This window comes from Bacillus sp. F9_6S_D1_P_5, assembly GCF_054823925.1.
Genome location: NZ_JBTREW010000005.1, coordinates 173,015 through 230,685, shown reverse-complemented (window position 1 = coordinate 230,685; position 57,671 = coordinate 173,015). Strand labels below are relative to the sequence as shown.

53 protein-coding genes and 1 riboswitch (1 of these 54 cut by a window edge) are annotated in these 57,671 nt (G+C 35.6%); of the genes, 36 read left to right on the top strand and 17 right to left on the bottom strand.

Annotated elements, in window-relative coordinates; translation table 11 throughout:
* The 24 genes from ACUXEY_RS08950 to pgtP form a co-directional block, all read left to right on the top strand.
* Positions 1-242 carry the end of a YveK family protein gene (locus ACUXEY_RS08950; RefSeq protein ID WP_461300515.1) on the top strand. The gene continues 502 nt to the left of window position 1, outside the view, so 242 of the gene's 744 nt are visible here — the last part of the coding sequence; its start codon lies beyond the left edge, outside the window; its stop codon occupies positions 240-242.
* The gene (locus ACUXEY_RS08945) at positions 232-933 is read left to right on the top strand and encodes a CpsD/CapB family tyrosine-protein kinase (protein ID WP_128805219.1); all 702 of its coding nucleotides are present in this window, start codon (positions 232-234) and stop codon (positions 931-933) included. The genes ACUXEY_RS08950 and ACUXEY_RS08945 overlap by 11 nt, the downstream gene beginning before the upstream one ends.
* 108 nt (positions 934-1,041) lie before the next feature.
* Positions 1,042-1,809 (top strand): tyrosine-protein phosphatase, encoded by a 768-nt coding sequence (locus ACUXEY_RS08940; protein WP_461300514.1) that lies wholly within the window; start codon positions 1,042-1,044, stop codon positions 1,807-1,809.
* Positions 1,810-2,050: 241 nt separating this feature from the next.
* A complete protein-coding gene (gene galU, locus ACUXEY_RS08935) occupies positions 2,051-2,932 on the top strand; it encodes a UTP--glucose-1-phosphate uridylyltransferase GalU (RefSeq protein WP_461300513.1) in 882 nt (293 codons plus the stop codon).
* Between the two features lie 18 nt (positions 2,933-2,950).
* Positions 2,951-3,637, top strand: a complete 687-nt coding sequence (locus tag ACUXEY_RS08930; protein ID WP_461300512.1) for a sugar transferase — start codon at positions 2,951-2,953, stop codon at positions 3,635-3,637.
* 136 nt (positions 3,638-3,773) lie between these two features.
* Positions 3,774-4,586 (top strand): glycosyltransferase family 2 protein, encoded by an 813-nt coding sequence (locus ACUXEY_RS08925; RefSeq protein WP_461300511.1) that lies wholly within the window; start codon positions 3,774-3,776, stop codon positions 4,584-4,586.
* A gap of 18 nt (positions 4,587-4,604) precedes the next feature.
* Positions 4,605-5,870, top strand: coding sequence for a hypothetical protein (locus ACUXEY_RS08920; RefSeq protein ID WP_461300510.1), 1,266 nt, complete (start codon positions 4,605-4,607; stop codon positions 5,868-5,870).
* Positions 5,871-6,002: 132 nt separating this feature from the next.
* Positions 6,003-6,905, top strand: a complete 903-nt coding sequence (locus tag ACUXEY_RS08915) for a glycosyltransferase family 2 protein (protein ID WP_461300509.1) — start codon at positions 6,003-6,005, stop codon at positions 6,903-6,905.
* A 28-nt stretch (positions 6,906-6,933) separates the two neighbouring features.
* Positions 6,934-7,989, top strand: coding sequence for a polysaccharide pyruvyl transferase family protein (locus ACUXEY_RS08910; protein ID WP_461300508.1), 1,056 nt, complete (start codon positions 6,934-6,936; stop codon positions 7,987-7,989).
* Between the two features lie 11 nt (positions 7,990-8,000).
* Positions 8,001-9,509, top strand: coding sequence for a murein biosynthesis integral membrane protein MurJ (murJ, locus tag ACUXEY_RS08905; protein ID WP_461300507.1), 1,509 nt, complete (start codon positions 8,001-8,003; stop codon positions 9,507-9,509).
* A gap of 48 nt (positions 9,510-9,557) precedes the next feature.
* A complete protein-coding gene (gene rfbA / locus ACUXEY_RS08900; RefSeq protein ID WP_461300506.1) occupies positions 9,558-10,436 on the top strand; it encodes a glucose-1-phosphate thymidylyltransferase RfbA in 879 nt (292 codons plus the stop codon).
* 15 nt (positions 10,437-10,451) lie between these two features.
* On the top strand, positions 10,452-11,012 hold the full coding sequence (gene rfbC / locus ACUXEY_RS08895) for a dTDP-4-dehydrorhamnose 3,5-epimerase (RefSeq protein WP_461300505.1): 561 nt from the start codon (positions 10,452-10,454) through the stop codon (positions 11,010-11,012).
* A 4-nt stretch (positions 11,013-11,016) separates the two neighbouring features.
* A complete protein-coding gene (gene rfbD / locus ACUXEY_RS08890; protein WP_461300504.1) occupies positions 11,017-11,871 on the top strand; it encodes a dTDP-4-dehydrorhamnose reductase in 855 nt (284 codons plus the stop codon).
* A 1-nt stretch (position 11,872) separates the two neighbouring features.
* Positions 11,873-12,895, top strand: a complete 1,023-nt coding sequence (gene rfbB, locus ACUXEY_RS08885) for a dTDP-glucose 4,6-dehydratase (protein ID WP_461300503.1) — start codon at positions 11,873-11,875, stop codon at positions 12,893-12,895.
* A gap of 140 nt (positions 12,896-13,035) precedes the next feature.
* On the top strand, positions 13,036-14,424 hold the full coding sequence (locus ACUXEY_RS08880; protein ID WP_461300502.1) for a glycosyltransferase: 1,389 nt from the start codon (positions 13,036-13,038) through the stop codon (positions 14,422-14,424).
* Positions 14,425-15,582: a beta 1-4 rhamnosyltransferase Cps2T gene (gene cps2T, locus ACUXEY_RS08875; RefSeq protein ID WP_461300501.1), complete on the top strand. Its 1,158-nt coding sequence runs from the start codon at positions 14,425-14,427 to the stop codon at positions 15,580-15,582.
* Positions 15,583-15,728: 146 nt separating this feature from the next.
* Positions 15,729-16,643, top strand: a complete 915-nt coding sequence (gene tagU / locus ACUXEY_RS08870; protein WP_461300500.1) for a polyisoprenyl-teichoic acid--peptidoglycan teichoic acid transferase TagU — start codon at positions 15,729-15,731, stop codon at positions 16,641-16,643.
* 98 nt (positions 16,644-16,741) lie between these two features.
* The gene (locus ACUXEY_RS08865; RefSeq protein ID WP_461300499.1) at positions 16,742-17,560 is read left to right on the top strand and encodes an SGNH/GDSL hydrolase family protein; all 819 of its coding nucleotides are present in this window, start codon (positions 16,742-16,744) and stop codon (positions 17,558-17,560) included.
* Positions 17,561-17,649: 89 nt separating this feature from the next.
* Positions 17,650-18,642 (top strand): UDP-glucose 4-epimerase GalE, encoded by a 993-nt coding sequence (gene galE, locus ACUXEY_RS08860; protein WP_001084646.1) that lies wholly within the window; start codon positions 17,650-17,652, stop codon positions 18,640-18,642.
* A 121-nt stretch (positions 18,643-18,763) separates the two neighbouring features.
* Complete coding sequence (locus tag ACUXEY_RS08855) at positions 18,764-19,435, top strand: response regulator transcription factor (protein WP_461300498.1); 672 nt, start codon at positions 18,764-18,766, stop codon at positions 19,433-19,435.
* An 11-nt stretch (positions 19,436-19,446) separates the two neighbouring features.
* Complete coding sequence (locus ACUXEY_RS08850) at positions 19,447-20,877, top strand: HAMP domain-containing sensor histidine kinase (RefSeq protein ID WP_461300497.1); 1,431 nt, start codon at positions 19,447-19,449, stop codon at positions 20,875-20,877.
* Between the two features lie 66 nt (positions 20,878-20,943).
* Positions 20,944-21,726: a DUF3919 family protein gene (locus tag ACUXEY_RS08845; protein WP_461300496.1), complete on the top strand. Its 783-nt coding sequence runs from the start codon at positions 20,944-20,946 to the stop codon at positions 21,724-21,726.
* The gene (locus ACUXEY_RS08840) at positions 21,723-22,757 is read left to right on the top strand and encodes an ABC transporter substrate-binding protein (RefSeq protein WP_461300495.1); all 1,035 of its coding nucleotides are present in this window, start codon (positions 21,723-21,725) and stop codon (positions 22,755-22,757) included. The genes ACUXEY_RS08845 and ACUXEY_RS08840 overlap by 4 nt, the downstream gene beginning before the upstream one ends.
* Before the next feature lie 19 nt (positions 22,758-22,776).
* Complete coding sequence (pgtP, locus tag ACUXEY_RS08835; RefSeq protein WP_461300494.1) at positions 22,777-24,111, top strand: phosphoglycerate transporter protein PgtP; 1,335 nt, start codon at positions 22,777-22,779, stop codon at positions 24,109-24,111.
* 103 nt (positions 24,112-24,214) lie between these two features.
* On the opposite strand, the gene ACUXEY_RS08830 is transcribed toward pgtP, so the two are convergent.
* A complete protein-coding gene (locus ACUXEY_RS08830) occupies positions 24,215-24,727 on the bottom strand; it encodes a DUF3278 domain-containing protein (protein ID WP_327959621.1) in 513 nt (170 codons plus the stop codon).
* Complete coding sequence (locus ACUXEY_RS08825) at positions 24,728-24,919, bottom strand: helix-turn-helix transcriptional regulator (protein ID WP_327959620.1); 192 nt, start codon at positions 24,917-24,919, stop codon at positions 24,728-24,730.
* A gap of 374 nt (positions 24,920-25,293) precedes the next feature.
* On the opposite strand from ACUXEY_RS08825, the gene ACUXEY_RS08820 reads away from it, so the two are divergent.
* The 5 genes from ACUXEY_RS08820 (at position 25,294) to ACUXEY_RS08800 (ending at position 29,884) form a co-directional block, all read left to right on the top strand.
* Positions 25,294-26,487, top strand: a complete 1,194-nt coding sequence (locus ACUXEY_RS08820) for an efflux RND transporter periplasmic adaptor subunit (RefSeq protein WP_166702775.1) — start codon at positions 25,294-25,296, stop codon at positions 26,485-26,487.
* Entirely contained in the window at positions 26,484-27,164 is a 681-nt protein-coding gene (locus ACUXEY_RS08815) for an ABC transporter ATP-binding protein (protein ID WP_063221853.1), read from the top strand. Before ACUXEY_RS08820 ends, ACUXEY_RS08815 begins: the two co-directional genes overlap by 4 nt.
* Positions 27,161-28,363 carry an ABC transporter permease gene (locus tag ACUXEY_RS08810; protein ID WP_166702774.1) on the top strand — a complete coding sequence of 401 codons (1,203 nt, stop codon included), beginning with the start codon at positions 27,161-27,163 and terminating at the stop codon, positions 28,361-28,363. The genes ACUXEY_RS08815 and ACUXEY_RS08810 overlap by 4 nt, the downstream gene beginning before the upstream one ends.
* 126 nt (positions 28,364-28,489) lie before the next feature.
* Entirely contained in the window at positions 28,490-29,191 is a 702-nt protein-coding gene (gene yknW, locus ACUXEY_RS08805) for a YknW family membrane protein (RefSeq protein ID WP_461300493.1), read from the top strand.
* Between the two features lie 222 nt (positions 29,192-29,413).
* On the top strand, positions 29,414-29,884 hold the full coding sequence (locus ACUXEY_RS08800) for a sigma-70 family RNA polymerase sigma factor (protein ID WP_166702772.1): 471 nt from the start codon (positions 29,414-29,416) through the stop codon (positions 29,882-29,884).
* A gap of 145 nt (positions 29,885-30,029) precedes the next feature.
* Here ACUXEY_RS08800 and ACUXEY_RS08795 read toward each other — a convergent pair whose 3' ends face one another.
* Positions 30,030-30,446 carry a competence protein ComK gene (locus tag ACUXEY_RS08795; RefSeq protein WP_461300492.1) on the bottom strand — a complete coding sequence of 139 codons (417 nt, stop codon included), beginning with the start codon at positions 30,444-30,446 and terminating at the stop codon, positions 30,030-30,032.
* 191 nt (positions 30,447-30,637) lie between these two features.
* Here ACUXEY_RS08795 and ACUXEY_RS08790 point away from each other — a divergent pair, with 191 nt between their 5' ends.
* Positions 30,638-31,036 carry a DUF4359 domain-containing protein gene (locus ACUXEY_RS08790; protein ID WP_461300491.1) on the top strand — a complete coding sequence of 133 codons (399 nt, stop codon included), beginning with the start codon at positions 30,638-30,640 and terminating at the stop codon, positions 31,034-31,036.
* Positions 31,037-31,055: 19 nt separating this feature from the next.
* Here ACUXEY_RS08790 and ACUXEY_RS08785 read toward each other — a convergent pair whose 3' ends face one another.
* Both ACUXEY_RS08785 and ACUXEY_RS08780 read right to left on the bottom strand, forming a co-directional pair.
* A complete protein-coding gene (locus ACUXEY_RS08785; RefSeq protein ID WP_461300490.1) occupies positions 31,056-31,271 on the bottom strand; it encodes a DUF2922 domain-containing protein in 216 nt (71 codons plus the stop codon).
* An 88-nt stretch (positions 31,272-31,359) separates the two neighbouring features.
* A complete protein-coding gene (locus tag ACUXEY_RS08780; RefSeq protein ID WP_000257706.1) occupies positions 31,360-31,584 on the bottom strand; it encodes a DUF1659 domain-containing protein in 225 nt (74 codons plus the stop codon).
* A 110-nt stretch (positions 31,585-31,694) separates the two neighbouring features.
* On the opposite strand from ACUXEY_RS08780, the gene ACUXEY_RS08775 reads away from it, so the two are divergent.
* Positions 31,695-32,180, top strand: a complete 486-nt coding sequence (locus ACUXEY_RS08775; protein ID WP_461300489.1) for a VanZ family protein — start codon at positions 31,695-31,697, stop codon at positions 32,178-32,180.
* 24 nt (positions 32,181-32,204) lie between these two features.
* Here the strand turns inward: ACUXEY_RS08775 and ACUXEY_RS08770 are convergent, their stop codons facing one another.
* The 4 genes from ACUXEY_RS08770 to ACUXEY_RS08755 all read right to left on the bottom strand — a co-directional run bounded on the left by ACUXEY_RS08770 (position 32,205) and on the right by ACUXEY_RS08755 (position 38,053).
* Positions 32,205-34,961: a DEAD/DEAH box helicase gene (locus tag ACUXEY_RS08770; RefSeq protein WP_461300488.1), complete on the bottom strand. Its 2,757-nt coding sequence runs from the start codon at positions 34,959-34,961 to the stop codon at positions 32,205-32,207.
* Positions 34,945-36,564, bottom strand: coding sequence for an SWIM zinc finger family protein (locus tag ACUXEY_RS08765; protein WP_461300487.1), 1,620 nt, complete (start codon positions 36,562-36,564; stop codon positions 34,945-34,947). Before ACUXEY_RS08765 ends, ACUXEY_RS08770 begins: the two co-directional genes overlap by 17 nt.
* A gap of 234 nt (positions 36,565-36,798) precedes the next feature.
* Positions 36,799-37,101, bottom strand: coding sequence for a DUF3910 family protein (locus ACUXEY_RS08760; RefSeq protein WP_461300486.1), 303 nt, complete (start codon positions 37,099-37,101; stop codon positions 36,799-36,801).
* Between the two features lie 79 nt (positions 37,102-37,180).
* Positions 37,181-38,053 carry a cell wall-binding protein EntA gene (locus tag ACUXEY_RS08755; RefSeq protein WP_461300485.1) on the bottom strand — a complete coding sequence of 291 codons (873 nt, stop codon included), beginning with the start codon at positions 38,051-38,053 and terminating at the stop codon, positions 37,181-37,183.
* 664 nt (positions 38,054-38,717) lie between these two features.
* On the opposite strand from ACUXEY_RS08755, the gene opuD reads away from it, so the two are divergent.
* Positions 38,718-40,235 carry a glycine betaine transporter OpuD gene (gene opuD, locus ACUXEY_RS08750; RefSeq protein ID WP_166702764.1) on the top strand — a complete coding sequence of 506 codons (1,518 nt, stop codon included), beginning with the start codon at positions 38,718-38,720 and terminating at the stop codon, positions 40,233-40,235.
* 560 nt (positions 40,236-40,795) lie between these two features.
* Here the strand turns inward: opuD and ACUXEY_RS08745 are convergent.
* From ACUXEY_RS08745 to ACUXEY_RS08720, 6 genes are all read right to left on the bottom strand, one after another.
* The gene (locus ACUXEY_RS08745; RefSeq protein WP_461300484.1) at positions 40,796-42,097 is read right to left on the bottom strand and encodes a glycosyltransferase family 2 protein; all 1,302 of its coding nucleotides are present in this window, start codon (positions 42,095-42,097) and stop codon (positions 40,796-40,798) included.
* Positions 42,094-42,849, bottom strand: a complete 756-nt coding sequence (locus ACUXEY_RS08740; RefSeq protein ID WP_461300483.1) for a GGDEF domain-containing protein — start codon at positions 42,847-42,849, stop codon at positions 42,094-42,096. The genes ACUXEY_RS08745 and ACUXEY_RS08740 overlap by 4 nt, the downstream gene beginning before the upstream one ends.
* A 256-nt stretch (positions 42,850-43,105) precedes the next feature.
* Positions 43,106-44,317, bottom strand: a complete 1,212-nt coding sequence (locus ACUXEY_RS08735) for a NupC/NupG family nucleoside CNT transporter (protein WP_001051033.1) — start codon at positions 44,315-44,317, stop codon at positions 43,106-43,108.
* A gap of 346 nt (positions 44,318-44,663) precedes the next feature.
* Positions 44,664-46,406 (bottom strand): C40 family peptidase, encoded by a 1,743-nt coding sequence (locus tag ACUXEY_RS08730; protein ID WP_461300482.1) that lies wholly within the window; start codon positions 46,404-46,406, stop codon positions 44,664-44,666.
* A gap of 210 nt (positions 46,407-46,616) precedes the next feature.
* Positions 46,617-47,501 carry a D-amino-acid transaminase gene (locus ACUXEY_RS08725; RefSeq protein ID WP_461300481.1) on the bottom strand — a complete coding sequence of 295 codons (885 nt, stop codon included), beginning with the start codon at positions 47,499-47,501 and terminating at the stop codon, positions 46,617-46,619.
* A gap of 511 nt (positions 47,502-48,012) precedes the next feature.
* Positions 48,013-49,941, bottom strand: coding sequence for an LTA synthase family protein (locus ACUXEY_RS08720; RefSeq protein WP_461300480.1), 1,929 nt, complete (start codon positions 49,939-49,941; stop codon positions 48,013-48,015).
* Positions 49,942-50,486: 545 nt separating this feature from the next.
* Between ACUXEY_RS08720 and ACUXEY_RS08715 the strand changes: the two genes are divergently transcribed.
* Both ACUXEY_RS08715 and ACUXEY_RS08710 read left to right on the top strand, forming a co-directional pair.
* Positions 50,487-50,852: a YkvA family protein gene (locus ACUXEY_RS08715; RefSeq protein WP_000435503.1), complete on the top strand. Its 366-nt coding sequence runs from the start codon at positions 50,487-50,489 to the stop codon at positions 50,850-50,852.
* 50 nt (positions 50,853-50,902) lie between these two features.
* Positions 50,903-51,394: a metal-binding protein gene (locus ACUXEY_RS08710; protein ID WP_166702758.1), complete on the top strand. Its 492-nt coding sequence runs from the start codon at positions 50,903-50,905 to the stop codon at positions 51,392-51,394.
* Between the two features lie 115 nt (positions 51,395-51,509).
* On the opposite strand, the gene ACUXEY_RS08705 is transcribed toward ACUXEY_RS08710, so the two are convergent.
* Positions 51,510-51,827 carry a DUF4870 domain-containing protein gene (locus tag ACUXEY_RS08705; RefSeq protein ID WP_087983179.1) on the bottom strand — a complete coding sequence of 106 codons (318 nt, stop codon included), beginning with the start codon at positions 51,825-51,827 and terminating at the stop codon, positions 51,510-51,512.
* A gap of 282 nt (positions 51,828-52,109) precedes the next feature.
* On the opposite strand from ACUXEY_RS08705, the gene lldP reads away from it, so the two are divergent.
* Positions 52,110-53,771 (top strand): L-lactate permease, encoded by a 1,662-nt coding sequence (gene lldP / locus ACUXEY_RS08700; RefSeq protein WP_166702757.1) that lies wholly within the window; start codon positions 52,110-52,112, stop codon positions 53,769-53,771.
* 71 nt (positions 53,772-53,842) lie between these two features.
* Positions 53,843-53,958, top strand: a riboswitch (TPP riboswitch).
* 111 nt (positions 53,959-54,069) lie between these two features.
* On the top strand, positions 54,070-55,830 hold the full coding sequence (gene thiC, locus ACUXEY_RS08695; RefSeq protein ID WP_461300479.1) for a phosphomethylpyrimidine synthase ThiC: 1,761 nt from the start codon (positions 54,070-54,072) through the stop codon (positions 55,828-55,830).
* Between the two features lie 221 nt (positions 55,831-56,051).
* Here the strand turns inward: thiC and ACUXEY_RS08690 are convergent, their stop codons facing one another.
* Positions 56,052-57,410, bottom strand: coding sequence for an arsenic transporter (locus ACUXEY_RS08690; RefSeq protein WP_071758476.1), 1,359 nt, complete (start codon positions 57,408-57,410; stop codon positions 56,052-56,054).
* Positions 57,411-57,671 lie beyond the last annotated feature (261 nt).

Below are 57,671 nucleotides of genomic sequence, written 5' to 3'. Positions count from 1 at the left end.
CAATTAAACCGAATCCAATGTTAAATGTAATAATTGCTTTTGCTTTTGGTTTAATGGCTTCAGTTGGTCTTGCATTCCTAATAGAGTACTTAGACAACACAGTAAAAAAAGAAGAAGATGTAGAGAACTTACTTGGATTACCAGTGTTAGGTATTGTAGCTCGTATGGATGAAGAAACAACAAGTGTGAAATCACATGCTCCATCATCAAGAAAAGTGAGGGGACAAACAATTGGCTCTTAATTTATTTAAAAAGAAAAAAAATCATCGCCAACGTCGTCAATTAATTGCTCATCAACAACCGAAATCACCAATTTCAGAACAGTATCGTAATATTCGAACAAATATCGAATTTGCAGCTGTTGATACAAATTTACATTCATTAATGGTTACGTCTGCAAATCCGAGTGAAGGGAAAACGACAACGACAGCGAATATGGCAGTTGTATTTGCCCAACAAGGCAAGAAAGTATTATTAATTGATGCGGATATGCGTAAACCAGCGATGCATCAAATGTTTCAAGTCGATAATATTTTCGGGCTAACGAACGTATTAACACATAGTGAACGTTTAGAAAAATGTGTACAAACGACATCAGTTGATAATTTACACTTTTTAGCTTGTGGTCCAATCCCGCCGAATCCAGCGGAATTGTTAGGCTCAAAATCAATGCAAGAACTTCTTGCGCAAGCATACAGTATGTATGATTTGGTTATTTTTGATCTACCACCAATTTTAGCTGTTACAGATGCGCAAATTATGGCAAATGTATGTGATGCTTCTATTCTAGTTGTTCGTAGTGAATCGACAGAGAAAGAATCAGCAGTAAAAGCAAAAGGTTTATTAGAATCAGCAAAAGGTAAACTGTTAGGCGTTGTTCTGAATGATCGTGAACGTGAGCAGGGCTTATATTATTACTACGGTGCAAATTAATTGAAAGAGTGAGATATGGGAAGAACATATCTCCTTTTTTCCCTTGAATATGAGATTTCTCATATTCAAGGGAAAAAAGATTTATATGAGAGAGGGAGGATGAAACAAATGATAGATTTACATTGTCACATTTTACCTGGTATCGATGACGGTGCACAGACAGTAACAGATAGTTTAGTGATGGCGCAAAAGGCAATAGAGGAAGGTGTTCATACAATTGTCGCAACACCACACCATCAAAATGGAAAATATATAAATGAACGTACCTCAATTATTCATCAAGTAAAACAACTAAATGATGAACTGCAACAACATAATATTCCACTTACCATTTTACCAGGACAAGAAGTCAGGTTATATGGTGATTTATTAGAAGACTATGAAGCTGGTAAAATCGTTACTTTAAATGAAACAAACAAGTACATATTCATTGAATTTCCATCTAATCATGTACCTCGTTATGCAGAACAACTATTTTATGAACTACGTGTAAAAGGAATGATTCCAAATATCGTTCATCCGGAACGTAATGCCGAGTTAATCGAGAGGCCAGATAAGTTATATAACCTTGTTAATAAGGGTGCACTTACACAAGTAACAGCAGGCAGCTTACTAGGAAAATTCGGTAAGAAAATTAAAAAGTTTTCACTACAACTTGTAGAGCATAATTTAACCCATATGATCGCATCAGATGCACATAACACGACATCAAGAGGATTTCATCTAGCAGAAAGCTATGACCTAATTGAGAAAGAATTCGGCGCAAGTGTTATGAATGATTTAAGAGAGAATCCGTATTTAATAATTAGTGGGAAAGCAATTTATAAAGAAGATCCAGAACAAATTCGTCGTAAAAAATTGTTCGGTATTTTTTAAATAAAGAACCTGGTGATGTCTCCTAACCGTTATCAACGGAGGCACTCGGTCGTGCTGTGGGTAGAAATTTTTATTTCGAACCTACCTTAGACGCTTGTCGTCGGGAGTATGACGTGAGGATGGGTTAGATGCCCATAATTTATTTGTAATAGAAACTCTACCTATGGAGTTATAAACATGACTTCATAGGTAGGGTTTTTGTTATTGTTACATATAGATAAAAAGATGTGGAGGGCTATAATTGAAAAAAGTAAAAAAGGCAATTATTCCAGCTGCTGGTCTGGGAACGAGATTTTTACCAGCAACGAAAGCGATGCCGAAAGAAATGTTACCAATCGTCGATAAACCGACAATTCAATACATAGTAGAAGAAGCAATAGAATCTGGAATCGAAGACATTATTATTGTCACTGGAAAAGGAAAACGTGCGATTGAAGATCATTTTGATCATTCTTTTGAGTTAGAACAAAACTTACTAGAAAAAGGAAAATTGGAAGTGCTTGAAAAAGTACAAGCATCATCAAAAATTAATATTCATTACATAAGACAAAAAGAACCAAAAGGTTTAGGACATGCGGTATGGTGTGCACGTAAATTTATTGGCAATGAGCCGTTTGCAGTATTACTTGGTGATGATATTGTACAAGCAGAAACGCCGTGTTTACGTCAATTAATGGATCAATATGAAGAAACACAATCTTCAGTTATTGGTGTACAAACAGTGCCCGAAAATGAAACACATCGTTACGGCATTATCGATCCGATTGAACAAAATGAACGTCGTTATCAAGTGCGTCAATTTGTTGAAAAACCAAAACAAGGTACAGCACCATCTAATTTAGCGATAATGGGTCGTTACGTATTAACGCCAGAAATTTTTATGTTTCTTGAAGATCAACAAACAGGTGCAGGTGGAGAGATTCAGTTAACGGATGCAATTCAACGGTTAAATGAAATTCAACGAGTGTTTGCTTATGATTTTGAAGGTATTCGTTATGATGTTGGAGAGAAGTTTGGGTTTATTAAGACAACGATTGAAATGGCACTTCAGAATGAAGATTTGAAAGATGAATTAATGAAATATATGAGTGGGCTTGTTGAAAAAGAAAATATACATATATAAAAGTGGGGTGGAAGAGTTTTGACCTTGGTAAAATTATCTGATGGGGATGTCACAGAGGTAAATGAGAAAAAAATAGATTGGGAAGCGGTGAATGCTCGTAAAGGGTATTTGTTTGCTAAGCGTTGCATGGATTTTATAGGGGCATTATGTGGTTTGATTATATTATCACCACTTTTTTTAATTATAGCGTTAATCATTAAATATGAGGATCCAAATGGAACAGTACTTTTTAAGCAAATTCGTGTAGGTAAAGATGGAAAAGAGTTCCATATGTATAAATTTCGCTCTATGGTTGCAGATGCGGAAGAAAGGCTTAAAGATTTACTGCAATATAATGAAGTGAACGGTGCTATGTTTAAAATGAAAGAGGATCCGAGAATAACAAAAATTGGAAAGTTTATTAGGAAAACAAGTCTAGACGAACTACCTCAGCTAATTAATGTTTTAAAAGGTGAAATGAGTCTTGTAGGTCCAAGGCCGCCTTTACCAAGAGAGGTAAAGGAATATACAGCATATGATAAGCAAAGATTGCTAGTAATTCCAGGCTGTACGGGACTATGGCAAGTAAGTGGTAGAAATAACCTTGGATTTAAAGAAATGGTACAATTAGATTTACAATATATAAAAAAAAGATCGATCCTATTTGATATTATTATTATTTTCAAGACAGTGAAAGAAGTATTTTGTAGTAAGGAAGCATATTAAAATTCTTAGTTCTCTTTATTTTAGAAAAGAGCGTGAATATATAAATTTAAAGATAGAAAATCTTTATGCATATATAAATAATGAAAGCTAGTGAAAAAAGTAGTCTAGAAGTCAGAGCATAATTTAGGAGTGTAAAATGATAGATGTAATTATACCTGTTTATAATGGGTACGAAGAAACAAGAGAGTGCGTTGAATCGTTATTAAAATCTAAAAATTTAGTAGAGCATCATTTTATTTTTATAAATGATAAGTCACCAAATGAGCATATTTTTGAATTGTTAAATAGTATTGATGATAGACGTGTTACGATTTTAAGTAATGAGAATAATTTAGGTTTTGTTAAGACTGTCAATAGAGGAATGAAATTATCTGAGAATGATGTGATTTTATTAAATTCTGATACTGTTGTTACAGAAAATTGGATTGATAAAATGTATAATGCTGCATATTCAAATCAAAAAGTTGGTACAGTGACAGCGTTAACTAATAATGGTACGATTGCTTCGGTTCCGTATTTTAACCAAGATAATAAATTACCTGAAGGGTATACAATTGAAGAATTTGCTAATTTAGTGGAGAGAGTCTCAAAAAGGGTTTATCCAACTCTACCTACAGCTGTAGGACATGCAATGTATATTAAAAGAAGTATAATTAATGAGGTTGGTTTCTTTGATGATGATTCTTTTGGAATGGGGTATGGAGAAGAAGAAGATTTTTCATGTCGAGTAATCAAGCGTGGTTATAAAAATGTTTTAGCGGATGATACATTTATTTTTCATTATGGTAGTACATCTTTTAAGGGTGAAAAAGCAAATCTAATTGCTCAAAATAAGAAAAAACTTTATAAAAAGCACTGGATTCACCCTTTTAATGTGAAGAGGTTTTTATTCTTTGATAAAAAAGTGAAGAATATATGTAGTAAAATTCAGGACGAAATGAATAATTAATTTTGAAAGGTTTGGAGAATGAAAAAAGCAGATCAGTACATCATTTTCATGCTTCTTATAGGAGTATTCTTTTTAAGGTATATTAAGGTCTTCTACGAACAATGGTATATATTAGATATATTTCTGTTGATCTATGTTTTTGTTAATCTTGTACAAATTAGTAAGAAAAGTTTAGGGATGTACCTTTGGTATTTTATATCAGTGTGTATGTTTATTTTCTGTGTGTCTTTAAATGTGATGGAATATGGGGCGGGTAAAGTCTTTTCTGATAATATTATAATGGCCCTTATGCCAATCACATTAATAATATATTTTTCATATTTAAATCAGAGATATTCTTTTGATATTCTTTTACAAACATCCAGAAAAGTGATGCGATTTTTGAATGTTTATTTTTGGATAAACACTCCTATTATAGTGATACAATTTTTAACTGAAAACTTTATGATGGGGCGTTTCCTATCATGGGGAATGTACAATTTTGATCATATGACAGGATTTATGGGACCATTTGGAACAGGGATTTTAAATGTTTTTTGGGTAAGCTTGTTAATAGGTAACTTATTATTTTACTTGATAACTCGGAATAAAAAATGGTTTTTTATGTTTGTACTAGAGGTTCCGATTATGTTACTTTTATCATATTTTAATGAAAATAAGGCGTTTATTCCAACTGCAATTTTATTTATAGCAGTAATTTTAGGATATGTATTTTTATGTAATAAAATCACTGTCAAGGCTGTTGTTAAATTACTTTTTCTAGGTGGCATAGGCGTTATAATTGGGTTTATAATGTATGAGTATATAGACATAGTAAAGGAACAGGTAGATAGTTTAATTGAAGTAGCTTTAGATTTTGATACAAATGCTGCTCTGAATACCCATAATGAACGTGCCTATTTGAATTATCTAGCATTTAAATACTATCATGCGGATGGCTTAGGATTGGGGATAAATAATATTGATTTTAAAACCCAAATGATTCATAAAAATTTAGGCATAAATAGTTTTTCGTTAATGTTAATTCAAGGTGGTATTTGGTATTATTTAGTTAATTTAAATGTGTATGCCTTAGTTGCAGTTGGGGCTTTAAAGCGGAAATTTGATATTCAAGCAGTTAGCTTATATATAACTTTCATCGTTATATTTGCTTTTCTATCTTTCATAACGCAACCATTTAGAGATCATTACACAATGTTTATGGTAGCAATTTTAATTTTATTTGTAGCACTTTTTGTGAAAAACAATAGTACAACGGAAACAGAAAATACTAAGATTGATTGAAAAACTATAATTTTTGACTGAAAAGAATCTGTCTATAAATAAAAAGCCCCTTTAATTTTAGGGACTTTTTATTTATGTGGACCATTTATCAAGTTGAAAATATTAAAAATTTTTAAAGGGGGGAATTTAAATTTGAGTAAGGTTTCAATTATAATTCCTGCTTATAATTCAGAAAATACAATAAAAAATACTATTTATTCTTGCCTAAATCAGACATATAAGGATATAGAAATAATTGTTGTAGATGATGGCTCAAGTGATAACACAGGGAATATAGTAAGATCAATTGAAGATTCTAGAATTAAATATAACTTTTATGAAAATCAAGGTAGATCTATAGCAAGAAATACAGGATTGAAATTAGCTAAAGGAAAGTATATTCAATTTTTGGATTCAGACGATACAATAGATCCGAAAAAAATTGAAAAAGCAATACATTTATTGGAAGGAAATTCTGCGATTGATGCGGTACAATGCGGAACTAATTACTGGAAGAGAAATCAATTGATAACGAAAATGCAAGCTAAATCTCTTTCTAGAAAAAAAATGGACAAGTTATTATTAAGGAAAAATTTATTTCCGATTCACTCAGTTATTTTTAAAAAAGAATTAGCAGGTCAGTATCCTGAAAAGTTATCTTATTGTGAAGATTGGTATTTCTGGGTGAAAACATTATTAAAGGTAAATATATTTTCACAGACAGATTATTATGGGGCTGATGTGTTTGTTCATGAAAATAATACAATGATAGATTACCGTAATATGTTATTAGGGGAGTTTTACATATTATTAAGGATTAAAAAGGAAGTTGATTCTAAATCTTTAATTAGGGATTTGAAGATAATGAAGCAATTTGTGAATTATTGTTTAAAATATGATGCTGATGATATAGATAATTTGGATATCTCAGTTTTTATAATTGCTCCATATTTAAAATATGTTAATTATATAATTAATTCCCCTAAAACAAAAAGACTATTGAAAAAAGTAGTGATATTAAAAAATAAAATCCGTAAGAAAAAGCAAGTTTATTAGAGCGAGATATAAAGGAAGTGTGAATAGAGTGAGAGTAGCAGTAGATGCATATTTCAATAATAATTTAGGGGATGATTTATTCCTTGATATTTTAGTAGATAGATATAAAAATGTTACTTTTGATTTTATGCTATGTGATGAAATGGCATGTAAGGCTTTTACTAATCATCCTCGTGTAAATTATAAAAGCCGCAAGGAAGTTTTGCGGAATATTATAAAATATGATGCTTATATATTTATTGGAGGTTCAATGTTTCAAGAACCTAAAGATTGGAAGAAAGCATGGAGGAAATTTGATTTAACAGTTTCCATATTTAAATTATTTAGAAAATCTACATTTGTATTAGGATGTAATTTTGGTCCATATAAAACGGTAGAATACAAAGAAAAGTATTTGAGAACCTTTAAGAAACTCACACATATGACGGTTAGGGATCAATATTCTTTCGACTTAATAAAAGATAAAGGCATTAATATTACCGTACATCCGGACATTGTCTTGTCAAAGAAATGTTATGAACGAGAGAGTAAAAAAACTAATATTCTAGGAATTTCAATAATTAATTGGCCTAAAAATAATAATGAAAAAGGCTATATTGATTTTAATGTAAATTTGATTAAAGAGTTAGTAGATGAAAATAAAAAAATAAGAATTTTTGCATTTCAAAATACTAGTGAAATTAGTGATTATAAAATTATAAATAAGGTAATTAAGAAATTGGACAATAATGCTCAAAAAGAAGTAGAGGTTATTTCTTATGACGGAAATATAAAATCCTTTTTAGAAAAATACTCTCAATGTGACTCGATGATTACAGCTAGATTCCATTCGCTAATTATATCTTTAATTAATGGTCAAACTATTTATCCTGTGATATATAGTGAAAAAACATTAAATACAATGAAATTTTTAAGGATAGATTTAGAATATATGAGGCTTGAAGAGATATCGATAGGTAATGTTGCAGAGGTAAAAAAGAACCTTATTGAAGGTGAAGAAGCATATAGAAAAGATGAAATTGTTCAATTGGCCAAGAAGGCACAAGGACATTTTTTACATTTAGATAATTTATTGAGAAAATGAGTGGAACATTTATGAAGTTGGTTAAATCTTTTTCAGTATTAGCGCTTATAACAATAATAACGCAGCTTTTAATGATGGTTAGAAATATGCTAATGGCAAATCATTTTGGTGTTAGCGCTGAAATGGATTCTTATAATTTAGCCAATGTACTTACTGTTAGTACTATGGGAATTGTTTCAGCGGCTGTTACGACTATTTTGATACCGTTATTGTCAAATTTAGATGATTCTAAAGAGAAAAGAGAATCCATTAATACATTTATAACAGTACTAGGGCTATTTAGCTTGTCCCTAATCTTACTCTTTTTTATACTTGGTTATCCGTTAATTAGTTTGTTTACACCTGGACAAGCTAGAGAAATACAAGTATTAACATTTCAATTAACTTTAATTTTAGCTATCTCACAATTATTTAAGGTGTATACAGGAATTTCTACAGCATTTTTACAGACAAATGAGGACTTTATTAATCCTAAAATTGCAACCTTATTAGCTGGTATGGTAAGTGTGAGTTATTTTGTTTTCTCAGCAAATCCTAATATGCATGCTATAACAATTGTATTAGGGGTTTCATTTATTGTAGAAGCAATTTATGTTGCAACAAAGCAAAGAAAGATAGCATTTGAATTGAAATTATGCTTAAAGCTCTCAAATCCTACTTTTAAATTGTTAATGAAAAACACTTTACCAATTATATTAAGTTCGGCAGCATTTCAAGTGTCTTTAGTGTTTTCTAATTTTATTGCTAGTTATTTTGGAACTGGATATGTATCAATCTTTGGGTATGGAAATCAAGTTGTGAATATATTCCATAGCTTAATAATCTTAAATATCATCATGATACTATATCCTAATTTGGCAAGAAAATTTGATGAGAGTATTGATAATGCCAAGAAATCTTTGATTACGTATATAAGCTTGACAAATTTATTAGTCATCCCAATTGTATTTGGGTTTATTGCTGTAGGCGATATCATTATAGAAATCCTTTTCGAGCGGGGGAATTTTAGTTCGGAAAATACAAAGCAAGTATATTTAATGAGTGCAATTTTATTTCTATCTTTTCCCATTAACACTGTTAGAGACTATATATATAGGAGTTTCTATTGTCTAAATGATACGCGGACTCCATCACGTAATTCATTATTTGTAGTAGTGATTAATATTATTTTAATTATTCTCTTAATTCCTTTCGTTAAAGTTTATGCTATAGCCATAGGGCCAGTCCTTTCATCAATTATATCATTAGTACTATCCTATAATAAGCTAAAGGGGAAAATTGGCCCATTAGATAGTGGGAAGCAGATGTTAAAAAATCACTGTATTCTTACACTTAATGGTTTTGTGATGTGTTTGTTAGTACTTGGATTGAAAGAGGTTTTAATGAAATTAGATTTATATCCTATAGTTGAATTGTTTATTCTTGTAATTATAGGTGGAGTAGTATTTATTTCAATGTCCTACTTTACACAGAAAAAATTAATTTTGGGAGCGTTAAAAGTTAAGAATAATTCTCAGTGATTTTGAAGTTTTAATATATTATAAAAACTAGAATGGGAGCTGTAAAGAATGAAAGGCATTATTTTAGCAGGTGGAAGTGGAACGAGATTATATCCATTAACAATGGTAACAAGTAAACAATTGTTACCTATATACGATAAGCCAATGATTTATTACCCACTATCTACACTGATGTTAGCGGGAATTCGTGAAATTTTAATTATTTCAACACCAGAGGATACACCACGTTTTGAATCTTTGTTAGGAGATGGATCTCAATTTGGTATTTCTCTTCAATATAAAGTACAACCAAGTCCAGATGGATTAGCACAAGCATTTATTATTGGTGAAGAATTTATTGGTGATGATTCTGTAGCGATGGTGCTAGGGGATAACATTTATTATGGTAGCGGAATGCGCAAAATGTTACAGCGTGCAGCTCAGAAAGAAAGTGGAGCTACAGTGTTTGGTTATCATGTACATGATCCAGAGCGTTTTGGTGTAGTTGAATTCGATGAGAATGGGAAAGTATTGAGTGTAGAAGAAAAACCGGAAGAGCCAAAATCAAACTATGCAATTACTGGTTTATATTTCTATGATAATCGTGTAGTTGAAATTGCGAAAAATGTTAAACCATCGGCACGTGGAGAATTAGAAATTACATCTATAAATGAAGCATATTTAAATAATGGTGAGTTAGAAGTTGAATTATTAGGTCGTGGTTACACATGGTTAGATACAGGTACACATCAAAGTCTTGTAGATGCAACAAACTTTGTAAAAACAGTTGAAGATCATCAAGGAATTAAAATCGCAGCACTTGAGGAGATTGGCTTTATTAATGGTTGGATTAATAAAGAAACTTTAATTGAATCAGGTGATCAGTGCTCTAAAAATGGCTATGGTCAATATTTATTAAAAGTAGCAAACGGTAGCATTAAATACTAATTTGGAGTGAACGTAATGAAAGTTTTAGATACAAATCTATTAGGTGTAAAAGTAATTGAGCCAAAAGTATTTGGAGATCATCGTGGTTGGTTTATGGAAACGTATAGCGATAAGGCAATGAAAGAAGCTGGAATTGATCTGCAATTTGTACAAGACAATCAATCCTTTTCTGCAACAAAAGGAACACTTCGTGGTTTACACTATCAGTTAAATCCTAAAGCACAAACTAAGCTTGTACGTTGTACACGTGGATCAATCTTTGATGTAGCGGTCGACATTCGTAAGGGAAGTCCTACATACGGTCAATGGTTCGGAATTGAGCTAAGTGCAGAAAATAAAAAACAGTTATTAGTTCCAAAAGGATTTGCACATGGATTTATGACATTAACAGACGATGTTGAGGTTCAGTATAAAGTTGATGAATTATATGCTCCGGAATGTGATCGAGGCATTGTTTGGAACGACGCTGAAATTGGCGTTGAGTGGCCAATGGAAATTCAACCAGTGCTATCTGAAAAAGATGAAAAAGCAACTTCATTAAAAGAAGCAGAAACTAACTTTGTATACGGGGAGTAAAAAAATGAAAATTTTAGTAACCGGTTATAATGGTCAGCTTGGATATGACGTAGTAAAACGTGGAGAGAAGCAAGGACTAGAAATGCAAGGTATTGGAATAGAAGATTTAGATATTACAAACGAAGCTGCGGTTTATGAATTTGTAGATAAAGTAAAACCAGATGCAATTATTCATTGTGCAGCATATACGGCTGTTGATAAATCTGAAGATGATAAAGAACTTTGTTGGAATGTGAATGTAGAAGGTACAAAATACCTTGCTACAGCAGCAAAAAAATTAAATGCTAAATTTGTTTATATTAGTACGGATTATGTATTTGATGGGGAAGGAACGCATGCATTTTTAGAAACTGACGCACCTAATCCGGTTGGATACTATGGTTTAACAAAGTATGAGGGAGAAAAAGTAGTTAGAAGCCTAATAGATAGCAACTTTATTGTGCGTATTTCATGGGTGTTCGGTATTAATGGAAATAACTTTATTAAAACAATGCTTCGTTTAGGCGAAACACGTAATGAACTGAACGTTGTGGGAGATCAAATAGGATCACCAACTTACACATATGACTTAGCTCTTTTGTTAGTTGATATGGTCGTAACAGAGAAATATGGTACATATCATGCTACAAATGAAGGTTTCTGCAGTTGGGCTGAATTTGCACAAGAAATTTTTGAGATTGCAGGACAAGATGTAAAAGTAAATAGTATTACAACAGAAGAGTATCCTACTCGCGCAGTACGTCCTAAAAATTCACGTATGTCGAAGCAGAAATTAATTGATAATGGATTTGAGCCATTGCAAGATTGGAAGAAAGCAACAAAACATTATATTACACAATTACAACAAGAGGTGAAATAAGTTGGAAAAAAAGAAAGTATTAGTTACAGGTGGCGCAGGATTTATTGGGGGTAATTTTGTTCAGTATATGGTAAATAAATATCCTCAGTACCATATCGTTAATTTAGATGTATTAACATATGCTGGAGATTTAACAAAACATAAAGATATTGAGAATAAAGATAATTATTCATTTGCTAAGGTTGATATCGTAGACCGTCAAGCGGTAACCCAACTATTTGAACAAGAAAAATTCGACTATGTTGTTCATTTTGCTGCAGAAAGCCATGTCGATCGTTCAATTACTGAACCTGAAGTATTTATTAGCACAAATGTATTAGGGACACAAGTGTTATTAGATGCAGCAAAAGAGTATGGCATTACTAAATTTGTTCACGTATCAACAGATGAAGTATACGGCGAATTAGATTTTGATCCAACTACATTCTTTACAGAAGATACACCTTTACAACCAAATAGCCCATATAGTGCAAGTAAAGCTTCTTCTGACTTATTAGTTCGAGCATATCATGAGACATTCGGTTTACCAATTAACATTACACGCTGCTCAAACAATTATGGACCATTCCATTTCCCAGAAAAATTAATTCCATTAACAATTTCACGTGTATTAAATGATGAAAAGGTTCCTGTATATGGTGACGGTAAAAATATTCGCGACTGGTTACACGTTATTGATCATTGTGCTGCCATTGATTTAGTTATGCATGAGGGTACAAATGGAGAGGTTTATAATGTTGGTGGGCATAATGAGCGTACAAATTTAGAAGTAGTAAAAACGATCATTAGTACACTTGGCAAATCGGAAGAACTAATTGAGTTTGTTCAAGATCGACTAGGTCACGATAAGCGCTACGCAATTGACCCAACAAAACTAGAGAAATTAGGTTGGAAACCAACTTACACATTTGAAACGGGAATTGCTCAAACAATCCAGTGGTATTTAGATAATGAAGAATGGTGGAAAGCAATTGTATCGGGTGAATACAAGAGCTATTTTGCGAAACAATATACAAATTTATAAGCAATAGAGGCTATTAATATTAAGTATCATTTAATAGAATGATTTTGAGATGAAGGTGATAGATTTTATTACCTTCATTTTTTTATAAATAATAACATGGGAAATTTATAATCCCGTGGTGAAACTAGGGAGAGAACAAATTGAAAATATTGCATATTTCACTGGGATTACCACCGTATCGCACAGGTGGGTTAACAAAATACTCAGTAGATTTAATGCATTCACAAGGACAAAAACATCAAGTATTTCTTTTGTATCCGGGGAAATTTACCTTTTCGAAAAGGACAGCTATTAAGAAGAATAAACCATATGGAAGTATATCGGTATATGAATTAGTGAACCCTTTACCGGTTCCTTTATTAAATGGGATTAATCAACCTGAACATTTTATGAAGGAAATAGATCATAAGATATATGAGGAATTTTTAATAGAAGTAAAACCAGAGGTAATTCATGTACATACCTTGATGGGGATACACAAAGAATTTTTTGAAACGGCAAAGAAATTAAATATAAAAATTGTATTTACTACACATGATTATTTTGGTCTTTGTCCAAAAGTAAATTTGATGGACTCAAAAGGTAACATTTGTAATGATTTTGATGATGGGAGAAGCTGTATAGAATGTAATGTGAATGCATTAAGTCTTCCGATGGTTCATGTGATGCAATCGTATCCATATCGTTATTTAAAAGATAGTAGTATCGTAAAATCGCTTAGAAAAATTAAAAAGAATCAAACTAAAAATAATACTATAGCTACTAGTGTAGAACGAGAAATCGAAGAAGTAGATGTGAATTTAGCGACGCATTATATAGAATTACGCGACTATTATTTAACAATATTCAAATTGATAGATTACTTCCATTTCAATAGTTCTATAGCAAAAGAGCAGTTTGAAAAATATCTTAATGTGAGCGGAAAGATAGTTTCTATTAGCCATCAAGATATTTCTGATTATCGTCAAGAGCGTCGTGTTAAAAAAAGAGACAGTTCAGTAGTTAAATTAGGGTATTTAGGGCCTATAGATACTTATAAAGGTTTTTATTCTTTGAAAGATAAATTGGATTCTTTAAAGGAAAAGGGATATACTAATTGGCACTTAGGGGTTTATGGCGACTTTGTAAATGATCCAGACATTTATAATCCGGAATATTTCACCTTTTATGGCCGATATAGTTATAGTCAATTAAAAGATATTTTTAGTGAAGTTGATTTACTAATTATCCCTAGTGTTTGTAAGGAAACCTTTGGATTTATTGGATTAGAAGCGAAATCGTATGGCGTTCCAGTCATGGTCTCTGAATATGTTGGTTTCAAGGACTTAATACAAGATGGAGAAACTGGCTTTATATATAAAGTAAATAAGCATGATTTTATTGATAAATTATCGATGATTCTTGACGACACTTCATTATTAGATTATATAAATGAAAATTTATTGAAATTGGACTTTCCTCATTTAATGGAGCAACATACTAAAGAAATAATAAACCTGTATCAAGAGGTAAGAGCGGGGGAAGAATAGATGAAACACGTATTTATTATTGGATCGAAAGGAATCCCAGCTAAGTATGGGGGATTTGAAACATTTGTAGAGTATTTAACAGAACGTAGGCAAAATGAAGATATTCAGTATCATGTATCTTGCTTAGCGGATAACAATGAAGAATTTCAGCATAACAAGGCGAGATGCTTCAATGTGAAGACACCTGAAATTGGGAGTGCGAAAGCTGTAGCATATGATATATTGAGTTTAAGAGAGTGTATTAGTTATATTAAAAAAAATGATCTTAAAAACTGTATTGTATATATACTCGCATGTCGTATTGGTCCATTTTTCTCTTTCTATAAAAGGAAATTAGAAAAAATGGGTGTTCAAGTTTTTGTAAATCCAGATGGACATGAATGGAAAAGAAGTAAATGGAGTCCAGCTATTAGAGCTTATTGGAAAATATCTGAAAATCTAATGGTCAAGCATGCTGATTTACTGGTATGTGATTCTAAAGGTATTGAGTCTTATATTCAAGAGGATTATAAAAAGCATGAACCAAAGACAACATTTATTGCTTATGGTGCGGATGTTACAACATCTTCTTTAAAAGAAGATGACAGCACATTAATTGAATGGTATAAGAAACATGATGTAGCTGCGGGTGAATATTATTTAGTAGTTGGTCGTTTTGTTCCAGAGAATAACTATGAATTAATGGTTCGTGAGTTTATGAAATCTAATTCTAAAAAGGATTTTGTTATTATTTCTAATGTTGAAGAAAATCAATTTTATCAACAATTATTAGCAAAAACGAAGTTTAATAAAGATCCACGTATTAAATTCGTTGGTACTGTATATGACCAAGATTTGTTAAGAAAAATCCGTGAAGATGCATTTGCTTATTTCCATGGGCATGAGGTGGGTGGAACAAACCCATCATTATTAGAGGCGTTAGCGTCTACGGAGTTAAATCTGCTTTTGGATGTAGTATTCAATAAAGAGGTTGGCGAAGAAGGTGCGGTGTATTTCTCTAAAGAAGAAGGTGCTTTAGCAAATTTAATTCAAGAAGTAGAGGCCTATTCTGAAGATGAAATTGATAAGTTAAGTAACAAAGCTAAAGATCGAATTATTCATGAATATTCGTGGGAGAAAATAGTGAATGATTATGAGAATTTGTTTTTAAATTCTTGATATATAAACATGTATGCCCTCTATTAAAGAAATATTAGGGTGGCATTTAGTTTACAAGTCATTTACAAGTTATGTATATATCCGTATAGTATTATATGGAATGAAATTTATAATGTTGAAATTGTTACCCGAAAGAAGGAAAAATGATGAAGAAAAAGATTCTATTCTGGATTCTAGGTATCATTGGCGTTCTTGTTATTGCTGGTGGTGTATATGCATATACTGTATACTCTAATGTGTCCAATGCGTTAAATACAGTACATAAGCCTTTAGAGCGTGATAAGTCGGATAAACGAGATAAGGAAGTAAATATTTCGGATAATAAACCTATATCTATTTTATTAATGGGTGTAGACCAAGAAGATAACGGAACAGGTAGATCAGATTCACTTATGTTATTTACTTTAAATCCAAAAACAAAATCTATGAAAATTACAAGTATCCCACGTGATTCTTATACAGAAATTGTTGGTAAAGGGAAAAAGGATAAAATCAACCACGCTTATGCTTTCGGTGGCATTGATATGACTGTAAAAACAGTAGAGAATTTTCTAAATGTACCAGTCGATCATTACATTGAAGTAAATATGGCTGGATTCAAGGATATTGTAGATGCTGTTGGAGGTGTCGATGTAAATAACGATTTGGAGTTTACATCGAGGGATCAACATTTTGCTAAAGGTAATATCCATTTAAATGGTGAAACAGCACTAAAATATACTCGTATGCGTTATGAAGATCCACGCGGTGACTTCGGTCGCCAAATGCGCCAACGCCAAGTCATTCAAGCTGTAATTAAAAAAGGTGCAAGCGTATCTTCTCTAGCAAGTTACGGTGATGTGTTAAAAGCGATTGAGAAAAACGTTAAAACAAGTTTAACTCAAGATCAAATGTTTGATATTCAAAAGAACTATAAAGATTGCATGGAGAACAGTGAAGAAATCCAAATCCCAGGTGACGGCCACAAAGCCGCTGATGGTATTTGGTACTACTATGTTCCAGATGCAGCGAAACAAGATGTTACGAATAAGTTAAGAGCGCATCTTGAAGTGACGAAGTAATATGTAATAACCCAACTCCTTTGGTAGGAGTTGGGTTTATTTTTGCATGAATTTATATTAGTATTATATATTGTGAGATTAATAGATGAGGTGAATCGATGAATAAGAAAGCAGTACTTGTCCTAGTTATTTTTGTATTGTTTGTCGCTTCGGTTGTGAGCGGTAAATTATACTGGAATAAGAAGATTGCGAATGCGACAGGGCAGACGAGTGAAGTAACGAAAACGAAGTCTGAAGTGAAAGATAGTGGAGCGAAGAAATCAGAGAAAAAACAAGATGCGAAGTCATCTTTTAATGAAGCATATGCGAAGAATTTACCAGATGAAGTGAAAGAGAAGTTAAAGAAAGCTGCTGAGGATAAGAAGGAAGTAAATCTTGTTATTGTTGGTGATGAAGCTTCTTCATCTGAAAAAGATGCTTGGGCAGCTAAGTTAACGGCTAATTTAGAAAGTGCTTATGGTAAAGGTTTATGGAATGTGACGGTAAAGGAATATAAGGGTGAAAGCACAGACGAGTTAATCGCAAATAAGCGTGATAAAGAGATTGCGAAAGAAAATCCAGATGTGATTTTATTCGAACCACCATTTATTACTGACAATGGTAAAACTGGTAATGGAAACTCAGTTCCGAGTACGCAGAAATTTGTACAAGCACTTTCTACTAGTGCAAAGGGTGCTACGATTATGATTCAACCACCAAACCCAGTGTATGGTGCGAAGAATTATCCGAAGGCAATTGAAGCGTTAAAACAATTTGCGACGCAAAACGGTTATACATATGTGGATCATTGGGGAGCATGGCCTGATGCATCAACGAAGGCTATCTTGCCGTATTTAACAGAGGAATTCGGTTTCCCAAGTGCTAAAGGCCACGAAATTTGGGCACAATATGTAACGGATTATTTCGTTGCTAAGTAATAAAGGTACACAAAAGGTATACGAGCAATCGTATACCTTTTATAATAAGTAAGTGAGTAAGAAATCCTAATATATGTAGGAGGAAGACAATGAATTCAATTCTAATCTGCGGCGGAGCTGGTTATATCGGTTCTCACGCTGTGAAAAAATTAGTAGACGAAGGTTTATCTGTTGTAGTAGTAGATAACTTACAAACTGGTCATGAGGATGCGATTACAGAAGGCGCGAAGTTTTATAATGGAGACCTTCGTGATAAAGCGTTTTTAAGAGATGTTTTTACACAAGAAAATATTGAGGCTGTTATGCATTTCGCAGCTGATTCTTTAGTTGGAGTTAGTATGGAGAAGCCTCTTCAATATTATAATAACAATGTGTATGGTGCACTTTGTTTATTAGAGGTAATGGATGAGTTTAAGGTAGATAAGTTTATTTTCTCTTCTACTGCGGCAACGTATGGTGAGGTAGATGTAGACCTTATTACTGAGGAAACGATGACAAATCCAACGAATACATATGGAGAAACGAAGTTAGCGATCGAGAAGATGCTTCATTGGTATAGCCAAGCTTCTAATTTACGTTATAAGATATTCAGATACTTTAATGTGGCTGGTGCAACGCCAAATGGTATTATTGGAGAAGATCACCGTCCAGAGACGCATTTAATTCCTCTTGTGCTGCAAGTGGCGTTAGGTCAGCGTGAGAAGATTATGATGTTTGGTGATGACTATAATACACCAGATGGTACTTGTATCCGTGATTATATTCATGTTGAAGATTTAGTGGCCGCTCACTTCCTAGGGCTTAAAGACCTACAGAACGGCGGAGAGAGTGATTTCTATAACTTAGGAAATGGTAATGGTTTCAGCGTTAAAGAAATCGTTGATGCAGTTCGTGAAGTTACAAATCATGAAATTCCTGCTGAGGTAGCACCGCGCCGTGCGGGAGATCCAGCACGTTTAGTTGCTTCTTCTCAGAAAGCGAAAGAGAAGTTAGGATGGGATCCTCAGTATGTAAATGTGAAGACAATCATTGAGCATGCTTGGAATTGGCATCAGAAGAAACCTAATGGGTATGATAAATAAAATATAATAAGTGAAAGAGGGGTATTGTCGTTCAACATATGTTCGACAATACCCTCTCTTTTTTTATAAGATTTTTGCTATACTAAACTGTACTATAATCTCGGATGGAAGGAGGAGAATCATGAAAATACTTGTAGTTGATGATGAATCGAGTATTCGTAATTTGATTCGGATGCAGCTTGAGATGGAAGGGTATGAAGTGCTCACGGCGGCTGACGGGAGAGAAGCTTTAAAGAAATGGAATGAAGCGCCGGATGTATTAATTTTGGATGTTATGCTTCCAGATACAGATGGGTATGAGTTGCTTCGTTTGTTCCGCGAGAAGAATAGGGATATTCCGGTACTCATGTTAACTGCGAAGAGTCAGATGAATGATAAATTGCTTGGCTTGCAGCTTGGTGCAGATGATTATGTGACGAAGCCATTTAATTATGCGGAGCTTATTCTTCGGGTTAAGAATATGACGCGGCGTGTGAAGAAGAAAGAGGTAACGGTAAGTCATGAAGTAATCGGAGCGGGAGAGATAACGATCTGTCCTAAGGAAAGAAAAGTGCATGTTAGTGGAGAAGAAATTCAGTTAACGTACCGAGAGTTTAATTTATGTCAGTTGTTTGTTTCGAATCCGCAGCGTGTATTTATGAGAGATGAGTTACTTGAGAAAGTATGGGGATTTGAGTATATCGGAAATACGAGAGCGGTTGATATTATGGTGCAAAGACTGCGGAAGAAGCTAGGGAATAGCGGGGAATATATTAAGACAATTTATGGCGTTGGCTATAAACTGGATTGTTAAGTGGTGATGGTATGTCTTTAAAAAGAAATATGGTGTTTGGAATAGTTGGACTGTTAATCCCGATTTTTGTTCTGTTGTACGCAGTTGTTTATATTACGTTAGAAAAGAATATGTATCATAACGCGGCAAATTCTTTGGAAAAGTTAAGTGTAGAAGCACAGATTTATACGATGAATTATTTAGAGAAGGAAGCAGAGGTTGAGACGCTCGGTCCGAATTCACTTTTAATTGCTTCGTATTTAGCGAAGCGCATGGATGTCCGTGTACAGATGATCGGGAAGAATGGAGATGTTGTTGCGGATACGCAAAAGGGAGCGCTTCTTCACCGGAATATTGATATTGAGAGCTCTTTGAAGGGGAAGAAATCTTATGTTTTTGAAGAGGGGGACCCAGCTCCAATTCTTTTGTTTTCAAGCCCAGTTTATTATGGAAACGATGTCATTGGTAGTGTTCGCTTTATAAATGAGTTAACGGGTGAGAAGGAAGTGTTAACAAATGTGGGTTGGACGTTCTTAATGACGTCTCTTTGTTTAGTAGCTGCGGGGATTTTCTTTGCAATCCGTTTGGCAAAGTCTCTTCATAAGCCGATTGACCAGTTAAGACAAATGGCAAAGCGGCTTGCGAATGGTGATTATAAAAGTAAGATTGAGCTAAATGAATATGTAGAAATTGCTCAGCTTTCAGCATCTTTTAATGCGATGGCCGATGGAATTGAATTGCATATTAAGCAATTGAAAGAGGAGAAAGAGAAGCAGAAAGATTTCTTAGACCGTATTACGCATGAGCTAAAAACACCGCTAACGGCGATTATTGGCTATGTGGATTTAATTCCGAAGTTAAAGGCGAAGGAAGATATACAGGAGAGCCTACGTTATGTATCTGTAGAAAGTGAGCGTTTATTATCACTTGTAGAGGAATTGCTTAAGTCTTCAAAGTACGGGACGAGTACGTTTGAAGTGTCACCTACAGTTGTGAATATAAAGGAATTAGCTGAAGAAGCAGTTTCAATTGTGAAACCTCGCTTGCAGAAATTCGAGATTGAAGTGATAAATGAGTTAACAGATGTACATGTTGTTGCGGATTTCGATAAGACGAAACAGATCTTCTTAAACGTGCTGGATAATGCGATAAAATATAGCGATGCTACGCAAATTCGGATGAATGTAATTGTAAATGAACGTGAGGCAAAGGTTTTTGTTCATGATGACGGCATTGGTATAGATGAAGGTGTGCTTGCAGAGTGGAATGAATCGCCAGAAGGGAAGGTACTTCCTTCTAGTTACGGGAATGGTTACGGTTTGTATATTTGTCAGGAGATTATGAATAAGCAGGGCGGAAGTATGCGAATTGAGAGTAGTGAAGAGATTGGTACTACAATATTTATTACATTTTTGCTTCCGAGACGGATGGAAGACATAAAAAACTTGAAAGCGGTTAAATGATACATTTATGAAACAATTATGCGGTATTTTCGAAACAACGTTTTTTTATCTTGGAGGTAGGCAGAAATGAAAAGGCTATCATTTCAAATTCTTATGTTTGTCCTTTGTATAATCTTTTCTCTTATTTTGTTTTATGTGATAGAGAAGCAAATATATAATCAAATTACAATAGTGGATGACAAACAAACTGTTTTACAAAGAGTGAATGAATCCCTGCCTACCGAAATGAAGGTTAGGCATGAAAAGTGGGGAGAAATTGTTATAACGGATGAAGTTCGTTTGCATACGATTGTTTCATTCTTTGACCGAATTCAAATAGAACCGAGAGAAGCTAAGAATCAAGAACAAGTATTTACTGGAGAAGTAACGTACTTGAATGGACATAAACGTACTTTTGCAGTAGGTGACTTGTTCCAGTACGGGGCTGATATGTACGGAAAGAATGGTACGGATCCAATGATTTCAGCATTTCAAACGTATTTGTTAAGCCTGTATTACACACCAGAACGTATTCGTGACTTTTTTGCATCAGCACAGGATGTCATAGTACGCCAAGGTGATGTAGAACGTGCGATGAATGTTACGCACATACTCGATTCGATTCGGTACGCAAAGCAAATTACAGATTACGGAGAGATACAGAAATTATTACAATCACAGAATGAACCGATCGCTTATATTACCGCTTATAAAACAGGGAAGCGTATAAAGAATGAGCGAGAAGACATTCTTACTATTTCTGTGTATCCGTCGTACTTTGTTGTGCAATATCTCGGGGATAACAATGGGAATGTCATGTATATGAAAAGCTCCCTCGCAAATTTATTTGTAAAGGAGAATGTGTCATGAGAAAGATAGCCTTTTTCTTTTTTTTGCTAGTAATTGGAGGAGCGATGTCTAGTTGCTCTCGAGATACAACCTCTATTAAATATAATAAAAATGGTCTCCCTATTTTGGATGATCGTCATCTTGTTGCGTATGTAGCAGCTCGTGAGGAAGTTGGCGAAGCTTTGCTTTCGTCATTTTGTAAACCACGCGGCTGTACGTATGAATTTATTCGTCTTTCGACAGAGGAGCTTCTTCGGAGGGTAGAAGAGGAAGCTGGAAATCCGAAAGCGGATATTATTATTGGTGGTACGGTAGACGCGCATCAAATGATGAAACAAAAAAGTCTATCTATTCCTGTTACGAGTCAGCACGCGAACCGTATTTCAAAAACTGTTAAAGATAAAGACGGTTATTGGTACGGTTATGAAGTGGAGAAACTGGCAATTGCAATTAATAAAGAGCGGTGGAATGAAGAAATAGCACCGCTCGGACTTCCTTATCCATCAAGGTGGCAAGATTTATTAAATCCATTGTATAAGGGAAAGATTGTGCTTCCAGATCCAAATGTATCAGGAACAGCATATACGTTTTTTCAATCACTTATTGATACTGTAGGTGAAGTGGAAGCGAAGGAATATGTTAAGAACCTTGCGGGTCAAGTTGGTGAAGTAACGGTGAATGGTTATATACCAGTGGAACTAGTTGCAAGCGGTGAGCATATGATAGGCATCAATTTTATAGGAGATCAAAGAATGCTTCAAAAACAAGGCTTTCCAATTGTAAGTATTGTACCTGAGCAAACAGGATTATCCGTTAATGCGATCTCGAAACTAAAACGTGCACCGAATGGTATTATTGCGGATTTATTTATTGATTATTGTTTATCAGAAGAAGCGGGTCACATTTTAGAAAAAGTTTCGTTTGGCGTACCAACGATGTTTGCGAAGAATGAGCAAGAAATAGAAGGACAGCCTGTTAGAAGAACAAACCAAAATATATCAAATAGCGGAATAATCGAGATATGGAATGGACAGCGTCTCTCTCAGAAGTGAGAAAAGGAGACGAAAGAATATGTTTAAATGGCTCAAGCCAGCACCTGCAATTGAAAGATTGCCAGCGGATATGATCGACCGTGTATATAAATTACTACGTATTCGTGTATTAATGGGAATTTCAGTTGGATATGCTGCTTATTATTTAGTTCGTAGTAACTTTACGTTATCAAGTACGTATTTAGTAGAAGAATTTGGATTTAGTACAGCTCAAATTGGTCTACTAGGTTCAATTATGGCAATTGTTTATGGATTTAGTAAGTTTTTTATGGGGAATTTATCAGATAAAGCTTTCGCCCAGCGCTTTATCGCAGTCGGTTTATTCTTATCAGGGCTTGTAAATATTTGTTTCGGTTTTGCATCGTCATTTGGAATGATTGTTACATTACTTGTCCTAAATGGTATTGTACAAGGTATGGGAGCACCACCTTGTAGTATCGTTATGACGAAATGGTTCTCGAAGAAAGAACGTGGTACGAAAACAGGTCTTTGGAATATTTCACATAACGTTGGCGGAATGCTTGTGCCACCACTTGTTGGAATTGGTGTAGGGATTTTCGGTGAAAATCATTGGCAAGGCGGCGTGTTTATTTTCCCAGCGATTATCGCAATGGTAATTGCAGTTCTTGTTTGGATTAATGCGAAGGATACACCAGAATCAGAAGGTCTTCCTCCAATTGATGAGTATCGTAATGACTATGAAAATCTTGAAAAAGCAGATAATGCTAATAAGATGTCACCAAAAGAAATTTTAATGAAGTATGTAGTGAAAAATAAATTTGTTTGGTTCTTATGTATTGCGAATGCATTTGTTTATTTAATTCGTTTCGGTGTTATTAACTGGGTTCCACTTTATTTAACGACAGTTAAAGGTTTCTCAAAAAATGAAGCGCACGCGGCGTACGCAATCTTTGAAGGCATGGCAATTCCAAGTTCATTAATCGTTGGTCTGTTAAGTGATAAATTATTTAAAGGAAAACGTATGCCATTATGTATCATTAGTATGGTTGGAGTTGTTATTGGTACGTTTGTATATTGGCAAGCAACTAGCATACTTGTTGTAAGTATTGCAGTTTCTATTATCGGTTGTTTAATTTATGTACCACAGTTCTTAATCGGTTTAAGTGCGATGGAATTAGTACCGAAATTTGCAGTAGGTACGACAGTTGGTATGTGTGGTCTGTTCGGTTATGTAGGCGGAAGTCTTGTAGCCAACGCAGCAATTGGTATTATTGTTGATCGTTCTGGCTGGGACGGTTGCTTCATCTTACTATTAACAGGTGCTATTTTATCAACAATCTTCTTGTTCATCGTTCAACGTGGACATGAGAGAAAAGCTCCTAAAGCAGCGTAATATTTGGTTTGAAAAGCTATCCAATTGTGATTGGATAGCTTTTATATTAGAAAAACAAACAGTATGTAAAATTGGAGTTTAATGTGTAAAAAATTTTTGTTACTTAATATAATTTTTTTAGGTTCCATAAACCGAATATATACATAGTTAGACCGAAAAATACGCCGCCACAGATGAAAATTATAACTTTAAATAAAGAAATGGAGATTTCTTCTGAACCTACATAAGGAAGGATATAATTCATAAAAACAAACATTTGAAAGCCCCAAAGTAAACCTGCTTTTAAGCCAGCTTTTCTTAATTTTTTCTTATGTTGCAAATACTCTTCTTTTGTTGCACATTCAGTCTCATTTAAACCTTTTTTCTTAAGCTTAAATGTTAAATAATTAGCATAAATCATATTAGACAGAAAAACCAATATAGTTCCTATAGATATTGTGTGGTTCATAGTATCAACAAGTAACATAATAAGCATTACCAACATATTTAGCCACCATAAACCAATTCCCGCCACAGATAATTCTTTATTGATTTCTTGTTTTTGATACTCATCTCGCTCACTCATTGTTCCAACGAAATTATTATAAACCCTTTCTTTCCATTCAATTTTCATCATTTAATCTCCCTCCCAAAATAGGTTGTTTAAATCTGTTTTTAGTGCTTTTGCTAATTCGATACATAGGGCTAAAGAGGGATTATATTTATTGTTTTCAATTAAGTTTATTGTCTGTCTCGCCACGTTAACCCTTTTAGCTAATTCTAGCTGCGATAGACCTTCAGATTTTCGATATTGTTTAACGTTATTCAAATATAAACCTCCCATTAATAGTTGTAGACCTCGTGCATCAGAATGTCATTTATATGTGACATTTTATAATTGAATAGATGAAATGTCAAATATATATGACAAAAATGACAGTGATGAAATTAGGAAAATGATTTTAATAATTTATCTTTGTGAGGAGTTTATTAATAAGGGATAGCTTTTCTTATATTACTATAATCTTTCCTTAAATCTATCTTAAAAGACATAATGTCATATTTCTAATCATTGGAATTTTTGTTACAATATAAATGGATGTGTAAAACTTTGTAAAAAGAATGTAATAATATGTAATTCATTTTCAGAAAGTTTTATACAATTTTTATATTAAACTATTAAGTTATAAAAGGAGAGAGAATATGGTACCAAATACGGTTCGTACTCCAAACAAGAAGAAGAAATGGATTATTATCGGGGTTATTGCACTAATTGTTATTGTAGCAGCAGTTAATATTTTTGTAATGCAAGGGAAGAAGAAGGGAGCATCAACATCGGCTGATGCTGTAAGTTTCGAGAAGGTAACGGAGCGAAAGCTGAATAATACGAAGTTAATTTCTGGTCAGGTGAAGCCTGGGAATATCGAAAGTTTTTATGCGGATCCGACTAAAGGAAAAGTGAAAGATATTGAAGTAAAAGAAGGCCAAGAGGTAGAGAAAGGTGCGAAGTTATTCTCTTATGATAATGAAGAGATTAATTTGCAAATGAAGCAAGCTGATCTTGATCAGAAGATGGCTGATATGCGTTATGATCAAGGGAAGAAGAAGATTGATTCGCTGAAGAAAGAAATTAAGAAGGCGAAAGATGGCGGAGCTGGGAAAGAAGTAACAGATCCGATGGAAGAGCAAGTAAGCGAGTTAGAGATAGCGCAAAAGACAACTGATCTTGAGAAAGAAAAAGGGAAGTTGCAGAAAGAAGAGTTAAGTAAAAAGCAAAAAGAGCTTACGATTTATAGTAACTTTGCTGGTGTTGTTCAAAAGTTAGATAAAGATGCGGCACAAAGTTCATCTCAAGCGTTAGGTGGTCAAGGGAAAGCATTTTTACAAGTAGCTTCTAAAGATCCGTTCCAAATTCAAGGGACGTTAACTGAGCTTCAAAAGTCACAAATTCAAAAAGATCAAACATTTACTGTTACTGCGAAAGCAAATAATAAGAAGAAGTGGACAGGTAAGATTACAGAAGTAAGTGAATTCCCAACGAGTGCAGAGATGGCGCAAGCTGGTGGTATGGGTGAAGCGACTCAAAATATGTCTCAATATACATATAAAGCAAGCCTTGATAGTCAAGATGGTTTATCTCCAGGTTATCACGTTTCTCTGCAAGTAAATTTAGAGAATAAGAAGATGATTGCTGTTCCGACTAAGAGTATTGTAGAAAAAGACGATGATGCATTTGTTTATGTTGAGGATAAAGGAAAGCTTCGTAAACAAAATGTGAAAAAAGGTTCTACTGATGGAGACTGGACAGAGGTTGTAGAAGGCGTAACAGTGGGGCAAAAGGTGGTTAAAAATCCTTCCGACGATGTGTATGACGGAATGGAAGTGAAAGAGAAATGATTACGTTAAATCATATTGCTAAAACGTATTATCAAGGAAAATTGGCAGTGCCGATTTTGCACGGTATTAGTTTAACAATTCAGGGCGGTGAATTCGTTTCGATTATGGGACCGTCTGGTTCTGGTAAATCAACGCTTATGAATATTATCGGTTGTTTAGATCGTCCAACAGAAGGCGAATATATGCTGAATGATGTGAATATCTTAACAGCAGACGAGTCAAAGCTTGCTTTAATTCGTAATGAATATATCGGTTTTGTGTTTCAGCACTTTAATTTGCTGCCGCGTCTTTCAGCAGTGGAAAATGTTGAGCTTCCGCTCGTATATGGCGGCGTGAAGAAGGCAGAGCGTCGTAAGCGTGCTTTAGAGGCGCTTGGTAAAGTTGGATTAGCGGATCGCGTGCATCATTTACCGAATGAATTATCAGGTGGACAGAAGCAGCGTGTAGCAATTGCAAGGGCGATTGCAAATAATCCAACGTTCATTATGGCCGATGAGCCGACCGGTGCGCTTGATACGAAGTCTGGTGAGCAAGTTATGGATATTTTCACGAAGCTTAATGCAGAAGGTACAACGATTGTTATGGTTACACATGAAGAGGAAGTAGCAGCGTATTCTTCCCGCCGCATCGTACTGCGAGATGGGAAAATTACAGAAGATAGAAGGTGTGCGGTATGAGTTTACTAGATAGTATAAAAATTGCCCTATCTTCTATTTTAGCTCATAAACTGCGTTCAGCTCTTACGATGCTCGGTATTATTATCGGGGTAGGTTCTATTATTACTGTCGTTGCAATTGGGCAAGGCGGAGAAGCGATGCTGAAGTCGAAATTTGCAGGTTCTGGTGGCAATAACCTAATGCCAATTCAATTTAAACCAGATATGAATGATGAGTTTGCTATAGGCGGATTTGAAATACCGAAGTTAACAGAAGAGGATATTATGGAAGTAAAACAAGTGAAAGATGTTTCACATGTTATTACGACAAATTCGACAACAGAGATATTGGATGTAAATGATAAAAAAGCAAATCTGAATGTTATTGGTCTTGATAATGAATATTTTGCGGTTAATAAAGTAAAGGTCGTAAAGGGACGTACTTTAGGTGAATCAGATATTTCTCATGCAAATAATGTTGTGATGATTAGTACAAAAACAGAGGAGACGCTATTTAAGGACGTAAACCCAGTTGGACAAATTATTGAGATGAAGGGGCAGCCAATGCAAATTATTGGTGTGTATACATCTGATAATGAGTTTATGGGATTTGAAATGGAAGAAGCGTTAATCCCCCTTACATTATGGCCTGTTTTATTCGGAACAGATGATATTCAAAATATCGCAATTCAAGCTAAAAATGTAGATGATTTAGAAAAAGCTGGGAAACAAGCTGTTGATGTATTGAATAGTCGTAAGCCAAGTGAAATTCCAGGTAAATATGAACTGGTGAATTTAAAAGAATTCCAAGAAAACGTTTCTAAAGTCACAGGCATCATGACAATGATCATTGGCGGTATCGCTGGTATTTCATTAGTCGTTGGTGGTATTGGTGTTATGAACATTATGCTCGTATCTGTAACGGAGCGTACGCGCGAAATTGGGATACGTAAAGCACTTGGAGCGACGCGTAGTAAAATTTTATTACAGTTTTTAATTGAAGCAGTTATGTTAACACTTCTAGGCGGTTTAATCGGAATTGGTCTTGGATATGGCGGGGCATATATCGTTTCCACATTTGCGAAATGGCCACCACTCGTTTCATGGGAAGTTGTCGTTGGAGGCGTACTGTTCTCTATGACACTTGGTATTATCTTTGGATTAATTCCAGCGAATAAGGCTGCGAAATTAGATCCAATTGAAGCATTACGTTATGAGTAAGTAATAGTGTAGTAGAGAGAGGGCTCTCTACTACACATTACCGTTCTAGTGGGCGGTTCGTAGCCTCTATGTGAGGAAGTGAACCGCCCGTTAGAACGGGTTATATAAATAGAAGGAGGCGTTATAATGGAAGCGAATTTGAATACACAAAAAGCTGGCGGAGAGAAGCCATCATTGTTTGGAATGATTACTTCTCCTAGTTTACAGTTTGAGAGAATGAGAACGACTGAGAAGGTTTGGGGTATGTTCTTCATAGTGGCGCTATTACAAGGACTTGTAGGTGGTTTAAATTCGTATATTACGTATACATCACCTGAGATGATTGAAATGCAAAAGAAATTAGGAGGCGAATTTGCAAATCAGGGTTCGCTTGTATCAGATGTAATTTCTGGTACGATATGGGGAATAGTAGGTGTTATGATTGCAACACTTGTTATTGCAGCTATTTATAAGGTGTTTATGATGTTTTACGGGAATGATACTTCTTATAAAAAAATAGTTATGATTATTGTATACGCGGATATTGTTGTTGTTATTGGTGGACTTATTAATGGTGTTATAGCTTTAATTTTAGGTGCTGGACCGACTGCGTATACAAGTTTAGGACCACTATTCGATCAAGGTTCACTTGCATATGGAATTGGTAATACAATTGAATTGTTCTATTTATGGAATTTAGTTTTAATTTGGTTAGGATTACAAGTTACAGCAGGATTAAGTAAAGTGAAAGCAGCTATTCCAATTATTGTTTTATTCATTATTAAAGCGGGATTCTTAGCTGCAATTGTTGTATTGATTGCAAAGTTCTTACCTGGTTTGCCTGTATAATAATATGATTGAATTAAAGGGTGACTCTTCAAGGGAGTCACCTTTTTTATTTTTACCCTTATTTCAAATACGACCAGTAAAATTTCAAATTCTACTTCGTGTAATTTCAAATTTCGGCGGTCGTATTTGAAATTACTCACAGTGAATTCCCTTCTTTATTTTTATATTGTGGAGGTACCGGCGGAATAACAAAGAGGTATACCTTTTAGAAGTGGGTACTGTGTGAAACCAGCAACTTTTAAAGAGGCAGTTGTTTTGTATGAAGGAATGATTGTGAATCAAATAAAGAAGTTAGGTATTCGTCAAGACTATGAAGAGTATTATCAATGTGGTTTAATTGGTTTTTGGCATGCATATGAAAGATTTGATGCGGAGAAGGGGTGTTTCCCTGCATATGCACTTGTAACGGTGCGTGGTTATATATTAGAAAGATTGAAGAAAGAGTTTGCAGTGCAAGAAAAGTGTGTATATGTAGGAGAGTATGAGGATATCTTCCATTTTGAAGATATTGAAATGAGAGCGAAGGATTTTATGAGTGTGTTAGATGAAAAGGAGAAGTATATTATTTTTGAACGATTTTTTGTAGGAAAAACGATGGGGGAAATCGCTAGCGAGATGGAAATGACTTATTATCAAGTGAGGTGGATGTATCGGCAAGCACTTGAGAAAATGCGAAATAGTTTAAGAGGATAAACATTATCATAAGAATGGAAGGCAAGAGATATTGCTTTCCATTCTACTTATTTTGTTAAGGTAGTAAATGTAGTAAGAGGTTTTTAAATTGTAGTGAATCTTGCATGTTCATACGTGATAATACGTATCCAGCTTTTAATAATTGTTATTTTAGCTTATGGGGACTGATATGTATGGTTGTAGTAGTGCCATTTGAAAAATGAATGGTAGCTTTTTTACTCTGTTTGAAAAACCCTATGTCATCTATATGGTTATAAAATAGCCATATACAGTTTGGAGAAGAAGGAGATTCTGTCGGAAAAGCACAAATATATTCTCGATGATTAATTGGAATTGGGACATTTTGTTTGAAATGAAAGTTTGTCTGAACTGCTTTACGCCTGCCTTGATAAGTAGAGTGAACATTGGCTAGACAAGATTGTTTGATGAGCTGGAGAGCAGTTTGACAGGAGTAAAGATGGTTCCCATTACTTTCTATTATTTTTGTTTGGTAATAAGGGTGCTTGTAAGGCTCTAACATCATTGTTGCATTAGAAATAAAAATATCATTTTCATTGTTCATAACTTCGAGTCCTCCCCTTTAAAATAATATTATTAATATTATTATATACAAATTAAGTAAAGTAATTGTTAATATTCCGTTTCATATTGTAAATTTTGGCTATTCGTTTACAATCAATAGATGTTAGTCTTTCTAAGTTGCATCGCTTGTACATATATATGAAAATAGAAAAGAGTAGGCGGTGAGATAGTATGAAGAAAAAGTATATTATTATGGCTTTAGTTGTTGTTCTTCTAGTATATTTAGCAAATAGTAATCCGAGTAAAGGAGAATATACAGACTGGGCAGCAAAGCAGTTTATGAAACGGAATGATGTAAGTAAGAAGCTAGACGAAGTTCAAAAGGAAAATGAAGAGGGTCTCCTTGGTGATCTAGCATCGGCTGGTAAGAAGTTGGCGAAAAAATATGTTGAGCCACAAGTTGGATTATTAATCGAGAATTATACGAAGCGAAATGAGTATATTTTCTTCTCAACATATACGACCGAGTTTGATATAGGCGGAGAACACTATAAATATGTATGCGTCGGATTTTCAAACATCTTTATTCCAATTGAAATGCCGAAGAAAAAAGACGAATCTGCAAAATGATGCAGATTCGTCTTTTTGTTTATAAAGTAATGGGAACTTCAGATACATTCTTTTCTACGAGACGGGCTCCTTTTTTTCGAGTATTTTCATTAATTGATGAAAATACAGATGAGGCAAGGATCGTATCCATTACTTGACTTACGACTTGTGCATCGACAGGTGTGATAGGTTTCTCGATAGAAAAAACAACTGTTTTTCCATCTTCTTTCGCGAAAATCAATTCTAGTACTTGCATATGTTATTTCCTCCTTTTTATTTATCTACTTGTTAGTGTTGGCTAACAAGTAGAGGGGAATAGAATCCCCTCTACTTAAAGTCTCATCTTATAGGCTAGAAAGATCTGATGTGCTAACAAGTTGTACAGCGTGAAGTGGTGATGCTTGTAAGGAAGCAAGAGCACGTGCTACGTTTTGTACTTGCTCTAAGTTTGCGTTTGTTTTAACGCGCTTAAATTGTTTGTTCTTGAAAACTGTTTTTCCGTTCTTATCCAATCCATTGTTTAAGACAAGACGTAAAGTTAAATCCATTACGATTGTTTCGACTGCCATGTTTATCACCCCCTTTCACTTTATAAATAGGGCGCAAATGTCATGTTTTGGCGTGAAATTTTTTCTTTTTTTTGGTACGCTTAAAAGACTAAGAGAGGGGTTTCGGAAGAATGAATCGTAAATGGTTATTTTGGATTCCTGTTTTACTATGGATGGGATTGATTTTCTATTCCTCGGCACAACCGTATAAAAAGCAGGATATGCGTTCAGATATTGAACAATATATAAATGCTGAATTTGTGAAAGAGCATTTTTCATGGGTATCTATCGATTACGGCGGTGGTACACCTGTTAGCATTGCAAATAAAGGTGTAGGCGGATTTATTGAGTTTTTCCTTCGTAAAGGTGCTCATTTTATGGTGTTCTTTATGCTCGGTTCATTGACGTATTATGCTTTTCATCGATCGGGTTATTCGAGGAAAAGGTGTTTCCTATACGCTCTTCTTTTCGTTGCGGGATATGCGACATTTGATGAAATTCATCAATGGACTACGGGAGATCGTACACCGATGTGGCAAGATTCATTATTGGATACGTGCGGCGGATTAACAGGGATTATAATAAGCAATTGGTTTTGGAATAGAAAAAGGAGCTAATCTTTTGAGATTAGCTCCTTTTGTTTATACACCAAGTAATTCTTTTAGCTCATCTGTAGATAGTTCGGTCATCCAACTATCGCTTGTAATAACGGCATTGTTTAATGATTGTTTTCTCTCTAACATTTCATCAATTTTTTCTTCGAGTGTCCCCGTTGTAATAAGTTTATGAACGTGAACGAAGCGTTTTTGACCAATACGATATGCGCGGTCGGTTGCTTGGTTTTCTACAGCTGGATTCCACCAACGGTCGTAGTGAATGACATGGTTGGCAGCGGTTAAGTTTAAGCCAGTTCCACCTGCTTTTAACGATAAGATGAAAATGTCATACGTTCCGTTTTGGAACTGCTCGATCATTTTGTCGCGTTCTTTCTTCGGTACACTGCCGTTTAAGAAGAGGACGCGCTGACCGAAATGTTCTTCTAACACATTTTTTAGCATGTTCCCCATACCGATGTATTGCGTGAAGATTAAACAACTTTCGTTTTGATCTTTTATATTTTCAATGAGTTCCATTAACGTGCTCGTTTTCATGGAACGTTCGATGATATCTTTTGGTTCTGTTTCTTTTAAGTAAAGAGCAGGGTGATTACAAATTTGCTTGAGCTTGTTCAGCATGAGTAATATAAACCCGCGTCTTTCAATTCCGCTTAATCCTTCTACATTTTGCAATGTATCTTGAACAAGTTGTTCATATAAGGAAGCTTGTTCACCAGTAAGTGGACAGTATGCTTTCTGTTCTTGTTTATCTGGTAAGTTTAATGCGACTGTTTGATCTTTCTTCGTACGACGCAGTAAAAACGGCGAGATAAAACGTTGAACTTGTTGGATTTTTCCTTCGTCACGGTCTTTTTCAATTGGTGAGACGAAGCGGCGCTGGAATTGTCCTAAGCTGCCAAGATATCCATGATTAATAAAGTCGAAAATAGACCAAAGCTCGGCAAGGCGGTTTTCCATCGGTGTACCGGTTAAAGCAATTTTGTGATTTGCTTGCAAGTTTCGCACTGCTTTTGACTGTTTCGTATGTGGATTTTTAATATTTTGTGCTTCATCCAAAATAACAGCATCCCAGCATAACGTACTAAGTTCTTCTTCATCAAGCTGAGCTAATGCATAAGATGTTAATACAACATCTGCTGATTGAAGGAACTCTTTAAATGATTCGCCTTTCGCTCGGTTACTTCCATAGTGTAACTGAACACGTAAATTTGGTGCGAAACGCTCAAATTCTTTTTGCCAATTTCCAAGAACAGATGTCGGTGCCACAATTAGGGCCGGGCCGGTTTTGAGATTGTTCTCTGTTATATATAGTAAGTAAGTGATTGTTTGAATACTTTTTCCAAGTCCCATGTCGTCCGCTAATAATGCTCCGAATCCAAGTTTTCTTAAATATAATAACCACTCAATACCATGTTGTTGATACGGGCGGAGTGTGGCGTTTAGTGAAGAAGGGACATCTACTTTTGGAATATCTCCAATGTGCAATAGTTTTTGGAATAGCTCTTCATAATATCCATCTAGTTCAATTTCAATATCGGTAAACGGACTATCTTCTTCTACAATTTCTGTTTCAGCCGTGTTGGATAAATGTTGCTGAAGGACATCTTTCATTTCGAGTCCATATTTATCGGCACGGTTCATGAGCTTTCGTACTTCTTCAATAAAGGCTGGATCCAGTCTCATCCATTGACCATTTATATTGAATAATCGTTTGTTTTGTTCAACGAGTTCGAAAAATTCGCTTTCTGATAAATCAATGCCGTTCGTTGAAATGCGCCAGTCAAAATTAACGAGTGTATTCATACCGAAGAATGATTGTGTTTGTGTCGCATTTTGCTTCAGTTGCACACGTAATTTTGGTTTTGTCGCTTTTAAATTTTGCCACCATGATGGTAGTAAAATCGTAATACCTGCAGCGAGTAATTCGTTACTTGCTTCTGTTAAGAAGTTCCACGCTTCTGTTTCAAAGAGCTCACTTCGGAATGTATCGCCTTCTTTTAACCATGGTACAAGCTTACTGAAACCTTCTTGTGTTTCAAGAATACGCTCTTCATAATCGTGCCATCGTTTTGGTAAAGAATCGATGTTTTCATATACATATATGCGATGAGCACCACGCTTTGGCGTAACAATTGTTTCAAGCTTCCACATTTCAAATTCTTCTTGCGGCTCTTGTAACCGTAGTCCAATTGTAAAAGGAAGGTCATCTTCAATGTATCCAATTTTTCGAAGCCAATCTTCTTCATGTAGTGCTGCATCCAATTGTCTTTTCGTAAAGTCGTAATGTTCATAAAGTCTCTTTGCATCTTCCCATCCGTCGTTTGAACGGTTATCTTGTAATATGCTTTCATTTACCGCAGACGAGAAAAGAGATGTTAATGTGTCATCTTCGATTGATGTATGTTGTACTTTCCAAGATGGTTGCTGAGACCAACGCTCCATATCAGGTACGAAGCTACCGCTTGTGAAGGCGTCCCATAATTCGTTCGCATCTTTTGTAAGTGCTGTAATAGGGCCGTTCATTTGAATACGGGCAAAGGAGTTCATCGGTTTATTAGCGATGTATTCAAATGCTTGTGCGTTTGTTAGCATAACACCTTGTTTTCCTTCAAAGGTTGCTTCTTTTAGAAACGTGCCGTAGAAGGAAGTGGAGTGCCATGTAAATGCATTTCGTTTCCAACTTGTTACGGATAATGGAGTACCGCTGTCATCTTCTCCCCAAAGGAACCAACCTTGACTAACATGCTGGAGCCTAATCGTTACTTCAGTTTGATTGATCATCGATTAATTTTCCTTTCCGTAATTCCTCTTGTAGTGCACGCAAACGTGAATGTAAGTTTGCGATGTGAATAATGAAAGCATCCCATTCATCGGTACGCTTTAATCGTTTATACAATGTACGTAATTTCTTTAAGTAACGAACTGCACGTCTATATGATTTGCGATTTCGCTCTTCAATGGCCTCGGTAGCAGCAAGGTGATACAGAGGAAGTGCAGCTTCTGGTGCTTCCTTTTCAATATCTTTCAGTGGCTCTTTCAAAAGTTCAATTGCTTCAAATCCATGTAAGAGCTGAAGTTCTGCCCATGTTCGATACTGCTTTTTCGCGAGTACGTATTGCTCATAGTTTGCGAAACTATATGGTAATAGCTCTTGCAAAATCATTTCGAGTCCGGCTTGTTCATTTGTATGAGTTGCATACGTTTCATACATGATGACGAATAAGCGAACGATATCTTTTATGAAAATTGTATTTTCTTGCTCATGTATCGTTTTCTTCACTTGTTTATACGTAAAAGAAAGCCAATTTTTCGCACGATCCCATTTCATTGCATTTAATAGCTCTTCTAGCCAATAGAAGTACAGACTTACAACAGAAGCAGGTTGTTTCTTTAGTAAGTCCATCGCTAATAGGTCTTCGTCATTTAAAAAGAGTAGATGAGAAGATGCTAATGCTTTGGAAAGTGGATTGATTTTCGTACCAATTCGTTTTTCTTCTTCATGTAGTTGCTCTTTATTGTGTAACAGTTCACTCCATATGTGACGATAAATAAAGAATCTCTCTTGCGTATAGGCATCGGTGGAGAAGAATACTTCGTGAACGAGACGAGCTGTTTCTTGCAAAATTGCTTCTGACTCAGAAGCAATCGCTTCTGATTGTAAGTCCCGAACGATGGATTCCACTTTATCTACAAATAGGCGAACGACGTTAACAGGCTGATGATAAGAATACGTTTTATTTGCTTCGAAGTCTTGAATTTCTTCTAATAATTTTTGAAAGCAATAAAGCGCTGCATGTAACCTGAACAATTCATGTATCACAACGATACGCGGAGCTTTCCGCTCGAGTTTCGTATAGAAGTCCGTAAAAATACTCATAAGAAAATACATTTGTTTATAAGTAAGCCGAGCTTGTTCTTTTTTAAATGATTCATATTCGTTATCAAAATAGGATTGCCAACTTTTATAATCCGTGTCTTCAAAAGCTGATGATTGCAATACTTGTCTTGCAGTTCGAATAGGAGGAAGGGAAGGTTTCGTATTATTTTTGAATAAAGTTAATACATCTCCTACTTGCCCGAAACTAGACGCTGCAGATAGTAACACAGCGAGCATATGCTCACATTGCGTTGGTGCGAAGCAATCGCAATAGCTTTCAGCGACGTTACGAATCGGGATATGGACACTATATACGCTGCCTTCAGCATCTACAGTTCCTGATAGCGTATAACCATCAAAGTCAACGTTGTAGACAACACCACTACGATATAGGTGCCGAGCTGTAGCGACATGTTCCTGATCAGCTGTTTGCTGTGGATCTAGTCCTTGAACGAACTCATTCGCAATCATCATAATTTCATCTTTCGTAATTGAGTGTTGCAGCATAATATTCCTCCGTACACATATTTCTTTCCTCTACCATTATAAACAAAAAATGCTCAAAACAGAAAAAATGAAATTGGGATTATTGTATTGTAACTGTGAATGGAGATGGAAAGGTGTTGTTCAATATTTTTGAACGGCATCATTTTGTAGTTTATATCTCGTGTTCAAGAAGGGAAAACAAAAAGGATATCACTTAGCCGAAAAAATCTGGCGAGGTGGTATCCTTTTTTACAATTATGAGCGCGTTTCCTTTAATATCGCTTGTACATATGGATCATGTAATATTTGTTCTATAACGGGTAACATGTTTTGTTCAAATGGAATGTCGATAGGAAATGGCTTTTGTGAGCCGGGTTTGATACCATATTGGACAATTTTGTAATGTGTATTTCCTTCAGATTTGAGCACAATTAATTTATATCGATTGTCATCGCCTACAAGTGAAAAATCAATAGAAGTAGCGTCGTATGTTACTTCATCTTTATATATATACGGTTTCGGTGTACCGATCCAGTTTACTTTTGCTTGTACATTCATGGGCGTAACCTCCTTATAGCTATTATAAAAAAATAAAAGCCAGCTCTCAACAAAGAGAACTGGCCTTAGCAGTCATTGGTTATTTTAAAATTTTCACTTTAACAGTTTTGCGTCCCCATTTTTGAGCAGCGCTATCTGATCCAAGTAGGATGTCGATACGGTTACCTTTAATTGCACCGCCAGTATCTCCAGCGATAGCTTCTCCGTAACCTTCTACCCATACTTTAGATCCTAATGGGATTACTTTCGGGTCAACAGCAATCATTTTCATGTTTGGGTTCGCTGTTAAGTCATGACCCATTGCAGTTAATACACGGCCACCGTATGTGCCACCGTTTTCGCTCGGATGAGCTGTATATGCTGTAGCTACAACTGTTAACTCACGACCACCAGAAGGTGTGCTAGTTTCAGCAGCTTTCACAGCAGGCTTAGCAGCTTGTTTTGCTTGTGCTGCAGGTGCTTTAGCTGGTGCTACAGTTTTAGCAGGAGCAGGTTGTTCTTGTTTCTCAATAACAGGTGCTGTACCTGTTAAGAAAGGAACGTGAACATAAGCTGTTTTCCCGTTATATTCGAATTGTAACCATTCATTTTGTACTTGGTTCGTCGTTTCGATCATATCGTCTTTCTTAAGCGTCCCAAGAATTTCTGAGTTTGTGTTCGCTTCAGCACGTACGTTTAATACGTTAGCTGTTACGTAGTAGATGCTTTTTGTGAACTCTGCACTTACGAATGTGTCTTTACCATCTAAAGTGATTTTTGACCATCCGTTCTCTGTATTTTGAACATCTATTTTATTACCGTTTAGTAATTTACCGACAACTTTTGATTCAGTAGTAGGGTTTTCGCGTACATTTAGTACGTCTGTTGTTACAACAGTTTCTGCATTAGCAGATGATGTGAAAATCCCAAGACCAAAAACTGCTGCTGTTGCTATTCCAATTAATTTTTTCATGATAGCCTCCATTGCGTTTGTTTTCGTGTCCTCATTATAGCAACAGATTTTTTCGGATTTCGGGAAAACACACAATTACAAACCATTCGTAATCAGTCGTTAACATCCTGTAATATAACAAAAAATATAGGAAAGCGTTTTTCATTCTATATGATTAGTAGGTTTCTACTTATATTCGAAATATTTAATACAACATATTGTTTTCGGCGTAAATAAAAATATTACAAGAGTGTTACATGATGTTTACTAAACGATTACATTCCTTGAGTATTTTACCGTTTTATGGGTAATATAGTTATATAAACATAAACATTTCGTTTGTGAAACTATAAACACGTGCTATATACTAGCAAAAAAACCGCATAATTGTTACAAAAAGAAAGGGTTGCAAGGAAGAAAAATGCCCTTTTTTAAATCTGTAACACATCCTTTTTTGGGAAAACACATTCCCATCCGCATTTTTCTCGCACAATTTGACAGCAGTATTTCGATCTTATAGCTCTTGCAGAGTGAAAAGGTTATACGGAAGGTAAGGCTGTCCATAAGAATTCTAGTTGGTGAAGGTGAAAGTAAGAAAATCACCGTAAAATTATAGTTTTCTATCCGATTTTACATATCGGAATTTATGTTATTTACAAAAGTGAAACCTACGAAGGGGGATTTGATGAGGAAACTGACAAAAACATTCATCGTTTCATTAACATTATGTATTGCATTTACAATTTGGGGGATTATTCCCGAATCTATTATCGGAAAAGGTAGCTTAGGAAATGTAACAACCGCAATTCAAACTGCATTAGTTAGTAAGTTTGGATGGTTCTATATTATTTCTGTTTCTATTATTTTAGGTGTGTCTATCTTTTTAATTGTTTCGAAATACGGTTCTATTCGTTTAGGGAAAGATGATGACGAGCCTGATTATAGTTATATGACATGGTTTGCTATGTTATTTAGTGCTGGAATGGGTATCGGCTTAGTTTTCTGGGGCGTTGCCGAACCATTAAACCATTTATACGCACCTCCGTTTGGAGAAGGTGCAACTGAGGAAAGTGCGCGTCTTGCACTACGCTTTTCATTCTTCCATTGGGGATTACATCCGTGGGGACTATATGCGTTTGTAGCGCTATGTATTGCTTACTTTACTTTTAGAAAAGGAAAAGCAAGTACGATTAGTGCGACAGTAGGTCCGTTGTTTAAAAGCGGAGAACATGGGCGTATTGCTCATTCATTTGATGTGTTAGCTGTTTTCGCAACTGTGTTTGGTGTTGCGACGTCATTAGGTCTTGGTGCGAAACAAATTGCAGGTGGTGTTAGTTATTTAACATCTATTCCAAATTCATTACCGACACAGTTAGTTATTATTGCAATCGTAACCGTTCTTTTCATGTTATCTGCGCAAACAGGTCTTGATAAAGGAATTAAATATTTAAGTAATGCGAATATTATTTTGGCATTTGCACTTATGATCATTGTATTATTTGCGGGTCCAACAAACTTTATTATGAATTACTTTACTTCGACAATCGGTTCTTATATTCAGGAATTGCCAAGCATGAGCTTCCGTTTAAGTCCATTAGATGAAGGCGGAAATCAATGGATTCAATCGTGGACAATTTTCTACTGGGCATGGTGGATCGCATGGTCACCATTCGTAGGTACATTTATTGCACGTGTTTCACGAGGACGTACGATTCGTGAGTTTGTTATCGGTGTGTTACTCGTACCGACCGTAATTGGTGCACTTTGGTTCTCTGTTTTCGGCGGGACTGGTATTCATATGGAACTGTTTGGTGATGCACATATCTTTGAAAAAATTAAAGAGATGGGAACAGAAGTAGGATTATTCGCTATGTTTGATCAGATGGGAAGCTTTGGATCGGCTTTATCTGTTCTAGCTATTCTTCTTATTTCTACATTCTTTATTACATCTGCAGATTCTGCGACATTCGTTTTAGGAATGTTAACGACACATGGTAGTTTAAATCCACCAAACCGCATTAAAATGATCTGGGGTATCGTTCTAGCAGCGTTAGCTTCTATCTTATTATATGTAGGTGGATTAGAAGCTTTACAAACGGCAGCTATCATTGCGGCATTCCCATTCGTCTTCGTTATTTTCTTTATGATGGCAGCATTATTTAAAGAGTTACAAAAAGAAGGGCGTATGAAGCGTCATAAATAATAGAAGGAAAAAGAGCTGATTATGTATCAGCTCTTTTTTATATAGAAGGAATTTTAATTGCAAGTCAGGGAAATAAAATACTTTACTATATAAGTAGTATGCCTTTTATACGAAGGAAAATCGATATATTTCGACAATGTTCGATATGTTGCGAATTCTATTTGTATTTTTGACAAAAAATTGTCGGAAATGTGTTGTCACGTTTATGTATATGTGCTATATTATTTCCTGTAAGCGATTTCAAATAGTTTTAAAGCGCATTCAAGGGGGACATCTAGAATAATGAAACGTTACGAAAGAAAGTGGAAGCATATTTGTTTGAAACGTGTGGCACATCGTAGTGTCCAAGAAAGCACGGAACCTAAGACTGAAACGCGCAAAGAACAGCAAGAGAAGCAATTGGTTCTACAAAAATAGCAATCACTTTTTCGTATATAAATGAAGGTCGATCGTTCGTTGGGGGATGGACGTGAAATTACTTTCAGCTAAGGGGTATTGTCTGATATATAATTTATACGGCAATAAATAAGCACAGAGCATACGGCGCTCTGTGCTTATTTTTATTTATCTTTTTTGAATCGAACTGTTTTATCCCAGCCAATGACTTGTTTCTTGCTCTTTGCACGTAAGTATAAAATTAAACTACGAATGAATAAGTACGTAAAGAGCTGTGCGTACGTAAAGTACATGATTACACTAATAAAAATATTAGTTGGTGTGAAGGTTCGTTCCACACTCTGGGCACTAAATAATTGAGAAACATATGTAATATATGCGACATACCACATAAATAGTAGCGGAATGCTATATTGAATTTGGAATATCCCAAGTAACCCAATTACAAACCAAACGTTCGAAATGATTAAGAATAGCCAAAATACAACATACACTAAAACTTGTTGTAAGGAATGGACGAGAAGTTTTCCTTTAAAGAAACTTAATGAAGAAAACATTTTTTCTAAAATGTATAAGTTCCCTTGGAGCCAACGTGTACGCTGCTTAATAAGGATTTTTAAATGCTCAGGTTCTTGTTCCCATGTAATCGATTCCGGCACGATCGGTAGGAGATAGCCTTTTTGTGTAATTCGTAATGTTAATTCAGCATCTTCTGCAATTGCATAAGGGTCATAGCCGCCAAGCTCTTCTAATGCAGAACGGCGAAGGAGCATGTTTGTTCCTGTTAGTGAACCTGTTTGGAATAGTAACCAGCGTCCGGATTGCATAAGGAGCTGGAAGATTTGAAATTCTAATGAAATCATTCGTGTTAGCCAGTTTTTGTTTTCATTTACAGTACGAACGTGACCAACAGCTCCAACAGCATCCTCGGTTGTTTCAGCGTGTTCTACAAGCATTCGCAGTGCATGTGGTTCAGGCTGATTATCAGCATCATACACACAGAAGTATTCACCATCTGAAATACTAAGACCATAGTTTAATACACGTGATTTCCCTTTTGGTTCACCAGGCGGAACACGAATGTGGCGAATGTGAGCATAAGCTTTGTCAAAATCGTCACCAATTTCAGGTGTTTCATCTTGTGAGTTATCGTTTAATAAATAAACAGTTAGTTTACCTGGATATTCAATCTTCGCCATCGCCTCTAAAGTATCTTTAATAACGACTCCTTCATTGTGGGCAGGTATTAAAATGTCGACGCTTGGATAATGTTCTAGCGTACGATCTTTTCGTTTACTATTTCGGTGCACTAAACCTGCGAGTGTTAAGAATGAATAGTAAACGAGTAAGCCAGAGAATAGAAAGGCTGTAAAAATAAGTACATACTTAATCGAAAATGCAATGCTAATCCAAAACACGAGTACACAAAATAGAAGGAATAAAAGAAGTATAACGAGTGTCATCATAATAACGTCTTTCCTTTGTTTCCAATTTGCTCGCGTGAAATTTTTATATCTTGGATTGCTTCAGCAGCAAGCCATTGCTCCATTTTTGGTTTTAGGCGGTTCATTACAATGTCAGCACCGGCTTCATTTGTGTTTTGTAATAAAATAACGAGCGTATTATTATCGTATTCAGCAGCAAGGTCAAAGTCATTCCTTATCGTTTCAACTAATAATGAAGCTACGCGGTCCATAACACTTTCCTTCGTATATTTACTAAAGGAAGTGAAGTCAAAGTAAATAATAACGCCTGTTTCATTACGACGATTCATTGCATTGATTAATAATGCTTGTCGTCTTTCGAATTCTTGTCTCGTTAATAATTTAGATTCACCAATGTATTGTTCTAACATTCTCACACGTTCGGTCAATTCTTTATTTTCATGAATAACCCTCTTTAATAAATGAGTGGAGATATATACAATGAAGAAGTTTGCTGCCATTAGGAAGTGAGTAATAATGTATTCCCATTGTTCTGATGTACTCCATAAGTAAAGCCATGCTTGGTAGAACAGGTAGAATACTGAAATAATGGTTCCTAATATAAAGAGAACAAATGCGGTTTTATCATTCAATAATAGAAATAGTACATTAACAATTACATATATAATTGTAAAAATGAGAGCATGCTCATATTGCGTTACATGTACGGTTGTAAAATAAAATAAAATTTGTAAAATCCACATAGAGAGGACTTTATAGAAGTTATCTTTCACAAAACTTGCCTCCTTAAAGGTAATTCATACAAGGATACTTGTAGTATGCGCAATTATTAAGAAATAGACCGGATGACTCGTTTATTTCGGAGGCCAACAACAAGTAGTATCCCTCTTTTGTAAGAAAAAATAAACAGATTAATAATTATTGTATCATAATGTTTTTATATTTAGACGTAAGTATTTAACATATATCAAAAAAATAAAGAATATAATAAAAACCCTCCTCTTTAGAAAGAGGAGGGTTTGCATAAATTTATAGGAACATCATACCTGCAACTGCTGCATTTAAGAAGTTAGCTAATGTACCAGCGATAACTGCTTTAATCCCTAATTGTGCAATTTGTTTACGGCGAGTAGGAGCTAATGTTCCTGTTACACCTAACTGAATTGCGATAGAAGAGAAGTTTGCAAATCCACAGATTGCGAATGTTAAAATTAAGTTTGTTTTCGCAGAGAACTCTGCCATGTGTGGTCCTAAGTTTGCGTATGCAACGAATTCATTGATTGCAAGTTTTTGACCGATAAAGCTTGCTGCTTGTATAGCTTCACCAGGAGAAACCCCGATTAAGATTGCAAATGGTGATAGTAAGTAACCGAAGATTAAATCAAGGCTAAGTTTAATATCGAACCAAGAACCAACCCATCCTAATAATCCATTTAATAAAGCGATTAATGCGATGAAAGCCATTAGCATTGCTGCTACGTTAATAACAAGTTGCATACCTTCAGATGCACCACGTGCCGCTGCATCAATAACGTTTGCATCTTCACGTTCTGTAGAAAGTTCAACGTTATTATCTACTTTTTCTGTTTCTGGCATAATTAGTTTCGCAATTAATAGACTTGATGGAGCTGCCATAATTGCTGCTGCTAATAAGTGTTCTAGCGGAATACCCATTGCTGCATAGCCGACAAGGACTGATCCGGCAACTGCTGTCATACCGCTTACCATAATAGTGAAGAATTCACTATTTGTTAAACGTGCTAAGTAAGGTTTAATTAAGATTGGAGCTTCAGTTTGTCCTAAAAATACGGTTGTTACTGAGTTTAAACTTTCTGCTTTAGAAGTTCCAAGAAGTTTGCTTAATGCGCCACCAACGACACTAACAAATCTTTGCATAATACCGAAATGATATAAGATTGCTACTAATGAACTAATAAATACAATTGGAAGTAGTGCTTGAATGAAGAAAACAAATCCCCAAGGGCCTTTTGCGTTGACTAAATCCCCAGCAACGAACTTAATTCCCTCGTAAGAAAAATTAATTAATCCTTGAACGCCATCTGCAGCGTATTTTAAACCTGCTTTTCCGGCATCCCAGCGTAATACGATAAATGAAAATGACATTTGTAATGCTAGCGCGATTAAAATTGTGCGCCAATTAATAGCTTTGCGGTTGGAAGATAGTAAGAAAGCAATTGCTAATACTCCAATCACGCCGCCAATTCCCCATAAAAGATTCATGCAGTGTATGCTCCTTCCTCATAGTAAAAAAAGTGTATAAACCAGTTGTCTATACTTCTGCGAATATAACATCTTAAGTAACTTATCATAATGGACATCAGAGGTCAAACGTCTAACGAAAAGTTTAAATAAAAAGAAAATTCTTTAAAAAAACACATATAAAATAAATAGACATGAAATAGGTTATGTTTTTTATGTGAAAATATACATTATGATAACGTTATGGGTCATTATTGTAGAATGTAGTGTATGAAATAAGAAAATAGATACATTATTTTTTCAGGGAAATAGGTTATACACATTAAAAAGAGCCTTCTAGTAATCTAGAAGGCTCTAAAAATATAACTTAAGGTGCTTTCGTATAACCTAAGAAGTGCTTACTCCAATAAGAGTTACTTAGTGAAGCAATTGCTACACCTTTATCTCCAGATTGAATAAATGATCCGCCACCAAGGTAAATACCCATATGAGAAGGACCTGCTTTATAAGTATTTTGGAAGTAAATTAAATCACCTGGTTGTGGGCTTGAAGTTTTTGGTAAGCTGCTCCAATATCCTGCAACACTTTGACGACTAATGTTATGACCAAATTTCTTAAATACGTGGTAGATGTAACCACTGCAGTCTACACCAGTAGCAGAAGTTCCGCCCCAAACGTATGGTACGCCTTGCATTGATTTTGCATATGCAAGTATGGAAGAACTGTCGCCGCTATTATTACCTGTATTATTGTTGTTATTGTTTTGATTGTTATTTTGGTTGTTGTTAGGCTTATTATCTACTGCGCCACCAACTGGTGTTTTAGAGAGGTAACGTGTTCCGATATAACCAGTTTGACCGTTGTAGTTAATTTTGCTCCATCCAGAGTTTTCAGAGATTACTTGAACCTTCTGCCCTTGTGGAAGTGCACCTATGATTCTATAATTTGTACCTTCGCCGCTACGTACGTTTAGTGCAGAAGCATTAATGTAGTAGTCACCAATTGCACCTTGATTAGGTTGTTCAGGTTGTTTTGGTTGCTCAGGAGTAGTAGTGCCACCTTTAACGAATTTCATGAATTCGCTACTAACGTAGCCTGTTTTTCCTTGATAGTTAACTTTAAACCAGCTACCTTCAGATCCAATTACGTTTAATGTCGTACCATTTAATACGCCACCAATTACGCTATGGTAAGTAGCAGGGCCCGTACGAACGCGTAGAGATGTTGCGTTAACAACGTAAGTACCACCTGTTTGAACGGTTACATTATTGTTTTGATTATTATTTTGGTTGTTACCTTGTGTAACGTTGTCACTAGAACCGCCTTTTGTTACATAGTCTTTACTTACGTAAGCAGTTTGGCCTGCATAATTGATTTTGAACCAATCTTGAACTTCGCCAACAACTTGTACAACTTGTCCTTTTGTAACAGAACCTACAGTTGTGTGAGAAGTGCTAGGACCTGTACGAACACGAAGGGAAGATACATTTACTGTATAGTTTCCGCTTGCTGGTTTTACAGATTCTTGGTTGTTATTATTCGTATTGTTGTTTGAAGAACCTGCATTAGAAGAAACACCAGATACGAATTCGCCACTTACATAGCCAACTTGTCCATTATGATTGATTTTCACCCAACCATTTTCTTGACCAATTACGTTTAATGTTTGTCCTTCATATACACGTCCTGAAACAGAACTAGAAGTGTTAGGAGCAGTACGTACACGTAATACATCAGCAGTAACTTTATTCTTTCCACCTGTTGTACTTACATTAGAATTGCTTGCTCCATTTTTTGATACAAATTCGCCGCTAACAAAGCCAGTTTGTCCATTAACGTTAATTTTGAACCAACCGTTTTCTTCGCCAATCACGTTTAGTGATTGACCGTTATAAACGCGAGAGATGATGTCGTGAGAAGTACTTGATCCTGCACGAACATGTAATACGCTAGCGTTTACCGTATAAGATGAGCTGTTTGATGCAGAAGCTTGGACAGTTGTAGCAGCTTTTTGTGTATTTTGTTCAGGGGCAGCTTGAACACTATCAAGTGTAGGTGCTGCTCCTCCTGCTACAGACACTGCCGCAAGACCGGCAAGGTATTTTTTCATAATTTGTCGATTCCTTTCTGTCTGTAATGTAGTGAAGAAATATTTACCAACTGTTAAAAATTCTAAAGAGCATGTCGATTACTGTCAAGACTTATGCGGTAATCTGAATATGACAAAAAGATTACAAAAAAAAATCAAGGCATAAATCTATACCTTGATTTCCATTTAAATACATATATTGAATGTAGAAAGGATAGAAATTATACGTGTTTAAGAAGATGACATATTGGATTGTAACAAGCTTTGAGAAAATGATCTTTGCAGCATTTTTGTGATAGGTCCAACTTGGCCACCTTGAATTGCGGTTCCATCAAGATGAGTCATCGGCAAAATTTCAATCGTTGTTCCTGTAAAGAAACATTCATCTGCTTGATAAACATCACGAATACTGAAAAGTTCTTCTTGTACTGGAATACGAAGGGTTTTCGCTAAAGAAAGGACATATTGACGAATAATACCATTTAAAATAAGGTGATTAGCTGGATGTGTGTAAAGAGTTCCGTTTTTTATGAGAAAGAAATTAGAACAGCTTCCCTCAGTTACAGTACCATTTCGCACGAAAAGTGCTTCTTTACAACCTTTACGTTCAGCTTTCGTAGCAGCTAATACATTTGGTAATAAATTTAATGATTTAATATCGCAGCGTAGCCAGCGCGTATCCGGTTCTGATATAGCACGTACACCATATTCAATCCATAACGCGGGTCTTTCTTTCTTCGTAATATAGGCATAGATTGTTGGAGGGACGTCATATGAGAATGTATGGGTACGAGCTTGTACACCACGAGATACTTGTAAATAAATCGTTCCATCTTCGTGGAAATTATTATTTTCGATTAGTTTATAGAGTAGGATAATCAGTTCTGCCTTTGAGAAAGGGAGTGTTAATTCTATTTCTTCCATGGAGCGATATAATCTTGTGATATGCGGATCTAATAAGTGAAAGTTCCCTTTATATAAGCGAATAACCTCGTAGACACCATCTCCAAACTGCAAGCCTCTTTCTTCAAGTTCTATGTACTCTTTTTGTTTCGTTGTATCAATAACTGCATCATTCCAAAGTACAAATCTTTCATATGCCAATTTACGTCCCATCCTTTCATAAGTACATAAGTGAAGTGAAATTTTAATTCGTTCAGAATAAAAACCACTACAGTAATTTTTATGTGAGTAATTCTTTACATATGACGTATATGTATTTGTAAAGTGTAGAGAAGTAGTAGTGATTTACAGCATTTTGTATATACAAATTCGAAAATAAGAAATAAGAATCCTGCTTTTAGATAAAAAAAAGCAACATTCTTATGGAATGCTGCACAAGGAGGGTAGCTATCATTCATAGGGACATCGTCTTATTGAATGTTTTGTGTATAGAAACAAAACATATTGAAAGACAATTATAAGAAAGTAGAAATAAACGATTCAAATATTTCTTTAAGGGATCTTATTACAGATGAGAGATAAGAAATATAGAGAACCTCGTTTACATATTTTATTATAGAGATGTTTCGTTAATTCTATGTGAATATTTGGTAAAGGTTATGTAATGTTAAAGTTAATGAATATAAGTAATTGTATGGAGAAATATAAAAAAAAGAGGCTGAGATTACTCAGCACTCTTCTTTTCTTCTTTAATAGCTGTCTTTACTTCACCAGTTTTGGTCTTGTTACTTTCAGAGAAGCGAAGTAAGTCACCTTCAATGATTTTGTCAGACATGTTCAATTCATTTTGAGCACGATCAATGAGTGGTTGAGATTCTTCTTTTGGTAATTGTACAACTTCGCCAGTATTACGGTCGTAGAATGTACTGTTCGTGTACATGTACTTATCTGTAACGAAGCTACCGTCACGAAGAACAACGAATCCTTTATTATCAGGTGAGAATACATCGTGACCAAATTGAATTTGATTCGTAGAATCTACACCAAGTAAGTTTAGAATTGTTGGTTTAATGTCAATTTCACCAGTTGGTTTTGAAATTGTTTTACCTTCTTTTTGACCTGGAACGTGAATAAACATCGGTGTTTTTTGTAAGTTCATATGGTCAAATGCAGTGATTTCTTCTTTTCCTAAGAACTGTGCCATTGCACGGTTATGGTTTTCAGAAATACCGTAGTGATCACCGTAGAATACGATAACTGAGTTGTCGTAAATACCTTCTGCTTTTAGACGCTCAATAAAGTGTTTCATTGCTTCGTCTAAATAGCGAGCAGTTACCATGTAACGGTCAAATACGCCATCACCAGAATTGTATTCATCGATTAATTTCGTGCTTTCATCATAAGTGAATGGGTAATGGTTTGTTAAAGTAAGGAAGCGCGTATAGAACGGTTGCTTCACTTCTTTTAACATATCGATAGATTGATCGAAGTATTCGATATCTTTTAATCCCCAATTTAATTTCGTTTCTGGCGTAATCTTATAGTCAAGCTCATTGTAGTAACGATCATAACCAAGTGCCGGATACATAATGTTACGGTTCCAGAATGTTGCGTTGTTCGCGTGGAATACTGATGTGTGGTATCCTTGCTCACGTAAAATTTCTGGAGTTGCTGTATATTCGTTATTACCGTGTGTGAAGAATACAGCACCACGGTCTAGTGGATACATTGAAGTATCTACTAAGAATTCAGCATCAGATGTTTTTCCTTGCCCAGTTTGATGGAAGAAGTTATCAAAGTAATAACTTTCTTTCGTAAATTGGTTTAAGAACGGTGTAACTTCTTGTCCGTTAACTGTTGCACCAATTAAGAATGTTTGTAATGACTCAAGAGAGACAACAATTACGTTTTTCCCTTTTGCAGTACCAAACATATTTGGATCTGGTTTGCTTTGCGTTGTTTTTACATAGTTCTCTGTTTCCTGTAATTTACTACCGTCAGCAAAGGCTTTTTGTGAACTTGATTTTGCTTGTAAGCCAAGATCATACACTTGGTGTACATATAAACCTAAGTTTTTAACAAGCATAACGCGGTCGAATGAACGTGTTAATAGTTCAGGGCGCTCAGCTTCTGCCAGTCCTAAGTTTGCGAAGAAAATAGCAATTGTTGACACGAAGTATAGGGAACGCATTGGGCGTGCTACACGTTCTGTCGGTGCAAAATTCTTCATCTTCTTCAATAAAATGAAGAATACAATAATATCAGCAAATGCAAGGATAATTTTGTAGTTAAACAATTCTTTCACACTAGAACCTAAACTTCCAAAGTTAGATGTTTGTCCTAGTACTGGTAAAGTAACGAAGTCATTGTAGAATCCGTAGAACATTACGTTACCAACAAGAACGATTGTTAAAACAAAATTAATTCCAAGTGCTATATAGTTACGTTTTTTCCCTTTTGCAAATAATGCAAGACCAACAAGCAGTAATGATGCTGCTAATGGGCTAAGGAATAAAATGAATTCTTGCATGAAAGATTCAAGTTTTAAATCAAAGCTTGTGCGAGTAATAAGATATGTCTTTAACCATACGGCTAAAGCTACGAATACAGTGAAACGCACATTTTGAAATTGTGATTTCAAGGTTTCTTTCATTCATTTCCACCCTTTCTCTATCAGGCTTGGTCGATTTTGGAGCGAAAAATGCTAAAATAAAAAATACATAGTTTTCTTGGCCATAATTAGAGGTTCTATATTCACCCATATACGACTATAACTATGCATACCCTTTTAGTTTCTTGTGTTGCTCATAAGCATAACGTCATTTCTGTATTATACAACAAAATTCATTTCTGAGAAACACTATAACATTTTACATTTTTTGTATAAGATTTGTCACTACCAGAGAAAACTTTAACATTCGTTTATATGTCCGTCAACTAGAAAATATAACAAAGGTAGAGCAGAATGTTAAGTGAAAGTGAAAATTTTCTTGTTGAGAAATAAGAAATGACAATGGGTAAGTGGTTATCTAGAAACCTATTATATGAAGGAAATTGTGTAAAAATTAACGAACACTTGTTCTTTTTTCGTTTGTTTGTTACAATGAAAGTTCATTGATAGATTATGTGTAATTTTGATGAACTTTTACTAATAACATATTGTAGCTTATTTCTTTTAAAAAATAGGGAGGCTTTTTCATGGAACAAAAATTTTCAGTTGAAGCGTTTTGGAAGAAAGTAAAACATGTTGCAAAGCAAGCAGGGCAGTCGGTCATTTATGCAAGTTTATTATTGTTTTACGTTTTGCAGAAACCAGATGTTCCAAAACGGGTGAAAATTATTGTAATTGGAGCACTTGCTTATTTTATTGCACCGATTGATGCGATTCCAGATTTCGTTGCTGGAATTGGTTATACGGATGATTTAGGGGCGTTAATGGCTGCACTATTACAAGCGTCGTTATACGTCAATGATGATGTGAAAGATAAGGCACGAGTGAAGTTGGCAGAATGGTTTGGTTCGGATATAGACACATCCTTTATCGATCAGAAATTAGATCAATAGGTGAGAACTGTCATATAGTGACAGGGCGAACGTAAGCGAGGAAGTGCATTATGCCATCAGGAAGAACACATACGAAAATAAACTTAATATCCCTTCCGGTTGTTTTGTTTATGCTCTTTTCGTATGGATTAACAAACTTTGATTTTTTATTAACTTTTGCAATTGGATTTTTAGTAGGTACTACATTTTTAACGCCCGATTTAGATACGTATAGTAATGCGTATAATAAATGGGGATTCCTGCGTATATTCTGGTATCCGTATAAGAAGGTCATGCCGCATCGCTCCTTCTTTACACATACAATTATACTTGGTGATGTGATTCGTATTGCATACATGTTAATTGTGTTTTCTCCGTTTTTATTCCTATTAAATATAATCGCGCTTGACGGGAATTTAATAGAAATTGCGAAGAAGCATGAAGTTGAAATTGTAACGTTTGTAATGGGAATTGTTGTCGCAAGCACGCTTCACATTATAGCGGATAAAGTGAACACGCGCCGCAAGAAAATGATGAGAAAAAAGAAGAAACGCAGAAGATAAAAAAACGTCCCAAAAGGTATTTTGGGACGTTTTTTTTTATTAAAAGGTTGTCGTATCGCCGATAACGCTTCATTTATTATTATGTGTGCTGTTTTAATCAAACGTTTGTTTAAAATTAAGCTTTCAGTACTTTAATACCTTTTACGATGTTCCAAATGAAGTAGTATAAGCTAATAATACCGCAAATACATAAGACAATCATTGCTCCAATGCCAAGTGTTACGTCTGGTTGATTCGATCCAATCCCCATAATTCCTAGAATAATAAAGCCAATGAATGACGCGATACTTGGAATGATATGTGTCCATAGAGCGCGTTTTGCATGTGGTTTCGTTTCAGAATCTCCCACAATCCACACAATAATAGGGAATAAGATAGGGGCAAATAATACACTAAAGTATGATAAAGCTGCTAATATTTTGTTTCCGTTCATATATATCACCTCATAAATAATGTCCGTTGTTATACTTTTATTATGCAGGAAATGTGGCGAGCTTCCTATCGATGAACATTACAAGAACGTGACGCTTTTGTAAGATTTCTAGGTTGAAAATTAAATTTTCAAAAAAATCTTCCGTAATGGAAATTGTTGTGATAGAATTAATGAAAACGTTTTCTTGGACGTTTTTTATTTTAGACTTAAAGGTATGATGACCTGATAGTATATTGATGAGGTTATTCTATTTAAAAGGGGATTCTTTAGGGGGAGAGAACAATGAACACATGGACACAAGTTTATGATCCGTTCGGAAACATTTGGATTTCGGCAGCGGTCGCACTTATTCCGATTATCTTTTTTTTCTTAGCTTTAGCAGTTTTCCGCATGAAGGGGTATGTGGCAGGGTTTATTACAGTTGTACTTACAATTTTAGTGGCGTTATTCGCTTATAAGATGCCGTTCACAATGGCGATGGCAGCGACCGGATATGGTTTCTTATACGGACTATGGCCAATTGCTTGGATTATCATTATGTCGGTATTTTTATATAAAATCTCTGTGAAAACAGGTCAATTTGATGTCATTCGTGCATCTGTATTGTCCATTACGAATGACCATCGTTTACTCGTTATTTTAATCGGTTTTTCATTCGGAGCATTTTTAGAAGGAGCAGCAGGATTTGGTGCACCAGTAGCGATTACAGCAGCGCTTCTTGCAGGTCTTGGATTAAATCCTTTATATGCAGCGGGTCTTTGTTTGATCGCAAATACGGCACCGGTAGCGTTCGGAGCGATGGGGATTCCAATTACAGTTGCTGGACAAGTAACAGGTATTGATCCACATAAAATTGGACAAATGGCTGGACATCAATTACCGTTCTTATCATTATTTGTTCCGTTCTTTATCGTATTTTTAATGGATGGGTTTAAAGGGGTAAGACAAACATGGCCTGCTTTATTTGTAGCGGGTAGCTCATTTGCAATTACGCAGTTCATTACAGCGACATTCTTAGGACCAGAACTTCCGGATATTACGTCAGCACTTGTAAGTTTAGTGAGTTTATCGCTATTCTTAAAAGTTTGGCAGCCGAAAGAAATTTATCAGTCTAAACAAGCAAATAGTGAAGTAGCTGCGACAACGACGGCAACATCTATGCCGAAACTAACAGTAGGAAAAGTCGTAAAAGCATGGTCTCCATTCATTATTTTAACTGTGATGGTAGTCATTTGGAGCCAAAGCTTCTTTAAGGCATTATTTGCTCCAGGCGGCGCATTGGAAAGCCTCGTGTTTAAGTTTGAAGTTCCAGGCTTACACAATTTAGTAATGAAAGCAGAACCAATTGTAAATAAACCGACGCCGTACGAGGCAATTTTGAAGTTTGATGTATTATCAGCAACAGGAACAGCAATTTTAATTGCTTGTATCATTTCTATCTTTATTTTGAAAATGAGTGCAAAAGATGCAGTAACGACATTTAAAGAAACGTTAAATGAACTTAAAATGCCAATTCTATCTATCGGATTCGTATTAGGATTCGCATTTATCGCAAACTATTCTGGTCTATCTTCTACATTAGCGTTAGCGCTTGCAGGAACTGGCGGACTATTCCCGTTCTTCTCACCATTCCTGGGCTGGATTGGGGTATTCTTAACAGGCTCTGATACGTCAGCGAATGCACTGTTCTCGAATTTACAAGCGATTACAGCACAGCAAGTCGGTGTATCTGAAGTGCTTCTCGTTGCAGCAAATACAACGGGCGGTGTAACAGGAAAAATGATTTCTCCGCAATCGATTGCAATTGCTTGTGCGGCAGTTGGACTTGCTGGAAAAGAATCAGATTTATTTCGCTTTACAGTGAAGCATAGTTTATTTTTCGTAATTATTGTTGGTATTATGACGTATGTACAGGCATATTATTTAACGTGGATGATTCCATAAGTAACAAAAGAAATAAACTTTGCATTTTTCAGATTATCGTGTATGATGGGAAAGTATTGAAAATTAAATCAGTGATAAACTAGGGGTGCCTAACGTATGCGTAGGCTGAGAGAGAAGCGCGTGAACTTCTTAACCCTTTGGACCTGATCTGGCTCGTACCAGCGTAGGGAAGTTAACGGCTTTACATAATGATGTCTTTATGAGCCAGGTCCTTATTTTTTATGGACCTGGCTCTTTTTATTTTGGCATACGCTGGCCATATCTCGTCCTTGTCACGTACAGGGGGGCAACAAAGGTTATGAAACAGTCTGTTTCAGCTGAGCAAATTGAATTGAAATCGAGTTTACCAGGAAGTAAGAAAGTGTATGTGGATGGACCACGAGAAGGTATGAAAGTGCCGATGCGTGAGATTGAACAAAGCGATACAAACGGCGTTCCGAATCCTCCAATTCGTGTATATGATACGAGCGGTCCTTATACAGATCCTGCGTATAAGGTGGAGTTGGAAAAGGGGATTCCAACGCCGCGCCACTCTTGGATCATAGAGCGCGAGGATGTAGAAGCATACGAAGGGCGCGAAGTGAAACCAGAGGATGACGGTGTGAAGGTGGCTTCGAAACATACACCTGTTTTCCCGCAAATGGATCGCCAGCCGCTTAGAGCGAAGCAAGGGGCCAACGTTACGCAAATGCATTATGCGCGTAATGGCATCATTACATCTGAGATGGAATATGTTGCGATTCGTGAAGGAGTAGAGCCTGAGTTTGTTCGTAAGGAAATCGCGGAAGGCCGTGCTATTTTACCAGCGAATATTAACCATCCGGAAGCAGAGCCAATGATTATCGGACGTAATTTCCACGTGAAGGTTAATGCAAATATCGGAAACTCTGCTGTATCTTCTTCTATCGCAGAAGAAGTAGAGAAGATGACGTGGGCAACGCGCTGGGGTGCAGATACGATTATGGATTTATCTACAGGTAAAAATATTCATACGACGCGTGAGTGGATTATTCGTAACGCGCCTGTACCAGTTGGAACTGTACCGATTTATCAAGCGCTGGAAAAAGTAAATGGAATTGCAGAAGATTTAACGTGGGAAGTGTATCGTGATACGTTAATTGAGCAAGCGGAGCAAGGTGTTGATTACTTTACGATTCACGCAGGCGTATTACTTCGTTACATTCCAATTACTGCAAAGCGTACGACAGGTATCGTTTCACGTGGTGGTTCAATTATGGCACAGTGGTGTTTATTCCATCATAAAGAAAACTTCCTATACACTCATTTCGAGGAGATATGTGAAATTATGAAGCAGTACGATGTTTCGTTCTCTCTTGGAGATGGATTACGTCCAGGTTCGATTGCAGATGCAAATGACGAAGCACAGTTTTCTGAACTTGAAACACTTGGTGAATTAACGAAGATTGCTTGGAAACATGATGTGCAAGTGATGATTGAAGGACCTGGGCATGTACCGATGCACTTAATTAAAGAGAATATGGAGAAAGAACTTGATATTTGTCAGGGCGCGCCGTTCTATACTCTTGGGCCGTTAACGACAGATATTGCACCAGGTTATGACCATATTACATCCGCAATTGGAGCTGCGATGATTGGCTGGTTTGGAACGGCGATGCTTTGTTATGTAACGCCGAAAGAACATTTAGGTTTACCGAATAAAGATGATGTTCGCGAGGGAGTTATTACGTACAAAATCGCTGCACATGCGGCTGATCTGGCGAAAGGACACAAAACGGCTCATCAGCGTGATGATGCACTTTCAAAAGCTCGCTTTGAATTCCGTTGGCGCGATCAATTTAATTTATCTTTAGATCCTGAACGTGCGATGGAATATCACGATGAAACATTGCCAGCAGAAGGCGCGAAAACGGCTCATTTCTGCTCAATGTGTGGACCGAAGTTTTGTAGTATGAGAATTTCACATGATATTCGTGAATACGCAAAAGAAAATGATTTAGAAACGACAGAAGCAATTGAAAAAGGAATGAAAGAGAAAGCGAAAGAATTTAAAGACACTGGTAGTCATTTATACCAATAACACGTTACACCTCTTTACTTGATTGATCACACTGTAGTACCTAACTTAAATATAGAAGAAGCCCGCTTTGCTAAGACGGTAGCAAAGCGGGCTTCTGTCGTTTATCCCACTTTAATGGGCAGTAAGACCCCCACCTCAAAATTCAGCGAAAGCAAAGAATTTAGGTGGGGGTCGGGCTGCCCATTAAAGTCCGATTGGTGAGGGCTGATTAAAGTTTCACTTTATAAGGCGAAGAAGAGGTGTACCCAGTAGTATAAGAGGAATAATGTGACGACTGTTGTGAGAGGAATAACGATAAGGGATACACTTAAATAGTCTTTCCATTTTACTTTAATTTTGTTTTGTTTCAGTATATACATCCAAATGAGGGAAGCTAGCGTACCGATTGGTAATAATAGTGAACCGATGTCACTACCAATAATGTTTGCGAGATAGATAGTTTTCAATGTGACTGGATCTAGTCCCATTTCTGTTAATGTGATTGTACCAATCATAAGTGCAGGATGGTTATTGAAGACGTTAGAGAGGAGGGAAACGAGTCCACCCATTGCAAAGCTAGCATAGAGTAGATGTTGACTTACCAATGGCTCAAGCCAATTTACAAGCGCCGCTGTTAATCCTGCGTTATGAAGCCCGTAAATAATGACATACATAGAGAAAGCGAAAATTAAAATGTGCCACGGTGTCTTTTTCAAAATATCGACTGGGTTTGTTCGTAAGTAGTACCATCTCCAGATGAGAAGAACGAGTGAACCAAGTACGGCAACAATTTCGATTGGAATCGATAAGAAGGATGCAACGAATAGAAGACAGCGCATAAGGAAGACGAATCCTAATACTTTTAACATGAATTTTGTACGTTTTTGTTTCGTATCAACGGAATTTTTTCCTTTTAACGGATGGAAGTTTTTCGTGAAGAAAATTTCTTCGATATCATATGAAGAAACAGGTAATCTTTCTGGTAGCTTTTTCTTTAAAACTGTATACATAAGCCATGACATAAACAATAGTCCTAATGTTGCAGGTACAAACATCATAGCTGTGTGCATATAAAGAGTCATATTCACAATATTTAATGCGATTAAGTTTACGATATTACTTACACCAATTGGTGCACTAGAAGCAGTGGCAATTAAGGCGCCGCTTAATAAATAAGGAATTTGTTGATGCGGTTTTAATTGAAGGTTTTTTAGAAGAAGAATTAAAATTGGAGTTGTAATTAAAATACTACCGTCGTTATTAAATAAAAGAGTCATAAGAAAACATAATAATTGAATATACCAGTATAAACGGCGACCGGAGCCTTTTGCTAAATTTGCAAGTTTCGCTGCGGACCAGTGGAAGAAGCCGAAGCTTTCTAATATAACCGCCATAACGATGGTCGCTAATATTGTTATAGAGGCACCGCCAATTTTACTAATAATGTCCATGACGTCTGGTCTTGATACAAGTCCAGTAATCAAGATAATGCCAGCGCCAATTGCTGCCGGCCACGCCTCATTTAAACCACGGGGTCGCCAAAAGATAACAATCATCGTAAAGAAGAATACAATAATAGTAATCCATATTTCAATGCTCATATTTTGCCTACCTTTCTATTTTCCTTTGAACAAATGTAGCTTGTCTCAAGTTTGTATTGATAGTATATTCAACAAAAAATAGGAAGAACTAGACATATAATGGAATAAAGTGAATATGTGTTTTTCAAGTGAAAGGACAAGTGTCACGAATAGTGAAATAACTATCGTGAGAGGAGTCTGTAAATTAGTGGGGCGGTAAGATAGTAAATGAAAATTATATGGGCAATTATGGAGATATACTAGCGCAACTCGAAATATATC

Bases quoted from the DNA above. Each gene is read 5' to 3' on its own strand.
- ACUXEY_RS08735 (WP_001051033.1), bottom strand. From the start codon at position 44,317: ATGAATCTTTTATGGGGAATTGGCGGCGTGATTGGAGTATTAGCAATT.
- pgtP (WP_461300494.1), top strand. From the start codon at position 22,777: ATGTTTAAATGGCTCAAGCCAGCACCTGCAATTGAAAGATTGCCAGCG.
- ACUXEY_RS08940 (WP_461300514.1), top strand. From the start codon at position 1,042: ATGATAGATTTACATTGTCACATTTTACCTGGTATCGATGACGGTGCA.
- rfbD (WP_461300504.1), top strand. From the start codon at position 11,017: ATGAAAATTTTAGTAACCGGTTATAATGGTCAGCTTGGATATGACGTA.
- ACUXEY_RS08925 (WP_461300511.1), top strand. From the start codon at position 3,774: ATGATAGATGTAATTATACCTGTTTATAATGGGTACGAAGAAACAAGA.
- ACUXEY_RS08920 (WP_461300510.1), top strand. From the start codon at position 4,605: ATGAAAAAAGCAGATCAGTACATCATTTTCATGCTTCTTATAGGAGTA.
- ACUXEY_RS08690 (WP_071758476.1), bottom strand. From the start codon at position 57,410: ATGAGCATTGAAATATGGATTACTATTATTGTATTCTTCTTTACGATG.
- ACUXEY_RS08715 (WP_000435503.1), top strand. From the start codon at position 50,487: ATGGAACAAAAATTTTCAGTTGAAGCGTTTTGGAAGAAAGTAAAACAT.
- ACUXEY_RS08790 (WP_461300491.1), top strand. From the start codon at position 30,638: ATGAAGAAAAAGTATATTATTATGGCTTTAGTTGTTGTTCTTCTAGTA.
- ACUXEY_RS08810 (WP_166702774.1), top strand. From the start codon at position 27,161: ATGAGTTTACTAGATAGTATAAAAATTGCCCTATCTTCTATTTTAGCT.
- ACUXEY_RS08780 (WP_000257706.1), bottom strand. From the start codon at position 31,584: ATGGCAGTCGAAACAATCGTAATGGATTTAACTTTACGTCTTGTCTTA.
- ACUXEY_RS08865 (WP_461300499.1), top strand. From the start codon at position 16,742: ATGAATAAGAAAGCAGTACTTGTCCTAGTTATTTTTGTATTGTTTGTC.
- galE (WP_001084646.1), top strand. From the start codon at position 17,650: ATGAATTCAATTCTAATCTGCGGCGGAGCTGGTTATATCGGTTCTCAC.
- ACUXEY_RS08795 (WP_461300492.1), bottom strand. From the start codon at position 30,446: ATGAACAATGAAAATGATATTTTTATTTCTAATGCAACAATGATGTTA.
- cps2T (WP_461300501.1), top strand. From the start codon at position 14,425: ATGAAACACGTATTTATTATTGGATCGAAAGGAATCCCAGCTAAGTAT.
- ACUXEY_RS08830 (WP_327959621.1), bottom strand. From the start codon at position 24,727: ATGATGAAAATTGAATGGAAAGAAAGGGTTTATAATAATTTCGTTGGA.
- yknW (WP_461300493.1), top strand. From the start codon at position 28,490: ATGGAAGCGAATTTGAATACACAAAAAGCTGGCGGAGAGAAGCCATCA.
- ACUXEY_RS08760 (WP_461300486.1), bottom strand. From the start codon at position 37,101: ATGAATGTACAAGCAAAAGTAAACTGGATCGGTACACCGAAACCGTAT.
- lldP (WP_166702757.1), top strand. From the start codon at position 52,110: ATGAACACATGGACACAAGTTTATGATCCGTTCGGAAACATTTGGATT.
- thiC (WP_461300479.1), top strand. From the start codon at position 54,070: ATGAAACAGTCTGTTTCAGCTGAGCAAATTGAATTGAAATCGAGTTTA.
- ACUXEY_RS08775 (WP_461300489.1), top strand. From the start codon at position 31,695: ATGAATCGTAAATGGTTATTTTGGATTCCTGTTTTACTATGGATGGGA.
- ACUXEY_RS08705 (WP_087983179.1), bottom strand. From the start codon at position 51,827: ATGAACGGAAACAAAATATTAGCAGCTTTATCATACTTTAGTGTATTA.
- opuD (WP_166702764.1), top strand. From the start codon at position 38,718: ATGAGGAAACTGACAAAAACATTCATCGTTTCATTAACATTATGTATT.
- ACUXEY_RS08745 (WP_461300484.1), bottom strand. From the start codon at position 42,097: ATGATGACACTCGTTATACTTCTTTTATTCCTTCTATTTTGTGTACTC.
- ACUXEY_RS08725 (WP_461300481.1), bottom strand. From the start codon at position 47,501: ATGGGACGTAAATTGGCATATGAAAGATTTGTACTTTGGAATGATGCA.
- ACUXEY_RS08850 (WP_461300497.1), top strand. From the start codon at position 19,447: ATGTCTTTAAAAAGAAATATGGTGTTTGGAATAGTTGGACTGTTAATC.
- ACUXEY_RS08820 (WP_166702775.1), top strand. From the start codon at position 25,294: ATGGTACCAAATACGGTTCGTACTCCAAACAAGAAGAAGAAATGGATT.
- ACUXEY_RS08785 (WP_461300490.1), bottom strand. From the start codon at position 31,271: ATGCAAGTACTAGAATTGATTTTCGCGAAAGAAGATGGAAAAACAGTT.
- ACUXEY_RS08815 (WP_063221853.1), top strand. From the start codon at position 26,484: ATGATTACGTTAAATCATATTGCTAAAACGTATTATCAAGGAAAATTG.
- ACUXEY_RS08845 (WP_461300496.1), top strand. From the start codon at position 20,944: ATGAAAAGGCTATCATTTCAAATTCTTATGTTTGTCCTTTGTATAATC.
- ACUXEY_RS08840 (WP_461300495.1), top strand. From the start codon at position 21,723: ATGAGAAAGATAGCCTTTTTCTTTTTTTTGCTAGTAATTGGAGGAGCG.
- ACUXEY_RS08765 (WP_461300487.1), bottom strand. From the start codon at position 36,564: ATGCTGCAACACTCAATTACGAAAGATGAAATTATGATGATTGCGAAT.
- rfbA (WP_461300506.1), top strand. From the start codon at position 9,558: ATGAAAGGCATTATTTTAGCAGGTGGAAGTGGAACGAGATTATATCCA.
- rfbC (WP_461300505.1), top strand. From the start codon at position 10,452: ATGAAAGTTTTAGATACAAATCTATTAGGTGTAAAAGTAATTGAGCCA.
- murJ (WP_461300507.1), top strand. From the start codon at position 8,001: ATGAAGTTGGTTAAATCTTTTTCAGTATTAGCGCTTATAACAATAATA.
- tagU (WP_461300500.1), top strand. From the start codon at position 15,729: ATGAAGAAAAAGATTCTATTCTGGATTCTAGGTATCATTGGCGTTCTT.
- ACUXEY_RS08770 (WP_461300488.1), bottom strand. From the start codon at position 34,961: ATGATCAATCAAACTGAAGTAACGATTAGGCTCCAGCATGTTAGTCAA.
- ACUXEY_RS08755 (WP_461300485.1), bottom strand. From the start codon at position 38,053: ATGAAAAAATTAATTGGAATAGCAACAGCAGCAGTTTTTGGTCTTGGG.
- ACUXEY_RS08710 (WP_166702758.1), top strand. From the start codon at position 50,903: ATGCCATCAGGAAGAACACATACGAAAATAAACTTAATATCCCTTCCG.
- ACUXEY_RS08855 (WP_461300498.1), top strand. From the start codon at position 18,764: ATGAAAATACTTGTAGTTGATGATGAATCGAGTATTCGTAATTTGATT.
- ACUXEY_RS08720 (WP_461300480.1), bottom strand. From the start codon at position 49,941: ATGAAAGAAACCTTGAAATCACAATTTCAAAATGTGCGTTTCACTGTA.
- ACUXEY_RS08730 (WP_461300482.1), bottom strand. From the start codon at position 46,406: ATGAAAAAATACCTTGCCGGTCTTGCGGCAGTGTCTGTAGCAGGAGGA.